A 57,671-nucleotide genomic window follows, 5' to 3' on the forward strand; every position below is an offset into this window, starting at 1 on the left:
ACTTAACTTTGCATAGAGCGTCAATAAACAAACAGATAAGACGGATCCTGGCCAAGTTGAGATGTCCTTTGAAATGAGCTTTGAATAGTGCTAATAATTGAGTATCTTTAATACCTGTACTGGAGTTCTTTTTTAAAGTCATTACTTGAAGAATAATGCTTTAATATACTGAATTCCAGTATTTTATGCAATATAAAGAAGATTAAAATTCACTTTACTTTGTTAAAAATCAAATAGTTAAACAATTTTTGTCGTGTACTAAAACAATTTTGAATAAATTTTTATTGTCCTCGTTTCCCCAACTTCACTAAATTTAAATTTTCAAGTTTACCTCGATTAATTTCAAATTGTAACATGGTGCGTTCTTGATGAAAACCGTGAATACCAGCAGCGCCTGGATTCATATGCATCAAGCCTAACTTTTTATCTCTCATCACTTTTAAAATATGTGAGTGTCCAGAGATAAATAAATCAGGTGGATTTTGTTTAATCACATCTCTAATTGGTTTTGAATAACGATTGGGATAACCGCCAATATGCGTCATCCAAATATCCATTCCTTGAATATTAAAACGCTGATGTAAAGGGAATTCCTTTCTCACTTCGTCATTATCTATGTTTCCATAAACGGCCCTTAAAGCAGCGCAATCTTTTAATTCGTCTGTCACTTTCAAAACACCTATATCACCAGCATGCCATATTTCATCAACCTGCTTAGCATATTTAAGAATCGTGCCGTCTATATAAGAGTGTGTGTCACTCAAAAGTAAAATTTTCATGTAAAATTCAATTTTAAATAATATGGCAAAGTCTTAAGAGACTCAACCACTGAGAAATTTTATATTTGCAAAAAATCTTTTTCTTGCGCTACAAAATTACATTATCTTATTGGGGTAAGCATTATCATGGCTGGCAATTTCAGCCAAACCAAGTCAATCTTCAGCAAACTTTTGAAGAAGCTTTATCACTTGCTTTTCAGGAAAAAATAAATATTGTTGGTGCGGGCAGAACAGATACTGGTGTGAGTGCGAAAAAATATATCGCTCATTTTGATACAGATCAAACGATTAATGATAAAGACAAGTTTATTTTTAAAATCAATACGCTTTTACCTGCCGATATTGCTTTGCAAAATATTGAAAAAACATGTGATAATTTTCATGCCAGATTTGATGCTAATGAAAGAACTTATCAATATCAAGTGACTCAATTAAAAAATCCATTTCTGATTGATTCTGCTTATTTTATAAAAAATAAAATAGACTTTGATATCATGAATGAGGCTTGCGATATTTTGAAAAAGCACACAAATTTTAAAGCTTTTTCAAAAGTAAAAACCAACGTTTATACCTTTAATTGCGAAATCTATGAAGCAAAATGGTTTGCGAAAGATGATTATTATATCTTTGAAATAAAAGCAAACAGATTTTTAAGAAATATGGTCAGGGCAATTGTCGGAACATTAATTGAAGTTGGCTTACACAAAATTAATTTAGATGATTTTGAAAAGATCATTATTTCTCAAGATCGCAGAAATGCAGGAAAATCAGTGCCTGCACACGCATTATTTTTAACTGATATTGGCTACAACTAAAAAAGAATAATTGAAAAAGAAAAAATCAACAACAGGAAACGCCTTTGACTTAAATCTTTTTAGAAGACTGATCAACTATACTTCAGCTTATAAAAAGACATTTTATTTTGTCGGTTTTGCAGCGATCATGCTTTCAGCGCTTGGTGTTTTGCGTCCTTATCTTTTAAAAATTGCAATTGATAACGGGATTGTTGCGCAAGATTTAGACACAACTCAGTTTTACATCATCATGATGTTAGTTGTTTTAATTGGTGAAGTTATTTTTCAGTTTAGTTTTATTTATTTTGCAAATTGGCTTGGTCAACAAGTGATACGTGACTTAAGAGTTCAATTATTTGAACACATGATGGGTTTCAAAAAACAATACTTTGACAATTCAGCCGTCGGTCGCCTTGTCACAAGAGCCGTCAGTGATATTGAAACCATCGCGAGTATTTTCAGTCAAGGTTTATTTATGATTATCAGTGACTTGCTTAAAATGATCGCAGTACTTATCGTCATGTTTTATCAGAGTTGGCAACTGACTTTATTAATTTTAACGGTTTTACCTTTTATTATTTACGCAACTCGTGTTTTTCAAAAAAAGATGAAAATCGCTTTTGAAGAAGTCAGAACTCAGGTTTCAAACCTAAATACTTTCGTTCAAGAAAGAATTACTGGGATGAAAATTGTTCAGATTTTTAATCGTGAAAAAACTGAATATGAAAATTTTAAAAATATTAATGAAAAGCATAAAAAGGCTTGGATTAAAACGGTGTGGTACAATGCCATATTTTTTCCGATTGCTGAGATGTCAACTTCAATTACAATAGGGCTTATTGTTTGGTTTGGAGGTTTACGGGTTGTGGAATCTGATGCGCTGTCTTTAGGTATCATTATCATGTTTATCGAATTAACTCAAATGCTATTTAGACCTTTAAGGCAAATCGCTGATAAATTTAACTCTCTACAAATGGGAATGGTTGCAGCAAACCGTGTTTTTAAAATTATAGATACTGATTCTAGAATACCCAATAATGGAAAATTAATTGCAAAAGACATTAAAGGAAAGATTGAATTTAAAGATGTTAGATTTAGTTATATCGAAAATGAAGAAATCCTAAAAGGAATCAGTTTTGATATCAATCCTGGCGAAACAATTGCCATTGTTGGTGCAACAGGTGCTGGTAAAAGTACGGTCGTTAATTTACTAAGCCGTTATTACGACATTGATTCTGGTCAAATTATAATTGACACACACAATGTCAGAGATTATAAATTAGGAAGCTTAAGAAATGAAATCGCCGTTGTTTTACAAGATGTTTTCTTGTTTGCTGATAGCATCCTAAAAAATATCACTCTTAGTAATCCTGATATTGATGAAAATGATGTTGTACAAGCAGCAAAAGATATTGGTGTTCATGATTTTATAATGAGTTTGCCTAATGGATATGATTATAACGTTAAGGAACGCGGAGCGATGTTATCTTCTGGACAACGGCAATTGATATCTTTTTTACGAGCTTATGTAACAAATCCAGCTGTTTTGGTTCTTGATGAAGCCACATCATCAATTGACAGTTACAGTGAACAACTCATTCAAAATGCGACTGAAAAACTAACAAAAGGGAGAACTTCTATTATTATTGCGCATAGATTAGCGACAATAAAAAATGCTGATAAAATTATTGTAATGGAGCAAGGTGAAATTGTCGAAATGGGAAGTCATGATGATTTATTAGGCTCTGGAGGTTATTACAAGAAGCTTTATGAAGCTCAATTTGAAAATCAAGACCATGATATCCAAGAAGCTTAATTTTAAGTTTCTTTATTGTAAATCAGCTTTTACTTTATTCTGAAGATCATCGTAATTATCATAAATTGAAAATTCTCCATTTTTAAGATAAGACACTTGACCATTTTCTTCACTAACAACAATTGCTATTGCGTCAGTTTTTTCAGTAATACCAATCGCTGCCCTATGTCTTAGACCAAATCTCAATGGGATTTCTCGACTATTACTGACTGGCAAAATAACTCGTGTTGCTGTGATTTTATCTTCTTCAATAATGATCGCGCCATCATGAAGTGTACTGTTTTTATAAAAAATAGATTTCAAAATTGGTTTATTCACCAAAATATCCATTTCATCACCAGAATCCTTGACAAAATCAAGTTTATTGTTTCGACGAATGACTATCAGAGCGCCAGTTCTTTTTTGTGAAAAATCCTTAATCGCTTCAATAATTCCATCCACATAACCTAAGTTTTCAGTAGGAGTTGAAAATTTAAAAGATTTTAAAAATAAGTGTTTACTTGTGATGTTTGTTGAGCCTAGCATCAATAAAAATTTTCTAATTTCTTGTTGAAAAACGACAACAAGAGCAATCATACCAACACCTATAAACTCTCCTAACACACTGCTCAACATTTCCATATTAAGAAGTTGCGTCAGTTTCCCTAAGAGATAAATGATAACAATACCAATAAAGATATTAATCGCAGCTGTGCCTTTAACGAGCTTGTATAAATAATACAACATTGTTGCGACAAGTATAATGTCGAGAATATCAAAAAAACTTATTTTTAGAAAATCTAAACCCATATCAATTATTTGGATAACTCTTTATAAAGTTCAACGGTTTCAACAGCTTCTTTAACATCATGAACTCTCAAAATCTTTGCACCTTGCTGTAATGAAAACATATTCAATGCTGTTGTCCCATTTAAAGCTTCGCTGGCTTCACAATCTAATGTTTTGTAAATCATTGATTTTCGAGAAATACCAACTAAAAAAGGTAATTCAAAAACATCAAATAACTTCAATTCACGCATAAGCTCAAAATTTTGCGTTCTTGTTTTTGCAAAACCAAAACCAGGGTCAAGAATAATGTCTTTAATTCCAGCCTTCTTTGCCAAACTTATTCGTTCTGAAAAATAATGTCTAATATCAACAATTAAATTATCATATTCCGTTTGCTTTTGCATGGTTTTCGGAGTTCCGCGCATGTGCATCATGATGTATGGCGAACCGAATTTAGCAACAACAGAAAATATTTTTTCATCGAGTTGACCACCTGAAATATCATTGATGATATCAGCACCTTCTTTAAGAGAAGCTTGGGCAACATCACTTCTAAAAGTGTCAATTGAGAGAAATGTTTTCGGAAATTCTTTCCTAATTTTTTTTAATAAAGGAAGTAATCTTTTTTGTTCTTCTGCAGCATCAACATCTTTTGCATCAGGTCGTGAACTGTATGCGCCAATATCTATAAAAGATGCGCCTTCAATCAACATTTTATCAACCTGATTAAGAATTTGTTTTTCATTCTGATGAAAACCACCATCATAAAATGAATCAGGTGTCAAATTCAGAATTCCCATCACTTGTGGTTCTTCTAAACTAACTAATTCTCCTTTGATGTTTATCTGCATAAACTTATTCTGTTTTAGAGACCGCCTCTTTCATCAGTTTCTTAGTCGCTACAACGCCAAAATGAATTTTCTCTGGTTTGACTTCTGCATTAATTTCTTCAAAACCAATCGTTTCTTCTTCAGAATTTCTAAAGTAACTTAAATCTGATTGACTAAAAACACCTCTAGGAATAATAATATCGTAAAAACCAGGATTCTTTGTTGCTCTTAAAAAAGTTAGTAATTTTCTTTTATCAGCTGGATCTATCGTCACTTCTATGCCTTCGCCAACACGTGTAATTTGTGCATTTGAAGGTAAACCTTTCTGCATTTCTGAAGCGTAATTATCCATTGCACTACCAATAAAAGCGCCTGATGAACCACCAATTGTACGGTAAGATAAATGTGCTAAAACTTTCTTTTCTTTGGAAGATTCAGCAACTTCTTTGGGCTCTTCTACTTTTGGACCTTTATCATCTTTTTTATCTGAGGCAGTTTTTTTTGTTCCACAAGAGAACAAGACAAACGCACTAAAAACAAGAATTCCTAATTGATTAAATTTCATAATTGTGTTATATCGACATTTCAAAGATAATCAAGAATTTTTTAATAATTCGCTAAATCAATCAAAGCCTTTTCTAATCTTGATTTTCCTAGAAATTGATCTTCCAATTGACCAGCAAAAGGAACAGGTGTTGGTAGACTTGTCACAGTCTCAACTGGTCCGTCTAAAGACTCAAAGCAATGTTTGCTAATCAGAGCAGAAATATCAGAGGCAACACCTCCAAAACTTGTATCTTCTTGTAAAATTAAAGCTTTTCCTGTTTTTCTAACTGATGATAAAATCGCCTCAGTATCAAGCGGACTTAACGAACGTAAATCAATTAAATCTACTGAAAGATCAGAATTATTTTCTAAAACTTCTAAAGCCCAATGTACGCCAGCTCCAAAAGTAATCAGACTGATTTTATCACCTTCTTTCAGCAAGTTGGCTTTACCTAGTTCTGTTGTGTAATAATTAGTTGGAACATCACTGCGCTGACTTCTGTAAAGTGCTTTATGCTCGAAAAACATCACTGGGTTTGGATCTTCTATAGCAGAAATTAATAAACCTTTAGCATCATCAGCAAAAGCTGGATAAACAACCTTTAAACCTGGTGTTTTTGTGAACCAAGCCTCATTGGTTTGACTATGGAAAGGTCCTGCTCCAACGCCAGCGCCACAAGGCATACGGACCACAACATCGGCATTTTGATTCCAACGATAATGAATTTTAGCTAAATAATTCACAATCGGATTAAAGCCAGAAGACACGAAATCTCCAAATTGCATCTCGACAACCGCTTTCATTTTATTGATTGAAAGTCCCATTGCTGCTGATACAATCGCTGATTCGCAAATTGGCGTATTCCTGACACGTTCTTTCCCAAACTCATCAACAAAGCCTTCAGTTATTTTAAAAACACCTCCATAATCTGCGACATCTTGACCCATAATCACAAGATTATCATTTTTTTGCATTGCCATTTTTAAAGCTTCTGAAATTGCATCGACAAAACGAATGTGATTTGTTTCAGTTGAAGCAGGTAAGTTTTTAGGCTCAAAACCTTGATAAACATCAGCCAGCTCCTCCTCTATTGAAGATTCAATAGGCGGTGCATTATTTGCTTTTTTAAGATGTGTTTTAATTTCTTCATTAAATTCATCAGTAAACTTCTTCTGATCTTCTTTTGTCAACAAATCAGCATCCATCAATGCTTTCTCATAATTTTCAATAGGATCGCGTTTTTCCCAATAAGCCATTAAATCTTCTGGAACATATTTCGTCCCACTTGCTTCTTCATGTCCGCGACGCCTAAAAGTTTTAAACTCTATCAATATCGGTCTTGGATTTTCCCTCACACTTTCTGTGATTTCCTTCATTTTAGTAAAAACCTCAACGACATTATTACCATCGATAATATGAGATTCCATACCATAACCAACACCACGATCAGCAATGTTTTCGCAATTATATTGTTCATTAGTTGGTGTAGAAAGTCCGTATCCATTGTTTTCGACACAGAATAAAACAGGAAGTTGCCAAACAGAAGCGACATTCAGTGCCTCATGAAAATCTCCTTCACTTGTTCCGCCTTCTCCTGTAAAAACTGCAGTTAGCTTTTTCTCATTTCTAAGTTTGTGAGCAAGTGCAATCCCATCAGCAACACCGAGTTGTGGTCCCAAGTGAGAAATCATACCGACGATATGGTATTCTTGCGTTCCAAAATGAAAGCTACGATCTCTACCTTTTGTAAAACCATTGGCTTTACCTTGCCACTGCTCAAACAAACGGTAAAGCGGAATTTCACGAGAGGTAAAAACTCCAAGATTTCTGTGCATTGGCAGCACATATTCATCATTATTTAGGTTTTGCATCACGCCAGCAGCAATTGCTTCTTGGCCTATGCCGCTAAACCATTTTGAGATTTTGCCTTGACGCAAAAGAGTTAACATTTTATTTTCAATAACACGCGGTTTTAACATTCCACGGTATAAATCAATCGCTTTCGTTGGATTAATTTTATCAAGTTGAAATTCCATTTGTGATTTTATTCAAAAATTAAAGATTACAAGTTTATTAAAAAACTTCTTGAAAATCTACCCTTTTGACATCTTTAAGAAAGAGAATCAAAAAGTAATTTTATTTCATTAAATTTGTGAGTTACTTTAAAAACATCTTATGTCTTTCACAAATATACCAAGTGTTGATCTTGCAGATTTTTTATCTGATGATCCAAAAAGAAAACAAAAATTTGTCGATGAAATTGGTCAAGCTTATGAAGAGATTGGCTTTGTATCTTTGAAAAATCATTTTTTAAGTGAAAAATTGGTTGATCAATTATATACTGAAATCAAAGCTTTCTTCGCTTTATCAGACGATATTAAAAAGAAATATGAACGTGAAGACATCGGTGGTCAACGCGGCTATATTTCTTTTGGAAAAGAAACAGCTAAAGGTCGTGAAATCGCAGATTTAAAAGAATTTTGGCATTTTGGTCAAGAACCAGATGCTGATGCGAATTTAACTGAGAAGTATCATGAAAATGTGGAAGTTAAAGAACTTCAAAATTTCAATAAAGTAGGTATGGAAGCTTACAAGCTCCTAGAAAAAACTGGAATTCATGTTCTAAGAGCTCTTGCTTTGCATATTGGCTTGGAAGAAGGTTATTTTGATCATTGGGCAAAAAATGGCAACTCAATTTTGCGGCCAATTCATTATCCACCAATTCAAGAAGAACCTAAAGGTGCTGTACGAGCTGGTGCACATGGTGATATCAATTTAATCACTCTTCTGATGGGCGCTTCTACTGGAGGTTTACAAGTACAAAGAAAAGATGGCGAATGGATTGATGCCATCCCAAATGAAGATGAACTTGTGATTAATGTTGGTGATATGCTTGAAAGACATACAAATAACAAATTAAGATCAACAATACATAGAGTTGCCAATCCGCCAAAAGAAGATTGGGATAAACCACGATATTCAATCCCATTTTTCATGCATCCGCGTTCAGAAATGCCTTTAGATTGTTTAGAAGAATGCATCTCCGAAGACAATCCAAAACATTATGAAGACATTACTGCTGGTGAATTTTTACATCAACGTCTTGTTGAAATTGGTTTAATTAAAGAATAAAACTTCATATGGATCTCAAAGACCAACTTAAAGATTTATTTCCAGATCACGAACCTGATTCTTCTGAAAAAGAAGAAACGAACAAAGATGATGAGCTTGACATTTGGCTTCAAGAAGACCCTTTACTTTGTAAATTTGAAAAAAGAAAAGGCAAAGCGAATACAATCGTTGATGGCTATCAAGGTGCTAAAAAAGATTTTAAAAATCTGACTAAATTCCTTCAAAAAGAATGTGGCACTGGAGGTAGTTTTAAAAAAGAACAAATTATAATTCAAGGGGATTCTCGAGATAAAGTGATGGAACTCTTGAATGAAATAGGCTTTAAAACAAAACGTGTTGGAGGTTAACCTTCAATTCAAATATAAAACTTGACAAGATCGAGCCATGTGCTCGATCTTTAATTTAAAAATTAAAATTATGATTAAAGATTCTGAACTAATTATCAATCCAAATGGAACGGTTTACCATTTAGATTTAAAACCTGAAGATATTGCAGATACAATTATTACTGTTGGCGATCAATATCGTGTTGAACGCATCACCTCTTTTTTTGACGAAGTGATTTTTGAAACTCAAAAAAGAGAATTTAAAACGCAAACAGGTTACTACAAAGGCAAAAAATTAACTGTTATCTCTACAGGAATTGGAATTGACAACATCGATATTGTCATCAATGAACTTGATGCTTTAGTCAATATTGACTTAGAAACAAGAACAGAAAAGAAAGAACATCATAAATTAAACATCGTTAGAATAGGAACTTCTGGTGGCATACAACCTGGCGTTGGTGTAGATAAGTTTGTCATGGGAAAAGCAGGCGTTGGTTTTGATGGCTTACTTCACTATTATGAGCATTCGGGAATTGTTAACGAAAAAGCAACTGAAGCACTTAATAAACATCTTGATATTTCTTCAAAAAAACCTGAACCTTATATTGTTGATTGTGATCCTGAATTGGCTGCACTTTTCGAAAATGACGAGCAAGTTATCTCGGGTTACACAGGGACAAACTTAGGATTCTACGGACCACAAGGCCGTCGATTAAGAATACCACTTAAAGATGCTAATTTTATTGATCAATTAGTAAGTTTTAGACATCAAGATCAACGCATCACGAATTTAGAAATGGAAACAAGTGCTATTTATAGCTTGTCAAAAATTCTTGGTCATGGTGCATTGTCAATGAATGCCATTGTTGCCAACAGAGCTGATGGAGAATTTAGCGAAGACCCAAAAGCAGCAGTCAAATCATTGATTGAATTTACACTTGATAAGTTAGTTCAGTTGTAAAATAACCTTGATAAATTAAATAATTTAAGCCTGATCTTTTATCAGGCTTTTTTATGCTCTCTTTTTAAAGTGGTAAAATTTAGAGTTCATTCAAAAAATATATCGGAGACCATGAAATTATCTTAAAAATTTAACATATAAGATTTATAATTAAAACAAATTTCATTATTATAGTTTTTAAAATTTATATAATTAATTGAAAATCAAATAATTACACACTAATTCCCCAAGCAATGAATTTAATTAAAATAAAAAATCTCATTTAAAATTTATATTTTCTTTTAGTATCACGCAACCTTTTGTTTAGTTTTGCATCTACTAAGTAAATCTATTATTAATGCTTCTGACTATTGCTATCATTTTAGGCGTTTTGGTTTTGGTGAATATCTTTCTTTTGATATTCAGCTGCAACTCACCAGAGGATGATTTAAAAAATAAAAATTCTAAGAAAAAACCTATTCTGCCAAAAGGTTTAAGCAAGAGCAAAAGCAAGCACATTGTTTTTGCTGATAAGTAACTTACCAGTTTATTTTTGACTTATTTTTTTCTTCCAAATAAGCATTTGCTTTTGAAAAATGCTGATTTCCAAACCAATAACCACGATTAGCTGATAATGGCGATGGATGACCAGATTCTAAAATCAGATGTTTTTTATGATCTATAATCTTTGCTTTTTTCTTGGCAAAACCTCCCCAAAGCATAAACACTAAACTTTCTCTTTCACTTGATAAAGTCTCGATAACTTGGTTTGTAAATTTCTCCCATCCTTTATCTCTATGACTTCCTGGGTTGTGTGCCCTCACAGACAAAATTGCATTTAGTAAAAGTACGCCTTGTTTTGCCCAATGGGTCAAATTACCATGTGTCTGAGGTGCGATATTCAAATCTGTTTCTATTTCCTTAAAAATGTTTTTTAATGAAGGTGGCATGGCTGTCGTTTTAGGCACTGAAAAAGATAAACCATCAGCTTGGTTATAATTATGATATGGATCTTGACCTAATATAACGACTTTGACATCTTCAAAAGCTGTCAAATCAAAAGCTCTAAATAAATCTGAACTTTTAGGGAAACACTGATGGTTTTGATATTCATCTTTCACAAAAGCGACTAAATCTTCGAAATATTCTTTGTCAAATTCATCTTTTAAGTTTTTTTTCCAACTTGTCTCTATCTTAACATCCATGATTTTCAGTATTTTTGTGCGTTGCGAATGTATTCAAACTTATGATAAAAATTAAACAGAAAAGTTTACAAGATTTAGAATTTGATCAAGTTAAAGAACAGTTGAGTGAGTTTTGTGTCACAGATATTGGCTTGCAGAAAGCGCTTTCATTGAAGCCCTATGAAAAAAAGAGTAGACTGCTTAACGAAATCGAATTAACAAAAGAATATAAATCCTCTGAGTTTGAAGAAAAACCTATTCCAAATCATGGGTTTGAAGCTATTACCGAAGAAGTTAAACTCCTTCAAATTGAAGGTTCAAAACTTGAACTCGTTTCATTTAGGAAGTTTCTGAACATATCTGAAACAACAAATAATCATCTTTTATTTTTCAAAAAATATCAGCCACTTTATCCGAGATTATATCAAAAATCAAGTGAAGTAGAATACACTGACGCTGTTGTGATTAAAATCAAATCGGTTGTTAACCGTTTTGGTGAAATCCGTGATGATGCTTCTCCACAACTTCAAAGCATCAGAAGGCAAATCAATCAAATTAAAGGTCGGTTAAATTCAAGCTTCGCCAAAGCTCTAGCCAAATACAATTCTTATGGTTATTTAAGCGACATCAAAGAATCTGTCGTTGATAATTATCGTGTTTTGGCAGTACCAGCAATGCATAAACGCAAAGTTAAGGGTAGTACGCTGGGGAGTTCGAAATCTGGTAATATTGTTTACATTCAACCTGAAGAGACACATGAAGCTGAGCGAGACTTAAGCCATTTGATTCATGAAGAGAAAGAAGAAATCAACAAAATATTAAAAGAACTCACTGAATTTGTCAGACCTTTTTCTGAGTTATTTCTTGATTATCAAAACTATTTAAGCGCGATCGATGTGATTGCTGCCAAAATTAAATATGCTGAACTTTATGAAGGTTTGCTTCCAAAACTTTCGGAAACCAAAGAGATTTACTTAAAGGATGCTTATCACCCACTTCTTTTAATCAACCATAATAAGAATAGTAAAAAAACCTATCCTCAAGATATCAGTCTCAATGAAAAACAGCAGATAATCGTGATTTCAGGACCTAATGCTGGTGGTAAAAGTATCACGCTTAAAACCGTTGGTTTGTTACAAGTCATGTATCAATCAGCCATGCCAATTCCTGTTCATGAGTTTTCTCGTATGAGTGTTTTCGATAAAGTTTTAACAGATATTGGAGATAACCAAAGTATTGAAAATCATTTAAGTACCTACAGTTATCGTTTAAAAAACATGCGTAAATTCATCAAAGCATGCAATGCGAAAACTTTATTTTTAATAGATGAATTTGGTACCGGAACAGATCCTGAGCTTGGTGGCGCTTTAGCTGAAACCTTTTTAGAAGTTTTTCATGAAAAAGGTGCTTACGGCATTATCACAACACATTATGCCAATCTGAAAACGATGGCAAATGAAAATCCGGCTATTGTCAATGCAAACATGATGTTTGATAATAACAGTTTAGAGCCAATTTTTAAGCTAAAATTGGGTGAAGCAGGTAGTTCATTTACCTTTGAAGTTGCACAAAAAAACGGTATTCCATACAGCTTAATCAATCGTTCAAAAAAGAAAGTAGAACGCGGAAAACTGCGTTTTGATAAAAGTATTGCAAAGCTTCAACAGGAGCGATCACAACTTTCAAAAACAAAAAACAAGCTACAGGAAGCGGCATCTCAAGCGGATGAAGAACAGAGAAAATTAGATGAAAAGAATACGCGTATTCAAGAAAAATTAGAGAGTTACCAAGAACTTTATGATGCCAATCAAAGATTGATTAACATTGGAGAGAAAGTCAATAGCCTTTCAATACAATATTTCAATAATAAAAATAGGAAACAACTGATTGGAAATCTTTTAAAACTAGTTGAAAAAGAAAACTCAAAAAGAATTAAACTTTCTCAACAAGAAGAAAAACGTAAAAAACAAGCTGAAAGAAAAATCCAAAAAGAGGTTGAAAAAAAGGTCGAAAATATTCGTACTAAAAAGAAGAAAGAGAAAGAAAAAGCAAAAAAAGAAAACAATCAAGAAAAGCCAAAAGCTGAAATTTACGTCGGTGACAGCGTCAGACTCATCAACGGAAGAGCTGTTGGTACACTTGACAAATTTGAAAAAAATAAGGCCATAGTTAATTATGGTGCTTTTACAACCTCAGTTTCTCCTGAAGAATTAGAGCTCGTTAAACGTAACAATCATGGAAATACCAAAAAATAAACAAATCGTTTTATTTGATGGCGTTTGTAATTTATGCCACAACGCTGTTCAATTTATCATTAAAAGAGATCCTAAAGACAAGTTTGTTTTTGCTTCTCTAGACAGTGAAATTGGTGAAAAGTTACTTTCTGATCGACATATTGATCGAAGTAAAATTGATTCAATCGTCTTGATTATTCCAGATGACGCTTACTTCATCAAATCTGATGCGGCCTTAGAAATATCAAAATCTTTATCCAGTATTTACCCTATATTTAGTTATTTTTCAATCTTACCTCAAGCTTTCAGAGATTTTGTTTACGATTTAATTGCAAAAAATAGATATCGTATTTTTGGAAAAAAGGAAGAATGTCCGTTGCCTTCTCCAGCTCAAAGAGAAAAGTTTTTATCTTAGTTTATCTCTAAAATAATATAAAAACAGAAGTCCGCCATAAATGACGGACTTCCTCCCTAACCAAAATATCTCAATGAGATAAAAACTAAATTGTAATTAAAGATAATTACAATTACAAATTTACTTTGAATTGTCCTTTCCAAAACTTAATTATTACCCAAATATGTTGAGTACATTGTTAAAAAACAAAGTAATAATATTAATAATCTCTTATCAATTGATTATTCAAAATCAGGCTTAATTTGAGTAAATTTGCCAGCTATGAAAAAAAATCCTGAAGAATATATTGAAGTTTATGGTGCGAGAGCTCATAACTTAAAAAATATCGATGTCAAAATACCTCGTGATAAGTTAGTTGTCATCACTGGCTTATCTGGCTCAGGAAAGTCTTCACTTGCGTTTGATACAATATATGCAGAAGGTCAGCGCCGATATATTGAAACTTTTTCAGCTTATGCAAGACAATTTCTTGGTGGTCTTGAACGCCCAGATGTTGATAAAATTGATGGCCTTTCTCCTGTTATTTCTATCGAACAAAAAACAACTTCAAAAAGTCCGAGAAGTACAGTTGGAACGATTACCGAAATCTATGATTTCATCCGTTTGTTATATGCAAGAATTGGTGTTGCCTACAGTTACAAAACCAATGAAAAAATGATCAGTTTTACCGAGGAAGAAATCCTTGATAAAATAAGTCAAGATTTTGATGGAAAACGCATCAACATTTTAGCGCCAATTGTCAAATCTAGAAAAGGACACTACAGAGAACTTTTTGAACAAATTGCTAAACAAGGTTTTTTAAAAGTACGTGTTGATGGCGAAATCAGAGACATTGAAAAAGGTATGAAAATCGAGCGTTACAAAACGCATGATATTGAAATTGTTGTTGATAGATTGAAAGTTTCTAAAGATGAAAAAGATCAAAAACGCTTATCTGAAAGTATTTCGACAGCGATGCAACGTGGTGATGACGTTTTGATGATTTTAGAACACAAAAGCAAAACGCCAAAATTCTTCAGTAAAAACTTAATGTGTCCAACAACTGGAATTTCATATCCGCTACCTGAGCCAAATAATTTTTCTTTTAACACACCAAAAGGCGCTTGTCCAAAGTGTAATGGTTTAGGTCAAGTTTATATTGCTAATCCAGATAAAATAATTCCTAACAAAGAATTATCAATTCGACAAGGTGCTTTAGAACCACAAGGCAAATACAAAAAAACAAATTGGATATTCAAGCAAATCGCTCTTATCGCTGAACATTATGAATTCAGTATAGATACGCCTGTTAAAGATATTCCTAAAGAAGCGATTGACACAATTTTATACGGTGGGAAAGCCAGTTTCAAAAAATATGGTGAGGCTGCAAAAGTCACAGCTGAAAAATCTTATGATTTTGAAGGAATTGCACATTTTATAGAAAAAACTTATGCGCTGAAAGAATCTTCTGCCAGCTTAAAACGTTGGGCCAAAAAATACATGAACGATAAGCTTTGCGATAAGTGCAATGGATCTCGACTTCAAAAAGAAGCTTTATATTATCGTTTTAACGACAAAACAATTCAGGATCTCATCAATATGGATATTGATGAATTAAGTGAGTTTTTTAAAAAATCTAAAAAAGAGCTAAATCAAAAGCAACTAAAAATTGGAGGAGAGATTATTAAAGAGATTTCAACTCGACTTCAATTTTTATTAGATGTTGGGCTTAATTATTTGAATATTAACAGAGCTTCTAAAAGTTTATCTGGTGGTGAAGCACAACGTATTAGGCTGGCAACTCAAGTTGGTTCTCAACTTGTTGGCGTGCTTTATATTCTTGATGAGCCAAGCATTGGTTTGCATCAGCGCGATAATGAAAAATTGATTAATTCACTGATCACTTTACGTGATGTTGGAAACTCAATAATTGTCGTTGAGCATGATAAAGATATGATTGAAAGAGCTGATCACGTGATTGATATTGGTCCAAAAGCAGGAAAAAATGGTGGGCAAATCATCAGTGAAGGCACGCCAAAAGAAACATTAAAACAAAGAACGCTGACCGCCGATTATCTTTCTGGTGAGCGGCAAATTGAAATTCCGGAACGCCGTAGAAAAGGAAATGGTAATTTCTTGAAGCTTAAAGGTGCAAAAGGAAATAATCTTAAAAATGTTTCTATTAAAATTCCTTTGGGAACAATGATCGCTGTGACTGGCGTTTCAGGAAGTGGAAAGTCGACTTTAATCAATGAGACGCTTTACCCGATTCTTAATAATCATATTTACAACGGCGTTAAAGAACCTTTAGCTTATGATAGCATTAAAGGTTTAGAACATATTGATAAAGTGATTGACATCAACCAATCGCCAATTGGGAGAACGCCAAGATCAAACCCGGCAACTTACACAGGCGTTTTTGACGAAATCAGATCTTTATTTGCAAAAACACCTGAGTCGTTAATTCGCGGTTATAAACCAGGACGTTTCAGTTTTAATGTCAAAGGTGGTCGTTGCGAAGTTTGTGGTGGTGCTGGCGTTAAAGTTATTGAAATGAATTTCTTGCCAGATGTTCACGTCGAATGTGAATCTTGTATGGGAAAAAGATTCAATAGAGAAACTTTAGAGATTAGATACAAAGGCAAATCTATCGGTAATGTTCTTGAAATGACTATCGATGAAGCCACTGATTTTTTTGAACCTATTCCTAAAATTTATCGAAAACTAAAAACAATTAAAGATGTTGGTTTAGGTTATATCACGCTGGGACAACAAAGCACCACATTATCTGGCGGTGAGGCACAAAGAATTAAGTTAGCAACTGAACTATCCAAAAAAAGTAGTGGACAAACATTTTATATTCTTGATGAACCCACAACAGGTTTGCATTTTGAAGATATTAAAATCTTGATGAATGTCCTTGAAAAACTTGTAACTAAAGGTAATACTGTTCTAATTATTGAGCACAACATGGATGTCATTAAACTCGCTGATTACATCTTTGATATTGGTTACGAAGGCGGTAAAAATGGCGGTCAACTTGTTGCAGAGGGAACGCCTGAAAAATTGATTAAAGACAAAAAAAGTTATACGGCAAAGTTTCTAAAAAAAGAGCTACTTTTGCCATCCTGAAATTTTAAAAGACATGGTGACTAAACATTATAAAAACTGGAACGAAATAAAAACAAACGACAGCTGGGCTTTGTTTAAAATAATGAGTGAATTTGTTCATGGCTATGAACGAATGAGCGAAATTGGGCCATGCGTCTCTGTTTTTGGTTCTGCCAGAATGAAACCTGGTGACAAATATTACGAACTAACTGTCAAGGTTTCCGAGAAAATTGTCGAAAAAGGTTTCGGCGTGATCACTGGCGGAGGTCCTGGCATCATGGAAGCTGGAAATAAAGGCGCTCATCAAGGTGGTGGTACTTCTGTTGGTCTAAATATTGATTTACCTTTTGAGCAGCACGACAACCCATATATCGATAAAGATAAAAGCTTAGATTTTGATTATTTCTTTGTTAGAAAAGTCATGTTTGTCAAGTATTCTCAAGGATTTGTTGTGATGCCTGGTGGTTTTGGAACTTTAGACGAATTGTTTGAAGCAATCACACTTATACAAACGCGTAAAATCGATAAATTTCCGATTATTCTTGTAGGCAAAGATTACTGGAGTGGTTTATTAGATTGGATCAAGAAAACCTTGAGTGATGATTACGCAACAATCAATCCTGAAGATTTAGATTTGATACAGCTTGTTGACTCTGAGGAGGAAGTTGCTGAAATACTCGATCAATTCTATGATAAATTTGATCTAAGTCCTAATTTTTAATGAAAGTTAAGCTTCAATTTATATTAAGTTTATTCATAGTTTTTTCGTTTCAAAGCTATTCGCAAGAGACGATCAAAACGATGTTTTATAATTTGCTTGATTTTTCAGAAGCGCCACCTACTGACAGATCCGACATTCTCAATTCGATCTTAGCAAGTTATGATCCTGATATCTTTATGGTGTCAGAATTACAAACTGAAGCCGATATGAATTTAATCTTAAATCAATCATTTGATTATACTGAACAATCAGTTTCTTCTGCGCCTTTTGTTTACAATACATCTGGTTTTGGAGGAAATTTACATCAACTTGTATTTTTTAAAACTGAAAAAATGCAGCTTATGGAAACTAATCAGATTCAAACAAATATTAGAGATATCAATCATTACAAATTTCAGATGAACACAGCTGATGAAGAAATGCTTCATGTTTTTGTTGCTCACTTTAAAGCAGGACAATATGAAAGCAATCAGCAGGAACGGTATTTTGAAGCTACGAAATTTGTCAATTATATTTCTGATTTAGATGCTGATGCTAATATTATTTTCGGTGGCGATTTTAATTTTTATTCTCCTACTGAAGCAGGTTTCGTGACAATACAATACGGAACTTTAAACACAGATATGCTTGATCCGTTAAATCGTGTTGGCGAGTGGCACAACAACGCCACATACAGCGATGTGCATACACAGAGTACAAGGAGAAGTAACGGCAATTTCGGAGATCATGGTGCTGGCGGTGGTTTAGATGATAGATTTGATTTTATTTTTATTTCAGATAACTTAGCTGAGCAAACGAACAACATCAGATATGTTGAAGATACTTATCAAGCCTACGGAAATAATGCAAATTGCTTTAATAACAATATTAACTATATCAATTGTACTGGAGATTTTGATCAGGATTTAAGAAATCTACTTTATGATATGAGTGATCACTTACCTGTTGTGATGAGTTTAGAAACTGATTCAAACTTTTTGAAAGTCAAAAATTATCAAATCAAAAATAACGTCTCTCTTTTAAGTGGAAACTTAGTTGATGATATGGTAGATTTTAAGTTCAATTCTTCACTTATTGGCAAAAAAGCATATATTTATAACAGTTTAGGTCAAAACTTAGGTGGTTTTACAATAAATAACACTTTTAGAAGTTATGACATCTCAGCCTATCCAAACGGAATTTATATGCTTAAAATAACTGATTTAGAAGGTCACATCAAGATAATCAAACGCTAAAAAAACCAAATGAAGCATTTTATATTTTGCTTTATTCTGGGAATAAGCCTGACTTATGGTCAACACCATAAAATAACGGCTGACATTGTTGTGTCTAAAAATTTAAAACGTTTAGATGTCAATTCTCAAATCGATTTTGTCAATACGACTAAAAAAAAGCTTGATACACTTTATTTTTATGATTGGAATAATGCCTTTTCTGATAAAGATAGTCCGCTTGCAAAACGATTTGCTGAAGAATATGCCAGAAAATTTCATTTCACTTCTAAAGAATTAAGAGGCTACACTCAACTGAAGGATTTTTACGTAAGCTCACAAAATACAAACTGGTTTTATAAAGAAAATCAACCCGATATACTTTTCATTGTTTTAGAAAAACCACTAGAACCTGAAGATTCCGTAAACCTTCAACTCAATTATCATCTCAATATTCCAATACAAGGCCTGGTTAAATCAGGATGGTCTGCTGATAAATTAAGGCTAAAAGACTGGCTTATTACACCTGCAAAACATCAAAATGATTGGGTTTTATATAGCAACAAAGCACTTGATGATTATCCAACTCAATTCTTAGATTATAATTTGAACTTTGAAATTCCTAAAGGTATCTTTTTGAAATCTAGCTTTGACATGACTGAACTTCAAATAAGTTATCAAAAAAATAAATTTAAACTTTCAGGTCAACAAATTTTAGACAATGATGTTTATTTAACGAGAAGAGATGAGTTTTCTTCTGTTAAAACAGATTTAGTTGAAGTCATATCAAATTTAGAGTCAGAATCTGTTCGTCCAGAAATCAAGGCATTAATAACAGATAGAGTTGCCTTTTTCTTGAATGAAAACATTGGCAAATTCCCACATCCAAAATTATTGGTTTCTGAACTCGATTATAGCCTATCTCCTGTTTATGGCTTAAATCAATTACCAAGTTTTATCAGACCTTTCCCTGATGGTTTTCAGTATGATGTCAAACTTCTCAAAACGATGACGCTTAAATATCTGAAAACAAAAATCGCGATAAATACAAGAAAAGACAAGTGGTTCATCGATGCTTTAACAGTCAAATTGATGATAGATTACATCGATAAATATTATCCAGACATGAAGCTTTTAGGCAGCTTTAGTAAGTTTTTTGGTGTTCGTTGGTTTCATGCCTCAGACTTAATGTTTAATGACAGATATAGATTCATTCATGAAACAATGATTCGACAAAACCTGAAGCAACCTATTGACATGCCTCAAGACGAAATGCTTAAATTTAACAGGCAGCTTTCGAGTCCATATCAAGCAGGTTTAGGTCTTAAATATTTAGGCGATTATATTGGTCAAGAAAACTTAAATCAAAGTATTCGTGAGTTTTTTAAAGAAAAGAATTTAAGCCATGCTTCGTCAGAATTATTTCTAAAAACATTAGAAAAAAACACAGATAAAAATATAGCTTGGTTTAAAGATAACTATCTTAACTCATACAAAGACATCGACTTTAAGGTTGGAAGAGTTTCAAGAAATGATCAAGGTTTTGAAGTTGAAGTTATCAATAAAACAGAAAGTCCTATGCCAGTTAAATTAGGACTTTATAAAGATGATGATTTCATTAAAAGCATCTGGATTGAAGATTTTAAGTGGCATTCAAAAACTTTACAGGTCAATACGCCTGAAGCAAACAAATTTATGGTTAATTATGATTATAGTTTGCCAGAATATAATGCTAGAAATAATATTAAACGCAAAAATAAAATCTTTAACAAACCGATTCAAGTCCGTTTATTAGAAGATATTGAAGATCCAGAATACAATCAAGTATTTGTAATGCCCGAGTTTACTTACAACCTTTATGACGGTATTGCTATTGGTTCAAAAATTTACAACACCTCTCTCCTACCAAAAAATTTTAGCTACGATATTGGTCCGAAATATGGTTTTGGGAGTCAAGCCGTTGTTGGCTCAATTAGTTTTGATTACACACAATATTTTAAACAACAAGATTTGTTTAGAATAAGATATGGCGCAAGCGGTTCAAGATATTCATATAACACAGACTTGTTTTACAAACGTTATTCTGCATTTATGCAAATGGCTTACAGACCAACAGATTTAAGAAGTAATAAACGTCATTATTTAACTTTGAGAACTGTTAATGTCGATCAAGATGAAAGTGAAACCGTTGAAACAGAAGAACCAAATTATAACGTTTTCAATATTACTTATGCTTTTCAGGATAAAAACCTGGATCATTTCTTTACGACTCAAATTGATTACGAAATTTCAAAAAAATTCAGTAAAGTCTCAGCATCCGTAAGGTATAGAAAGCTTTTTGAAAATAACAGACAAATCAATATCAGATTATTTGCAGGATTATTTTTATATAATGACACCAACGATTCTGATTATTTTAGTTTCGGAATCGACAGACCTTCAGACTACATGTTTGACTACAATTACTACGGAAGAAGTGAAGATGACGGATTATTTAGTCAACAATACATTCAAGCGGAAGGAGGTTTTAAATCTATATTTGAAAACCGATATGCTGATCGCTGGATAGCAACATCGAATGTGAGCACAACCATCTGGAACTGGATTTTTGCTTACGCAGATTTAGGCTTCCATAAAGACATGGGAGAATCTGCTAACTTCATTTATGATTCAGGCATTCGTTTAAATTTAGTCGAAGATTATTTTGAACTCTATCTCCCTATTTATTCAAATAATGGTTGGGAGGTTTCTGACAATCATTATGATGAAAACATCCGTTTTATTGTCACATTAGATTTTAAAACACTTTTAGGACTTTTTAAAAGAAAATGGTATTAAAGTCAATGAAAAATACCGTTAATCATTTAACATAAAGATTTATTTTTTGATAGTGAATATCACAAAACATGAACTTAAAAACTTCAATTAGAATAAATTCCGAGACTTATCTTCGTTAAAAGATAATCATGAAATCGTTAAATTTGATGTAAAATTACTAACAAAAAGTCTTCTGACTAACATTTATTCAAAAATCATCAGTCAAACCAGCTTTTAGTACTTGATTATTTACTACATTTTTCTTACATTCGCAAGAACTAAAATTCATACGAATGCAAGACGTCGCACAAAATAAAGATATTTCATTTGAAGACTTCAAAAAAGAAGTTTTAGAAGATTACAAAATTGCTGTCACAAGTCGTGAATGCAGTTTATTAGGAAGACGCGAAGTGCTTACAGGTAAAGCAAAATTCGGGATCTTCGGTGATGGGAAAGAAGTACCTCAACTCGCTTGGGCAAAATCTTTTAAAAACGGTGATTTCAGATCTGGATATTACCGTGACCAAACATTTATGATGGCTATCGGCCAACTGACAATAGAACAATTCTTTTCTGGCTTATACGCCAACACTAATATTGAAGATGAGCCAATGTCTGGTGGCCGCCAAATGGGTGGACACTTTATGACACACAGCTTAAATGAAGACGGCTCATGGAAAAATCTCACTGAACAAAAAAATTCAAGTGCAGATATTTCTCCTACTGCTGGGCAGATGCCAAGACTTTTAGGTCTTGCACAAGCTTCTAAAATATACAGAAATGTAGAAGGTATTGACACTGAAAATTTCTCTAAAAACGGAGACGAAATTGCTTGGGGAACAATCGGGAATGCCAGCACGAGTGAAGGCCTTTTCTGGGAGACATTCAACGCAGCTGGAGTCTTACAAGTTCCTATGGTAATTAATGTTTGGGATGATGAATACGGAATATCTGTTCACGCAAAACATCAAACTACAAAAGAAAACATCTCTGAAATACTAAGTGGATTTCAAAGAAATAATAAAGATAAAGGTTACGAAATCATCAAAGTAAAAGGTTGGGATTACGCAGCATTAATCGATGCTTACCAAAGAGCTGAAAAAATAGCACGAGAAGAGCATGTTCCTGTTTTAATACATGTTATTGAATTAACTCAGCCGCAAGGTCACTCTACTTCTGGCTCACACGAACGTTACAAAAGTAAAGAACGTTTAGAGTGGGAAACTGAGCATGACTGTAATTTAAAGATGCGCGAATGGATGATTAGCAAAGGAATTGCGACTGATGAAGAATTAAGCGATCTTGAAAAATCAATCAAAAAAGAAGTGCGAGATGGAAAGAAAGCTGCAGTTAAAGCTTTTGGAACGCAAGCCAAAACTTTCAAGAAAGAAGCTCTAGAACTTCTTGAAGATTTAGAAAATACTTCAGATGAGAGTGAGAAAATTCAATCTTTAATCAACGGATTAAAAGAAGATACAAATACAATTAAAAGTAGAATTTTTGCTGATTGCCGAAAAGCTTTACGTTATGTTCGTCACGAACAAAACGAAGTAAAATCAAATCTAATCAATTGGCTAGAAGATTTTAGTCAGAAAGTTCAACCTGATTATAGCCAACATTTATGGAGCGACTATGAAGGAAGTGCAAAAAACATTGCTGAAGTTCTTCCTGCATATGATGACAACTCAGAAGAAGTTGATGCAAGAATCATTATGCGTGATAACTTTGATGCAATTTTCAAAAATAAACCTGAGACTTTAATTTTTGGTGAAGATGCTGGTGAAATTGGTGATGTTAACCAAGGTTTAGAAGGACTTCAGGAAAAGTATGGAGAACTCAGAGTCTCTGATGCTGGAATCCGTGAAGCAACAATATTAGGTCAAGGCATCGGGATGTCATTAAGAGGTTTAAGACCGATTGCTGAAATCCAATACCTCGATTATTTATTGTACGCATTACAAATCATGAGTGATGATTTAGCAACAACACTTTATAGAACTAAAGGCAAACAAAAATCGCCATTAATTGTAAGAACGCGTGGTCACAGACTAGAAGGTATTTGGCACTCAGGTTCACCAATGGGCGGAATTTTACATCTTGTTCGTGGTATCAATGTACTTGTTCCTCGTAATATGACTAAAGCTGCAGGTTTTTATAACACAATGCTAGAAAGTGATGAGCCTTCTTTAATTGTTGAATGCCTAAATGGTTATAGACTAAAAGAGAAGTTACCATCCAATTTAGGTGAGTTTAGAACACCTGTCGGTCAAGTTGAAACAATACGTGATGGTCAAGATATAACAGTTGTTTCTTATGGTTCTACGCTAAGAATTATAGAGCAAGCCGCTGAAGAATTAGCTGAAATTGGTATTGATATCGAATTGATAGATGTACAATCTTTATCACCTTTTGATTTAAATCACGACATCGTTAAAAGCGTTGAGAAAACAAATCGTTTACTAGTTATTGATGAAGATGTACCAGGAGGTGCTTCTGCTTTTATTTTACAAAAAATTATCGATGAGCAAAATGCTTATCAATATTTAGATAGTAAACCTCAAACGTTGACAGCTAAAGAGCACAGACCTGCTTATGGAACTGATGGAGATTACTTCTCTAAACCATCAGCAGAAGATGTTTTTGAGAAAGTTTATGCGATTATGCATGAATTCAATCCTCAAGAATTTCCAGCGATTAGATAAGTTATAAAACCTATTTATATACTGCTTAAAGAGCTTTGGTTTTTAAGAATCAAAGCTCTTTTTGTGTTTTAAATCCATTCTTGTTTTGAAGATTCAATTTTAAACATCAAGTAATTCGTTAGTTTCTGAATATTTTTAGCATCTAAATACTTAACCTTCAAACTTCCTGATGCGGTATAAATTGTTAAGCTTGATAGACCTCTTCTTTTCTGAAAAACACTTTGGCTCACTCTTATTGATTGAATTTTATAAATTTCTAAATATGTTGTTCTGGTTCCAATGATGCCACTTCCAATTTTTAGTATATCATCAGAGAATGAAACATAAGATTTTTTGACTCTCAGATAAGAAAATACAGCTAATAATACTGATAAAAAAAGCAAGATGATAAATGAATAAATAGAAGATTGATACCAAATAAACAGTAAGATAAGAGCGATCATCGTAAAAAACAGACGAGACAAATCAACACGAAGTCTAAAAAGCTGACATTTCAATTTTATAAAAGATTGTTCATTTAAAACTCTCCCATTGAATAGAATTTTAAAAAAAAGTTTCACATAATCAGCAGGTAATCCCACCAAACCAATTTTATTCTTCTCTGAAGTTTCTTCTGCACTCGCTTGACTCACAAAAGCATTTTCAAAACCAAAAAGTTTTCTGACAGGGTTTGTTCTAAATTCTAAGGTTTGCACTTTTGAAGATTTCAAAACTTTTTTAAATCGATTAAAAAGACCATACTCAACTTCATAATCTTGATCAAGCTCTATAACTCTGAGATTAAAATACTTGAGGATGGTAAATATGGCCGTGACTATAAATCCGATTGCAATAAAAGCAAAAACAGCTAAAAAGACCAACAATAATTGACCGGTGAAATAATGATTGTTTGTCGTAATTTGTTCAGTTAAAAACTCATCATAATTTTGCTTATGAAAATCTGAAAAAGTATTAAAGGCGTAAGCTATGAAGGCTAAAACAAGACTCAACCCTTTCAAAATATTCGAACTCAAACCGACTTTTAATAATTCAAAAAAACCGAGTTGAAATACAACAGTTTCATTATATTTTAAATTGTTATTAAGCTTATCCTTTCTTTCGTCTTGAGAAACAAATTGATCATCCAAATCATCTTCCGACAGCTTTTCATGCTTTCTGACCAACAATAATCTTTTAAGTTCTTCAGCATCTTCTTTTCGCAAAGCTCTTATTTGAACTTCAGCTTTTGATTCACCAGCTGTTTCAATATCTAAACCAACAACGGATAATATTTGTTGTAAGAAATTCTGTTGTAAATTAATATTTTGAATACGATCAAAAGGAATTTCTATTTCACGCCTTTTAAATAAGCCTTTGTGAAGATGAAAAGCATCATCAGAGATATAAAATGTATATTTTCTGAAAAGCACATAGGTATAAATAAACTGAAGAACGACTAAGGCAATGAGACCCAAATAAAAATAAAGAATGTAATCTCTAACACTTTCACTGACAAAAGGCAACGCAATTAGATATATATTTTGTTTGATGCGTTTGATTAAATCAGCAAAAAACATTAAAAAAACACCATTAAATGACTGATGTCTAGATTCTCTAAAGTTGTTGGTTTCCTTCCTCAACTGATTCGTTTTTGTGCATCACAATAGCCTTAAGCCTTCGTGATGTTTGCTCATCTAAGCCTTTAATTTTTAAATCTCCAGATGAAGCTCCTGCAGTATAAAATATCACTTCATATAACTTAAACCATTTCAAAATCAGGTTTTGGCTGACTTCAACATGCTGAATATTTTTAAAAGGGACTAGCGTTTCTTTATGGTATAAAAAACCTCTTGCGTAATATAAATCATGCTCTCTCACCCCAACTTGACGTTTGTGAAAGCCCATTTCAATTTCAATAAAGGAAATTAAAAAAATAACAAACGGGACACCTAAAACCAAAATGAGGTTTATCATTTGAATATTAGACAAAAAATAAATAAGTCCAGCGGCTGTAAGATAAAGCACAAAAAATAAAAGTAAACGAGAGCGTAAAAAAATAAGGTATCGTTTGTTTAGACCTTGAGTGTCCACTGCCTTGAAATCAGGCAAATTGGAAATATCTAATGAGACATTTTCAAATTCCTGATCTGTTATATTATTCAATGATGTCAATGCGTTTAGCGTTTTTATATTTAGCTGTAAAAACATCATCAAAACCCATTTTTTCGAGTGCTGATCTTAGTTTTTGAGCTTCTTCTAAAGTTTGAAATACCCCGATAGAATATGAGTTTAAATAATAATTTTCATCACCTCTCAAAACCAAGAAATCTTTGGAAAGTGTCGGAACTTCATAGCGTTCAAACGCGCCAACTTGAACTGAGAAATAAGTCTCAGGTTCTTTAAAATCAACAGAGCTTTGCTTCTTCTCCAATTGACTTTCTAAGATTGAGATTTCTTGCTTAAGATTTTCATTTTCTGATTTTAAGGAGACAAGTTCCTCTTGTTGAGAGGTTTCTGTTGTTGCTTTTTCACTAGAAATTCCTAATGTGGATGGGCTTGTATAAGCCAAGGCTATCACCACCAAAAGAAGAATTAATAATATAACAGCGATTGTTGTTGCTGTGCGTTTTTTGTTTTCAATAGCTTCATTTTCTTTCTGCTGTCGCTCAATAGCCGCATCTCGCTCAGCAATTTTTTTTTCATAATCAGCTGATTGATTTTTATATTTTGCTAACTCTTCTTCTGTTAAAATTGGTGACATATTTCATGTATTTGATTAACAAATATACTTAAGTTTTAAGGAATCCACTTCTTTTCAAAGTTTGGTTTTCTTTTTTCTAAAAATGCATTGCGTCCTTCTTTAGCTTCTTCAGTCATATAAGCTAAACGAGTTGCTTCTCCTGCAAAAACTTGTTGACCAACCATTCCGTCATCAGTTAAGTTCATCGCAAATTTGAGCATTTTAATTGATGTTGGTGATTTTGCCAAAATCTCTTGTGCCCATTCATAAGCTTTGTCTTCAAGATCTTCATGAGGAATAACGGCATTGACCATTCCCATTTCATAAGCTTCTTGAGCTGAATAATCTCTTCCTAGGAAAAAGATTTCTCTCGCTTTTTTCTGTCCAACCATTTTAGCTAAATATGCAGATCCATAACCACCATCAAAGCTTGTTACATCAGCGTCTGTTTGCTTAAAAATAGCATGTTCTTGACTTGCTAAAGTTAAATCACAAACAACGTGAAGTGAATGTCCACCACCAACAGCCCAACCAGGTACAACTGCGATGACAGCTTTAGGCATAAAACGGATTAATCGCTGTACTTCTAGAATATTTAGCCTATGGTAACCATCATTACCAACATAACCTTGATGTCCTCTGGCCTTCTGGTCACCACCGCTGCAGAAAGAGTAAACACCATCTTTGGAAGAAGGGCCTTCAGCACTTAATAAAACAACGCCTATTGACGTATCTTCATTGGCATCATAAAAAGCTTCGTAAAGCTCTTTTGTTGTTTGCGGACGAAAAGCATTTCTCACATCAGGGCGATTAAAAGCAATTCTTGCAACACCATTGGATTTCTTGTAAGTGATATCCTCAAACTCTTTAACTGTAGTCCAGTTCATATTAAATGATATTAATTATCTAAAATTTTTCCTTCGTAAGAATAATACTTCAGGTCTTTATCCTTAAACTTTTTTTCCTCTTCATCATAAACCTTGCACTCATCAATTGGCGAAACGTATAAATGTAAACTCATGGATTTATCATCTGCAATATTTTCTAAAGAATGGTATCCCATGTGATCATTCATATAAGATAAACGAGATTCTGACATTTTAGAATCATCCGTTTTTTCAATTGAATCTCCATTTTCTTTAAAGCGTTTTTCACGCAATTTCCCTTCAGCTAAATAAACCCAACATTCTTCTCCATCATGACTATGAATAGATGTTTTTTGACCTTTATTCCAACATAACAAAAGCAACTCAAAATCTTGAGTTCTCATGATGCAGTTTCTCGTGTATGTTTGATCAGAAAAATGAGCGTACGCACTCAAATCTTCTGGTGAAATATCCATATTTTTTGCAATTTGTACATAATCATTTCCTTCACATTTTGGGAGTTCCTCTAAAAGTTGGTTTAATGATGTTATTTGTTTCAAAGCAATTTGTTTTTAAAAAATTTTAAATCTATTTAACGAAAAATAGATATCTATTTATTTATTTTCGTAAATATAAATTTCAGAACATGCAAATGCAAGAAGACTTATCATTATTTCAGAAAATAGCGACTAAACTTCTCCAAAAAGAAAAAGAAAATGGCGTTGTAAAACCTATACCGCCACAAGAATTGTTTGATCAACTCGATTTAAAACTTCAAGATGAAGCATTATCAGAAGAAGATTTAGAAAAAGCATTGACTGACGTTGTGCTCAATACACCGCGAACGTCAACTAACTTGTTTTTTAATCAACTTTTTGGCGGACGTCAATCTAAAGGAACTTTAGGTGAACTTATCGCTGCTATGCTTAACAATAGCATGTACACTTATAAAGTTGGTGGACCTCAAGTTGGTATCGAAAAAAACATCATCAAAAAAGTTTGTGAACTAATTAGTTACGATGAAAATGCCGATGGAACCTTCCCTCCTGGCGGGTCAATGAGTAACTTTATGGCTTTAATTATGGCCAGAGATGCCCACAATCGCGAAATTAAAAACGAAGGTATAACATCAAAAATGACAGTTTATACTTCTGAAGATTCACATTATTCTATTCAAAAAAATACAACATTTGCTGGAATTGGTATAAATCAAATTAGGAATATTAAAACCAATGCGAATGGACAGATGGATGTTGATGCATTAGCTCAACAAATTGCTGAAGACGAAGAGGCAGGCTATAAACCCTGTTTTGTCAATGCGACCGCTGGAACAACAGTTTTAGGTGTTTTTGATGATATTAAAGCAATACATAATGTCATCAAATCTAAAGATATTTGGCTTCATGTTGACGGCGCATATTGCGGAGCAGCGATTTTTAGTGATAAATATAAACACCTTTTAAAAGGATTAGAACTAACAGATTCATTTAGTTTTAATGCTCATAAAATGCTTGGTGTTCCACTTTCTTGCTCAATCATTGTCACTCAAGACAAAGCAAATCTAAAACATTCATTTGCATGTGATGCTAACTATTTATACCAAACTGATGGTGATGATTATAACTTAGGCAAAACATCGATTCAATGTGGAAGGCGTAACGATGCTCTCAAATTTTGGACACTCTGGAAATCTATAGGAACTAAAGGATTAGAGCAATTGGTTGATAAACAATTTCACTTGGCTAATGTTGCTCTTGACTATGTAAAAAACAATCCTGATTATACAGTTTACAGTGACGTAGATTCGGTTTCTGTTTGTTTTAATTACAAAGGGATCAACCCAAAACTACTTTGCAATTCACTCTATGAGGATGCTGAATTGATGGTTGGTTATGGTAGTTTTAATGAACATACATTTGTAAGGTTAGTGACAGTCAATACTTGCAATGAAGAAGAGGACATCTTAAATTTCTTCAAGGTTTTAGAAGCTTATGTAGAAAAGAAACAATTAGTAGAAGTTAATGTTTAAGACGTGTCATCATTTTTTCAACAATTTGATATGCAGCAGGACAAACTTCTGTATTTTTAAGTGTTAAGTTGTTAATCTGATGAAACTTTTTGCGATCAGTGTGCGGAAATTCAGCACAAGCTTTTGGTCGAACATCATAAATTAAACAGTAATTATCATCAGCTAAAAAAGGACATGGTAATTGTTGCAACACATAATCATTGTCTTCATCAATGCGTAGATAAGTTTGGATAAATTGCGAAGGTTTCATTTTGAAATGCTTCGCAATCCTTTCTATATCCTTATTCGTAAAAAGTGGCCCTGTGGTTTTGCAGCAATTTGCACAGTTTAAACAGTCGATTTCTTCAAAAGTTTCATCATGCAATTCTTGCATTTGTTGATCCAGAGATTTTGGTGGTTTTTGTTTTAGTTTTTTCAAAAACTTTTTATGCACCTTATGCTTCTCTTTTGCTAACTTTGGCAAGTCGTTTAAAAATTCCTCCATTGCGCAAAATTAATTTAAATAATCAAACTTTTGATTTACATACAGATGTTTTTGGATTATCTGTTGAAGCTTTTTATAAAAACCAAGACACAAGTCCGATTCAAGTCCATGCAAAAGATTTTGACACTGATCTCATTCCTGTTGATTACCTTTTTAGAAACTATGATGAAATGCCAATGATAGAAAAAACAGCAATCGATTTATCTGATAAAAAAGTATTAGACATCGGTTGTTGTACAGGCTCACATCTTTTAGATTTAAATAAAAAAAATCATGATGTTTACGGTATTGATATCTCAGAAAAATCTGTTCAAGTCTGCCAACAAAGAGGTCTAAAAAACGTTATCAAAGAGGACTTTTTCACGCTTGACAATTCAAGTTATAAAGAATTTGACACTGTTTTACTTTTGATGAATGGCATCGGCATTGTCGGAAAAGTAGATCGACTTGATAAATTTTTTAATAAACTGAAAGAAATTATTAAACCTGAAGCTCGTATTTATCTTGACTCTACAAATCTTAAATATCTATTTGATGAAGATGAGTTTGATCATTATTATGGAGAAATGAGCTATCAAATTTCTTATAAAAATTACTGCTCAGAAAAATTTGATTGGCTATATCTCGACTTTGAAAAATTAAAAATAAGCGCAGAAAAAAACGGCTTTAATTGCCGTTTTTTAGTTCAGGAACATGAAAGTTATTTAGCAGAATTAAAACTATTCTGATTTTGATTATTTAGGAAAAACACGTTCACCACCAATATAAGTTCTCAAAACTTTAGTTTCAGGAATTTCAGATAATGGAACATTCATAATATCACGATCAAGTATCGTTAAATCAGCAAATTTTCCAGGCTCAAGACTTCCTTTCTCGTCTTCCTCAAAGTTTGCGTATGCAGCCCAAATTGTCATTCCTTTAAGCGCTTCTTCACGCGATAAAGCATTCTGTTTTTGAAAGCCTCCTTCAGGATAATTTTCAACATCTTGACGACTCACTGCAGCATAAAATGTTAGAATTGGATTGACCTTTTCAATTGGAAAATCAGTTCCAAGTGCTATTTTTCCTGATTGATCAAGTAATTTTTTATAAGCATATGCGTTTTTAATTCTTTCTTCACCTAATCGATCTTCAGCCCAATACATATCGCTTGTTGCATGTGTCGGCTGAACAGAAGCAATAATATTGTGTCCATCAAAAAAATCAAAATCTGGCGCGTCTAAGATTTGTGTATGTTCAACTCTCCAACGTTTATCCGATTGATCTTTCAAAACTTTATCATATTGATTTAGAACTACATAATTAGCAGAATCTCCTATGGCATGCGTATTCATTTGAAGATCTGAATCAGCCAACTTTTCTGATAATTGATTAAACTCATCAATCCCAATAATCATACTTCCGAAATGACCTTTCCTATCGCTATATGGCTCTTTTAAAGCAGCTCCTCGAGATCCCAAAGCGCCATCTGCATAAACTTTGACACTACGAACATTTAAGCTTTTGCTTTTGTAATTTCCATTCTTAATATAGTAATCAATATTTTCTGGTGTGTTAGAAAGCATTGCATACAAACGCGTTTTTAACTCATTTTTTTGTTGTAAACTATCAATAATGTCTATCACAGATTTGTCTAATCCTGCATCAACAATCGAAGTCAAACCATAACGAGCTGTGACTTTTTCCGCATTTATTAATGCATCAGAAATCTGTTTTGCATCAGGTTCAGGGATAATATCATAGACAAGATCCATCGCATTATCGATTAATACGCCAGTAATTTTCCCTTGCTTGTTTTTAATAATTTCACCTCCAGAAACTTTTGTGTTTTCATCGATTTCTGCCATTTTCAAAGCCGTTTCATTTGCGAGTAAAGCATGACCATCAATACGAGTTAAAATAACAGGTTTAAAAGGAAAAGCTTTATCTAAAAGTAAGCGATTAGGAAACTCTTTGTTTTCCCATAAGTTTTGATCCCAACCTCTTCCGATTATAAATTCAACTTCGGGATGACTCAATCTAAAATTGTTGAGTCTAATTAAAACTTCTTTAAAAGATTCTGCTCCAACTAAATCAACACGGTTTTGCTGTAAGCCTAAGCCATAAAAGTGTGCATGCGCATCAATCAATCCAGGTAAAACAGTGTTGTTTTGTGCATCGATTCTTTCTTTGGCATTATATTTCTTAAATAATTCTTTAGAACCAACTTCTACAATTGTGTCAGAATTGATAACGATAGCTGATGCTTTCGAAAAATCTTTATCAACTGTATAAATAACAGCATTATAAATAATTGTGTCAACACTAATTCGTTTATCGGTATCTGATTGACAACTTGCTACAAAAATTAATATTCCTAAAAGTGGAAAATAAAATCTTTTTTTCATTTAATAACTATTTAAAATAAATTTACAATCGAATTAAATATTTCTTCTCTAATCGCTTTATTTCCACTTGCTGCGAGAATAATCGATATCGCTAAACCTGTCATTGCAGAAGCAAAATCACGACCAATCATTCGGATTGCTTTCTTTTTATGTTTATTACCTTTTTTACGTCTTGATAAACTAATCGCTATTTCTCGACCACCAATAATCCCTAGGAAAACCCAAGTTGTACTCATTGGAACTGTAGAAATAAAAAGCTTGTATATTAATAAAACCACATAAGATAAATCGATTAAAGTCGCGGCTCTTATATCTGAAATACGTGTTTTTTCACTAACAACACCTTGAATTTTATCACCACGAAGGTAAAAAAGTAAACCTAAGCCAAGAAATATTGAAATTGAAAAAATCGAGAACTGTGCAAATGTTTGTTCTCTAGGTAAAAATACTGCAATATTTGCACCATCTTGCATCACCCATGTTGCCCATAGTGAGCCACTGACAACCCATTGAATTGCTGTCCAATAATTGCTATGTTTCCTACTTTTAAAATACTTTCTAATTGCTTTATAAGAGAGATACCAAATTGTAAATGAAAGAACAAATGCCATAATATAGCCCGTCCAACTCTTAAAAACAACTGATGTAATTCCTGATGTATCAGCACTAAAAACACTTAAAAGTAAAAAAGTTGTTGACACTGGCATCCTAAGTCTTGTCAAAATCAGCAAGACCAATGGTGCTATAATTTGGAAGAAAGTAAATTGATCTGGATGTGGATAATCTGAAGTTCCGTCAGGATTTGTCAGTCTTTGATAAGTAACATCTCCATCAAAATAAACCCAACTAAAAGCGACTGTTGCAAGAAAGATCCCTCCAATAAAAAGCCATAAAACCCACCATTTCTTGGCTTTATTACTTTCAATAAAGGTTCCGAGTGATTGGATACTGTCATTAGCAACTGCAGCGTAAGCCGCGAAAAAGAATCCAACCCACATTGCAACAGATGTGTGTGATGTAGATATTGCAGCAACGATAATCCCAACAATAACAATTGCTAAAAAGTTTTTCTCAACAGTTAAAAAGTCTAGGATATTTAGATATGGCCGACTCCTGTCATACCTTTTAAACTTTTTTGCCTTTTTAGCTTTCTTTGATTTTTTACTCATTATATTAATTAAGCATGGTTCTTAATTGCAAAACTAAATAAGACACCATAATCAAATGTTTCTTGTATGTTAAGTTATGAAGAACTCATTATTACCAATTAAACTTGTATGTTAAACCTCCAAGCACCTGTATTCCTTGAACCTCGTAATTTTTCCATCGCTCTTTATCACTTCCTAAAAGGTTGTTGCCTCTAAGAAACACAGCAAACTGAGGATTGATTTGATACTCAATTTCAGCATTTAAATCAACAAACGCATCTTGGGATTTTGACCTGTATTCAAAAGCATTAATATTAGAATTTAAAGCTAAATCATAAGATTCGCGTTCGCCAACAAAATATGCTGTTGCACCGAACCTCCATTGATCAGTGAATTCATAATAACCAAAAATTTGAGCTTCTATTTCTGGTAAATTCCAAGCTTCTTTTTGAGAATCTGTATCATAAACATTGTAATTCGCATCAAAACCTAAATCTAAATCCTCGTGAGGCGTATAATTTAAAGAAAAATTAAAGTTGAGTTGAGACATATCATCGTATACAACACCAAAACTATTGTTCTGTTCAAAAGGATAAACACCTATATTTAGTGGAGGTTTTGTGTTGTGACGGAACAAAGCATAGTTATCATGCTGAGCATAAGACACTTTTGCTAAGTAGTTTAATTTATCAAATTTCCCTTGTATTCCTCCATAAATATCATAAGAAGTACTCGTCGGTGTTATTGGTAAATTAGGAGACACAAAAGGGTTTTCATCAACAAACTCTCTGTAAGTATTCTGATTTAAATCTCCTTTAGCACCAGCAAAAACATTGAAGTCTTCCGTTAAATTATAATTCAAACTAATTTTCGGATAAATATAAAATTCGCTTTCAGAATACTCGATGTCAGAACTATAAGCAACTTTTGCTCCCACATTTAAATCCAATCCTGATATGTCAAATCTCATTTTCGGGTATAAACTTATATTGAAAAATGAATAGTCCTGAAACCCGATAGGTGTGTAAGATTCTCCGTAACCAGTCGAAAGGTAATCCACTTCAAGTGTTGTTGATAAGATATCATCATAACCAAGGTCTAAATCTGAATCAACTTTAAAATTGAAATCATGTTCCATAGCTTTAAAATCGTCAGAAAAAATATCATATCTCAATTGAGCTGAACGGATAAAAGTTCTTCCCAAAGGTTCAACTTTTCCATTAAAACCCAAGTTCATATAGGTTTGTTGTGTATCATCAATCAGACTCGTTTCATCAAAATCCTTTGGTAAACCATACCAATTATAAACATCATGATTCACGTGAACTGCACCTGACCATGCGTAATCTCGCGTTTCAGAACTCAACCCAACATCAAGATGTGTGTTATAGTATTTGTCATCAATCAACAATTCATCTATTCCGCCTTGAGATGATAAGTGAGAAAAGTTAAGGTCCAAAGTTTTACCGTTATTTAAATCAAAAGTTGAATAAAGTTCGCCTAATAATGTGGTATAATTACCGAAACCTAATCGCGCATAATTATCATACATGTCAGCTTTTGTAGGCAAAATAACTCTTGATGCTCGACCTTTTGCAGGTGTAAATGTTGAAGCAACTGGCACATTTAAGAAAGTATAATCAATACGTTTGACTTCAGTTGAAACACTATCACTTTCTGTAGGACGTTGTTTAATTTTAAAAGCATCATTAACTGTTGGTGAATACTGCTTTACAATAATTAATTTCTCTGTTTTAATGGTGTCATTTTGTGCAAAAACAACACTTGAAAGTATTAAAAACCCTAAGAATAAATTAAACTTTAGATGCATTTCGTGAAAAATTTTTAGATTCAACAAATAAACTAAACTTTGTTATAACTATAACTTAATTTAAGACTAATTTATTTCATCAGGATCAGAATTTATGGACAAAAGAGAAATCACAAAAGCTTATCAATCGCAGAAACAATACTTTAATCATCAGACGGTTGCTTCTGTTCCTGAACGCTTAAAACTTTTAAAGATTTTAAAACATAACATAAAGCAAAAAGAAGAAGACATCATTGCTGCTCTTGATGAGGATTTTAAAAAACCTGAATTCGAGACTTTGACGACAGAATTACTCGTCGTTTACAAGGAAATTAATCTCTTTATCAAGAACTTAAAAAAATGGCAAAAACCTGAAAGAGTCAGTTCCGATTTGATTAACTTCCCTTCTTCTGATAAAATCTTTCACGTTCCTTGGGGAAATATATTGGTCATTTCACCTTGGAATTATCCTTTTCAATTAGCAATAACACCTCTAATTGGAGCCATTGCAACAGGGAATACTGTGATTTTAAAACCCTCTGAATACGCTCCAAAAACTGCACAAATTTTAGAAATTCTCATTTCTGAAGTATTTAAACCAGAAGTTTGTCAAGTCATACAAGGCGATGCCGAAACTGCTGATTATCTTTTAGATCTCAAGTGGGATTTTGTTTTCTTTACAGGAAGCGTTAATGTCGGCAAAATTGTTTCTCAAAAAATAGCGAAAAACATGACGCCACATTGTTTAGAACTCGGTGGTAAAAATCCTTGTATTGTTGATGAAACCGCTAAAATAAGTACTAGTGCAAAACGCATACTTTGGGGAAAATATCTTAATGCTGGCCAAACTTGTATCGCTCCTGATTATCTTCTCGTTCATGAAAATATTTTAAATGAATTTATAGAGAGTCTTCAAAAAAATCTTCATGAATTCTATGGTAAAGATGCAAAAGAATCAGAAAACTACGCACGAATCATTAGCCAAAAGCATTTCGAGCGTTTAGTGGGTTTACTAGAAAATCAAAATATTATTTCAGGTGGCAAGCATGCAGACAACGAACTTTTCATAGAGCCGACGCTTGTTTTAAACCCTGATTTAGAAAGTAAGTTAATGAAAGAAGAAATTTTCGGACCAATTCTACCAATCATCAGTTATAAAAATGAGGAAGATTTAGAAAAGATTATTTTAAAAAACGACAAACCATTAGCTCTTTATGTTTTTTCAGAAAATAGAACCTTTCAAGACAAAATGATTCAAAAATATGATTTTGGTGGCGGTGTCATCAACGACACAGTTGTGCATTTTGTAAATGATAAGCTACCTTTTGGTGGTGTTGGTAAAAGTGGTGTCGGTAATTATCACGGAAAACATTCATTCAAAACCTTTACACGTCAAAAGTCTGTAGTTAACAGAAAAACATATTTAGATGTTTCTATTAAATATCCGCCCTACAATAAAACAGTTTTATTTAAAAAACTATTAAAATTCTTCAGATAACTTAAATTTAATTTTATCATCAGGACGCATTTGAGATAGCCGCGAGAGTGAATTTTCTTCAACCTGCAAAACCCTTGGATATCCGCCTGTCACTTGACTATCACGCATTAAAATCATTAAATGACCGCCTGATGTAAACTGAACTGTACCTGGCAAAACAGCGCCAGTTGTTATCTCAGAGAGTGTATTATCAAGACGTTCATTAAGTTGATAGGCTTGTCGATTAGAATTACGTGATAATGTAAACTCAGCATTAAACAATTGATATTTAACTGTTTCTGACAGAAACTTAAACTCTGGTAAAGCAATACAATCGAGTTCGATATTAGCGTCATCAATTTCATTAAGCTGAGCTTCAGATGACTTTATTTGTCCCTCAAAAGCATCATAGTTTAACAAATCATTTTTGTTCTTAAATGCCTGCATGTTTAATTTTTTATAATAACTACAACTTCCCAAAACAGATTGAGAATTGAAACCACCTTTAACTGAAAGATAAGACCAAACCCCTTTGTTAATTTTTTGAATTTTTAATATGTCGCCAGGTTTAACAGAATAAGCTTTTAAAAGATCAATTTTATTCTTGTTTAGAAAAACTTTTGCATCATAAGCACCAAAGCTAAAACATGTATTTTTTGTAAACTTAATTTGAAAATTTTGCATAAAGATTTCCAAAGAAGGTGAATTAATTTTATTTTTTAAAATACGGTTTGTTTCAAAAAATAAATTTTTATCCATCACTCCTGAGACTGGAATTCCATCTTGCAATCCCAAAAATCGACCCGAATCTTGAACTGAAATAAGTGGCCCAGATTTTAAAAGTTGAATTGCCATAATTAAGAAATTTGTATCTGATAGGATTCTTTAAAAACTTGATCTTGTATTTCTAAAAACCCACTTTTAGAAACAGGCTTAAACCGAACATAATCTCCCGCAGATAACAGTGATTTTTTATTGATTTTATCGAAAAGATCTAGAGGCGTTTTACCAATTATTTGCCATCCTGCTGGAGAAGATTCTGGATAAATTCCTGTCTGTAGTCCTGCAATTCCAACACTGCCTTTTGGGATGCTTGATCGAGGTCTTTTTTTACGCTTAATTTCAAGTCGCTGATCGACGTGGGAGAGATAAGGGAAACCAGGTAAAAAGCCAATAAAAAAAACACGATATTGACGTGCAGAATGAAGCTCTGATATTTGACTGATTGCTATATTATTTTGCTCAGATATATGTTCTAAATCGAGGCCATATTCTTCATCATAACACACTGGAATTTCAAAAACTTTACCATTGATTTCATGGTTGGCTTCAGTAGATAAAATAAGCTCTTTTAGGCTCTCTTTTTTATTATAGATTTTATTTATAGTAAAAATGTAAATAACTAATAATGAGTTATATGTATTGATTAATTGAAGTATAGATTTATTATTATTTTCAATAATTAAATTTCTATAAAACAAAAGTAAATCTATATTTTTTTCGTTGATTTCAAAGTCAAATTGTATTAAAATTGAATGCTCATTAAAGACTGAAATTTCAAAATTATTTTCTAACATAAATACATAATTTTTTATTTTAATTAATCTTTAAATTTGAACTTATATATTTGATTATTTCAAGTGCATTTGGTGTATCACTATGCAAACAAATTGTATCAAAATTTTGAGCAATTTTAAGGTCATTTTGAGTGATAATACAAGCCCTTTTCTGAGCTAAAATTTGGTTCAAAACATCTTCAGGTTTTGTCAACAAAGCATCGTTTTCTGATCTCAGCGTTAAGCTTAAATCATCTTGGTAAGTTCGGTCTCCAAATCCTTCAATCCAATATTTAATTAAGGGAGATTTATAAGCTCTCAATTTGGATTTTGGTGAGACAAAAACAACTATTTTTTTATTGATTTCTTGAAGAACTTCAAAGAAAATTTGACATAATTTTTCATCATTTTCCATTGCATTATAAAGCGCACCATGTGCTTTTATATGATGAAAATTTACATTATTTTTCTGGCAAGAATTTATCACAAATTGAATTTGTTCTTTCAAAGAATCTTTTAATTTTTGGGAAGAAATATTTATTTTTCGTCTTCCAAAATTTTTAAAATCTGGATAAGATGGATGTGCTCCAATTTTAACTTTATTTTTTTTAGCAAACTGAACTGCTTTTTCTACAGTTGACATATTTCCAAAATGTCCACCGCAAGCAATATTACAACTTGAAATATGTGGCATAATTTCTGCATCTTGATTTCCGCCTTCGGCTAAATCACAATTAATATCAATCACAATTTTTTTGAAAAGATACAAACTTCTATCGTAGATGTCATAAATTCACTAATTTTCACAAAACCTTTAACAATGAAATATTTCCTCATTTTATTCACTTTTATTTGGGCTAATGCTCAAGAAGTCACTCCAGATTTAAAACTTCGATCTGCTACTGTTTATAACCAAGGTGCACAACTCAAAGCAATAGCAAACATAAAGCTTTCCAAAGGTCAACATAGCATCGTTTTTGACGACCTCTCCCCTTCTATTTCTTCTGAAAGCATCATAATTAAAGGCTTAAAAGATATTGATCTCAACTCCATCAATTACGAACGTGACTACCTCATTACAGATCAGACAAGTCGGGAAATCGATGATTTAATTAATCAGTTGGAAGAAGCTCAAAAGAATCAGTCACAAACGCAAAGTAAAATAACAGCTTACCAAAATGAATTTGAATTACTTAAAAACAACCAAAAGCTAACTGGTGAGCAATCAGATATCAGCATTGCAAAAGTGAATACTTATGCCAATTTTTATAGAAATAAAATTGAAGACATTAATAACCTTATTTTTGATTTAAACATTAAGCTTAAGAAACAGCAAGAGGAAGTTCAAAAAATCCAAAGTGAACTTCATAAATTAAGAGGAAATCAAAAGCAATATAGAGGTAAAATCACATTAGACCTTAATGTAACAAAGGCATCTCTTAAAAATTTAGAACTTTCATATTTTGTGAATGATGCTGGTTGGTACCCAAGTTACGACTTAAAAAGTCAAGATATTTCAAGTGACATTGAGTTGACTTATAAAGCCAATGTTTTTCAACAAACTGGTGCTGATTGGTCTGATATTGATTTGAGTTTATCATCTGCACAACCAAATCGCACAGAAACAAAGCCTGAGTTAAATCCGTATTATTTAAACTTTAATCGAACTTATAGAAATTCAAGAAACCGTTTTTCTCATGTAACATACAACCCAAGTATCAAAAAAGTGTCAGGTACAGTTTACGATGAAGCAGGCAGACCGCTTCCTGGTGTCAATGTTATTTTAAAGGGAACATCAAAAGGAACGCAAACTGATTTTGATGGAAATTACTCTATTCAAGTCAATAACTCAAAAAGTCTTGAATTTAGTTATCTCGGTTTTAAAACTGAGAATATTCCTATTTACGCATCAAACATAAGTTTTCAAATGATTGAAGATAGCGCAATGCTTAGTGAAGTGGTTGTCACTGGCTATGCTTCGGCAAAAAGAAATGACATGGCGGTTGAAGATGCTGAAGTAGAAGAAATTGTTGTTGAGAAAAATTATACTGCAACTGCTGTAAACTTTAAAATTCCTCAAAAAGTAAATCTAAAAAGTAGTCGAGATGCTGAACAATTTGAGCTTGACAAACAATCTTTAGAGACGAAATACCAATATTTTGCTGCACCTGAACTTTCTTCATCTGTTTTCTTGATTGCAGAAGTCAGCGATTGGGAAGAAATTGATTTACTGACTGGCGAAGCGCAAATTTACTTTGATGATACTTATGTCGGTACAACTTCTATCCTTCCACAAAACATTGATGATAAGCTGACAATATCTTTAGGCAGCGATCAACAAATCACTTTGGAGCGTGAACAACCAGAAAAAATGAGCTCCAAATCATTTTTTGGAGGAACACGCATCGTTGAAAAAGCTTATGATATTAAAATGAAAAATAATAAAAACAGAAGTATTTCATTACTTGTTCAGGAAAGATTACCAATCTCACAGAATGATGAAATCAAAGTTGAGGATATCAAACACGATGCAACATTTTACGATAAAGAAAAAGGGTTTTTAAATTGGGAATTAACTTTAGATGCTCAATCACAAAAAACTTTGAAATATTCTTACAAAGTCAAATACCCAAAGGGCAAATCAATCAACATTAGAGATTAAACCTCACATGTATTTAACCAAGCCAACCATCACGATCCAAGCTTCTGTATTGAATAGCTTCGCTGATGTGTTGGCCTGTTATATTCTCAGACTCTTCAATATCTGCTATTGTACGTGATACTTTCAGAATGCGATCATAAGCTCTTGCGGATAAATTTAAGCGCTCCATAGCAGTTTTTAATAAATCATTTGAAGCTTGATCTAACTCGCAAAATTCTTTGATTTGCTTCACATCCATTTGTGCATTGTAGTGGATGTTTTCGTAATCTTTAAATCTCTCGGTTTGCTTCTCTCTCGCTTTTGTCACACGTTTTCTAATATCAATACTGCTTTCAGCTCGACGTTTTTCACTCAACTTTTCAAAAGGAACTGGCGTCACTTCTATATGAATATCAATTCTATCTAAAAGTGGTCCGCTAATCTTGCTTAAGTAACGTTGCATTTCTGCTGGCGAAGAAGTTACAGGCGCATCAGGATCGTTAAAATAACCACTCGGACTTGGATTCATACTTGCTACCAACATAAAACTCGACGGATAAGTCACCGTAAATTTAGCTCTTGAAATTGTGACTATTCTATCTTCCAAAGGTTGACGCATCACTTCTAAAACTGTCCGCTGAAACTCTGGTAATTCATCCAAGAAAAGAACGCCATTGTGTGACAAAGAAATTTCTCCAGGTTGCGGATAAGAACCACCTCCACAAAGAGCTACAGGAGAAATCGTGTGATGTGGGCTTCTAAAAGGTCGTTCAGCCATTAAACCCATTTGACCGTTTGTTCTTCCTACAACCGAATGAATTTTAGTCGTTTCCAAAGCTTCATGAAGCGACATTGGTGGCAAAATACTTGGCAATCGCTTAGCTAACATTGTTTTCCCTGAACCAGGAGGACCAATCATAATGATGTTATGACCACCAGCAGCTGCAATTTCCATGCACCTTTTAATAGATTCTTGACCTTTAACATCAGCGAAATCAAATTCAGGATGCGTCAAATTTTCGTAAAACATCTTACGGGTATCAATTTTTGTTGGTTCAAGTTTTTTATCTTGATCGAAGAATTCAATGATTTCAGTAATATTTTCAATACCATAAACATCTAATCCAGAGACAATCGCAGCTTCGTTGGCATTTTGTTTAGGTAAAATAAAACCTTTAAAGCCATCTTCCTTCGCCTTAATTGCAATTGGCAAAGCACCTTTAATGGGCTGCAAACTTCCGTCAAGTGAGAGTTCACCCATGATGATGTAATCTCCAATATCATCGGCTTTAATTTGATCAGAAGCTGATAAAATGCCGAGTGCCAAAGTTAAATCGTAAGCCGAACCTTCTTTACGAAGATCGGCAGGCGCCATATTAATGATGATTTTTTTACCAGGAAATTTATAGCCATTATTTTTTAAAGCAGCTTGAATTCTGTAACTGCTCTCACGAATAGCATTATCAGGCAAACCGACTAAATGATAGCCGATTCCTCTTTCCATATTAATTTCGACTGTAATTGTAGTGGCGTCAACACCAAAAACGGCACTTCCATAAACTTTAACAAGCATAATCAAGATATTGGTTAGCCTCTTAAAATTATAAAAAAATCCGAATAAATCAACTCAAAAGTTAATTCAATAAAATATAAATTATTTAATAATCTTAAATCATGAATTAACTTACATAAAAGGGTAATTTCTATAAGCTCTCAACAATGCCTCTGTCGATTGATCGTGTTTGTTTTTAATATCTTCAGAGGTAATGTCTTCCAGAACTTTGTTTGCCAACTCTTTACCAAGTTGAACGCCCCATTGATCAAAACTAAAAATATTCCAAATCACACCTTGTACAAAGATTTTGTGCTCGTACATCGCGATGAGTTTCCCTAAACTTTTAGGTGTTAGCTGATCTATCAATAAACTTGTGGTCGGTTTATTCCCTTCAAAGACCTTGAATGGCAACAGTTTTTCAATTTCATTTTCTGATAAACCTTGATTTTTCAACTCCTCCTCGACTTCAGTTTTACTTTTACCTTTTAACAAAGCTTCTGTTTGTGCAAAATAATTGGCCATCAAAATATCATGATGCGTCTGGTCTTGATGTAATGACTTTTTAAAACCTATAAAATCAGCAGGAATCAATTTTGTACCTTGATGAATTAACTGAAAAAACGCATGCTGTGCATTTGTTCCAGGTTCTCCCCAAACAATATTCCCTGTTTGATAATTAATTTTGTCTCCATTTCTATCAACAGATTTGCCGTTGCTTTCCATTGAAGCTTGCTGTAAATAAGGCGCAAGTTTTTGTAAATAATTTGTATAAGGAATAATTGCTTCACTTTCTGCATCCAAAAAGTTATTATACCAAATGCTAATTAAAGCTGAAAGAACCGGAATGTTTTTATCAAAATCAGTTTCTTTAAAATGAAGATCCATCGCTTCAGCGCCTCGTAATAATTCTTTAAAATGCGTCATTCCGACAGTTAAGGCAATACTTAAACCAGCTGTTGACCAGAGTGAAAAACGCCCGCCAACCCAATCAAACATTGGGAAAATATTATCTGAAGCAATTCCGAATTTTTCAACCGCATCGAGATTTGTAGAAACAGCGACAAAATTATGCTTAATATTTTCTTCAGAAGTATGTGTTAGAAACCACTCTCTAATTGTATTTGCATTCGTTAAAGTTTCTTGGGTTGTAAATGATTTTGAAACAATGACAAATAAGGTCGTTTCAGGATTTAAAGTTTTTAACAATGAATGAATAGGGTCGCCATCTACGTTTGAAATAAAATGACATTTAATGTCTTTTTTATAATAATCTAAAGCATCGACAACCATTTGTGGTCCTAAATCAGAACCGCCAATACCAATATTGACAACATCAGTAATTTTTTGATCAGCATAGGTTTTCCACTCACCACTATGAACTTTAGTGACAAAATTTTGCATTTTACCTAAAGCATCCTTTGATTGATGAACATTATTTGAATTTGATTCAGAAAAATCTCGCAAAGCGGTATGTAAAACAGCTCTGTTTTCAGTTTCGTTGATCAAATCACCATCAAATTGAGCTTTAATTGCATCTTTTAATTCAGCTTGATTGGCTAATTCTAATAATGAAAATTTGATTTTATCAGAAATAAGATGTTTAGAATAATCGAAAAGAAAGTCATCAAAATTTAAACTATATTTTTCAAAACGATTTGAATCATTTTTAAATAAATCTTGAATGTTAAGATTTTCAGTTTTAGCTAAGTTTTGAAGTTCTGACCAAGCTTTTAATTGCTGAAGGTTTTTCTTTGGTAAAGTCATTTTAGGATGCTTTTATAATATTGTTTTTGTAATGATCGATTAAGCCATCGATGGGTCTTCTGATGATGTTTCCAATTTCAAGATGATAAGGTTTTGCAACATCTCTGATGATATCTTCTGAAAAATATGCAATAGAACCTATGAAGTGAATCGGAACATTTTGAGCTTGTTTGTAGCATAAAACACGACTTTCAATAAATTTCTTGATGCCTTCAGAAATCAATTTATAAAAGTAACCGTTTCGCTCTTCAGCAGTAAAAATAAATTCAGCAAATGATGCTAAATAAGTGTTTGGATTATCTTCACGATAAATGTTTCTTTTAATAGTATCAGCACTTAAATCATATCTTTTTTCAAATTCCAAGGCCAATTCTTTAGGCATGGTTTTGTAATAATAGTTCCGAATAAGCCTTTTACCAAAATAGTTACCACTTGCTTCATCCATGAGAACATAACCCAAAGATTGAACTTCCATGTGTATTTTTTCACCATCAAAATAACATGAGTTAGAACCAGTTCCTAAAATGCAAACAATACCAGGTTCATTAGTTGCTGAAAGCGCAGCGGCTGTCATATCTTCATCGACATTAACTTCAGCTTCGCTAAAAAACTCCTGTAATATTTGAAGCAATTGCAATCGAGGTGATTCTGTTCCACAGCCTGCTCCGAAAAAATCAACACGATGTACTTTTGGAATAAGCTTGACTAAATCTTCGTTTTCTCTGAGTCTGGCTTTAAGAACATCAACTTTAAAAACTGCTGGATTAATACCTTTCGTTCGTGTTTTTAAAACCATCTCACCTTTTTCATCGAGTAAAAGCCAATCACATTTGGTTGATCCTCCGTCTGCAACTAAAATCATAAGCTATGTATTAGAAAAGCCTATTCACGACAACATGAATAGGCTTTTATTAATTTTGTAAATCAATTAAAGTTTAGCAATATGCATCGCTAGATCTACGAGTTTGCTTGAGTAACCATATTCATTATCATACCAAGCAACTAATTTGAAGAAATTATCGTTTAGTGCAAGACCTGCATCTGCGTCAAAATTACAAGTTGCTTCCTCTGAAACAAAATCTTGAGAAACAACAGCATCGTCGCAATAATTCATAATACCTTTAAGTGGTCCATCAGCTGCTTTCTTCATAGCGGCTTTGACTTCGTCGTAAGAAACAGATTTTTCAGTTCTTACAGTTAAATCGACGACAGAAACATCAGCCGTAGGAACTCTAAATGCCATTCCTGTTAATTTTCCTTCAACTTCTTTCATCACTTTACCAACTGCCACTGCAGCACCAGTACTTGAAGGAATTATGTTGTTAATTGCACTTCTTCCTAAACGGTAATTCTTTTTTGAAGGAGAATCGACAGTATATTGTGTTGATGTTGCAGCGTGGATTGTTGTCATTAAACCTTCAACAATACCAAACTCATCATTCACAACTTTTGCTAAAGGCGCCAAGCAGTTTGTTGTACATGAAGCATTTGAAACAACTGTATCTTCAGCTTTTGCATCATTATGGTTAACACCCATCACAAACATTGGTGCATCTTTAGAAGGTGCTGAAATCACGACTTTTTTCGCGCCAGCATCTAAATGTGCTGAGGCAGATTTTTTATCTTTAAAAATCCCGGTACAATCTAAAATGATATCAGCATCAACTTCATTCCACTTTAAGTCTGCAGGATTCTTTTCGCCAGTAATTCTGATAGTTTTTCCATCAACAACTAAATGACCGTCTTTAACATCGACATCTTTTTTAAATCTTCCATGAACAGAATCGTACTTTAACATGTAAGCTAAATGCTCAACATCTAAAAGATCATTAATTCCAACGATTTCAATATTTTCATTTTCAGAAGCAATTCTAAACGCTAGACGTCCGATTCTTCCAAAACCATTAATTCCAATTTTTGTTTTCATAGTTTATTCTTTTTTAAATTAAGTTGAGACAATGTCTGCAACTCTAATCAGTTCTTTATCTAATTTTTTCTTACCACCTATTGTTTTATCAAAATTGACATAAACAATTTTCTTTTGTCGTGTACCTACCATCACATTAGACTCGCCTTCCATCAAGGCATCAACGGCGGAAACACCTAAACGGCTCGCCAAAACACGATCATAACAACTCGGTGAACCACCACGCTGAATATGTCCTAAAACAGTGACTTTCACTTCGTATTCAGGTAAATTTTCCTGAATGTCCTCAGAAAGTTGATTGATGTTCTGACCTATTTGATCACCTTCAGCAACCACAACGATGCTTGAGGTTTTGCCTGATTTACGTGACTTATGTAAAGACTCAAGTAAATGCTCTATTCCTCTATCTTCTTCAGGAATCAAAATCTCTTCAGCACCTGCACCAATACCGCTATTTAAAGCAATATCACCAGCATCACGACCCATCACTTCAATCATGAATAGTCTGTCATGAGAACTTGCCGTGTCTCTAATTTTATCAATTGCTTCAATGACAGTATTTAAAGCCGTGTCATATCCGATTGTAAAATCAGTTCCTTTAATGTCATTATCAATTGTTGCAGGAATACCGATTACAGGAATATCAAATGCTTTGCTAAAAACTGAAGCTCCTGTAAAAGTACCATCACCACCGATAACAACAAGTGCATCGATTCCTTGGTCTTTAAGATTTTGGAAAGCTTTTTCTTGACCTTCTTTAGTTCTAAAGTCTTTTGATCGTGCAGATTTTAGGAATGTACCTCCACGATTAATAATGTTTTTAACCGAACGCGGATCAAGTTCAATAAAATCTTTTTCAACTAAACCTTGATAACCTCTATAAACGCCAACACAATCAATATTTTGATAGGCTGCATTTCTGACGACAGCACGAATTGCTGCATTCATTCCTGGTGCATCACCACCAGATGTTAAAACCGCAATTTTGTGTATTTTCTTATTTTTCATTACATCAAATTTAATTTAAAAAAGGCTCAAATCCTAATCAATATCGCAGCTATAACGTTTAAGGTTGATAACTTCTTTAATATTTATGAGAAAAAATATAATTGCTTATTTTTTTGTTAAAATATTATATTCCCAAGCCTTAAAATTCAATTTTTGACCCTCTTTTAAAGACACTTTCTCACCTGATATTTCATCTTTAAAGCTTCCTGATTTTTCGACTGTAAAGCTCTGATCTTGATCAGTCATATTTGCGATAAATAGAATTTCTTCTCCTTCTTTTTGACGAGAAAAAGCAAGAATCTTCTCATCCATTGAAGTTTTTAGCCTTGTATAATCAGCAGCATTTTTAGCACCATTTAAAGCAGTATTTGTGTTTTTTAGCTGTCCTAACTTCTCTAATAATGGCCAAACTTTTCCTTTTGTTTTAGGAATTGTATCTTTTTCAAAAAACTTTAATTGATGATCCATATCATATTCCTGTCCGCTGTAAATTAAAGGCATGCCAGGTAAAGTATAAGTCATTGCTAAAAAAGTTTCGCTTGCCTCACCCATGCGTTCTTTGACAGTTCCATTCCATGAATTCTCGTCATGATTTGTCACAAAACTCATCAAATAATCATCTTTTTGGTAAGTTGTGTCAATCTTTTGCATGTAAGCATCCCAATCAGCAACTGATTTTTTGCCTTGTGCAATTTCATTCATGATGTGGTGACCTTCCCAATTATAACCCATATCAAAAGCTTCATAAAATAAGTCTTTGTCTTCACTTTCAGCTAACATAAAAACTGGTTTTTCTTCTTTTAATTTCGGCACAACAAAGTTCCAGAAATCAGTTGTTACATTTCCTGCTACATCACATCTAAAACCATCGATGTTATGATTTTTAACCCAATAAAGCATTTCGTTACTCATCGCATCCCACAAATCTTTATTCTCATAACTCAAGTGCGCAACATCTGTCCATCCCCAAGATTCGCCTGTATCTGGATTAATAGGGTCTGTCACATTTCCGTCTTTATCTTTTTGGTAATATTCAGGATGAGTTTCAATCCATTTATGATCCCAACCTGTGTGGTTTGCAACCCAATCCAAAATCACATACATTCCGTTATCATGTGCTGTCTCCACTAATTTATCAAAATCAGCTTTGGTTCCGAAGTTAGGATTCACAGCTGTATAATCAGTGATAGCGTAATAACTACCAAGATATTTTTCTTTCACTTTTGGGTCTTCAATATCTTCAATAGAAAGTTCGGGGGTTGCCTTTCTGTTTTTCATTGAAATTGGATAAATCGGCATTAACCAGATGACTTTGACGCCTAATTCCTTTAGCTGAGGAATGTCTTTCGTGAAAGCATTTAAAGTTCCTTCTGGTGAATATTGACGAATATTGGCTTCGTAAATCACTGAAGATTCAAGAATTTCATTTGAAATTGACTCAAATTGATCTTTTTCTTGTGCTGTGACTTCTTCTTTTTTCGTTTGTGTTTCTGCGCATGACAATACTAAAAATGTCATAGCGAATAAGATTGTTAATTGTTTCATTGTTCAGAATTATTTGATTTGAATTTTTGTGCTTGTTTTATTGATTGAAATTGAGTTTAACTTGATTACTTGAGTTTCTTCATCATAGTTAAATTTTTGCTGCTTACCATTTACTATAATTTCTTTAGGTTTTTTACTGTAATTTTTGATGATTAAATTCATCTTCTTTAAATCAGACTTAAAAGCTTCACCGACTTCATGATTGATTTGAATTTGAAAAGAATAATCATCTAACTTTTTATAATCTAAATTCAGTTTTTCATAAGCTTTTTTAGCATACGCATCTTGCAGTTTTCCATTGTCGTTATAAAAACTTCTATTCGATTTTTCAACATCAGAATCGTAATAAAATTCTAGATCCAAATCATTAAAAACATACTCCTTTGTTGATTGAATGAGTGGTGTTTTCAAAATGAAACTTCCGCCTCTCACAAATGTAGGAATATGAGATTCTTTCAGCTGAATTTCTTTTGTTTCGCCTGCTTGATAAACTTCACCTGTATAGTAATCAATCCAATTAGAAGTTTTAGGAAAATAAACTTCTTTTGAAATTAAGTGAGGCTTCAAAACAGGAGAAATCAAGAAATCATTTCCCCATAAATAAGTTTCAGAAAAATTGTAAAGTGACGCATTTTCAGGTTCTTCAAAAAACAATGGTCGCATTAATGGTAATCCTTTTTGTTGATTTTCAAAAGCCAATTGATAATTATATGGTAAAAGCTGATATCTCAACTCAATCGCTTTTCGTGATAAATTTTTTGCTTTTTCACTTCTAAAAATTGGCTCAGAAGGTACTTCTTCCTGTGCATGTGGTCTGTAAATTGGTTGAAAAACACCGTATTGCAACCAACGTACATAAAGATCGTCATCATTTAAATTGCCTGCAAAACCGCCTAAATCAGAATGCATATAAGCCAAACCTTGTAAACTCATCTGCAATGCAATTTCTGGCTGTGGCTCAAGTCCGCCCCAAGTTCTGTTGACATCGCCAGACCACGGAATCATTCCGTATTTTTGTGAGCCTGAATAACCAGCACGCATCAAAATAAATGGTCGCTCATCTGGATAGTTTTTACGATAGCCTTCAGATATAATTTTTGCCCATTGATGTCCATAAATATTATGAACTTCATGCGCTTTTGCCTTATGATGCTGTAAATAATCAGGATGCACTTCTGGCTCACCTAAATCGCCCCACCAACCATTGACACCTTTGTTTTTTAAACCATCGTAAATTTCCCAAAACCATTGTTTTGCTTCAGGTTTAAAAACATCAATCAGTCCAGTATTTCCAAAATAAAAATCATAAGTAGCAGGATTTCCTAAAGTATCTTTAGCCAAAATATCCTCACAAACAGCTTCATCCCAGCGATTTGATGTAGTTAGAATAAAAGGTTCAGTAATCAAAACAGTTTCAACATTATTCTTTTTCAACTTTTTGATCATTTTATTGGGTTTGGGAAATGAATCTTTATCAAAAGCTAAATTCCCCATTGTGCCTTGCACTGTTTTTCCAAACCAATACAAGTCTAATATAACAGCATCAACAGGCATATTTTCTTCTCGAAATTGATCAATAGTTGCTAAAGTTTCTTCTTGAGAATGATAACCAAAACGACTTGCAAAGTTTCCTAAAACCCAGCGTGGCGGTAATTTTTGACGTCCCGTTAAAGCTGTGTAGTTTTCAATGATTTTCTCCCAAGAATCACCTGCGATAACTTGATATTTCTTGGCACCCGATATGGCTTCATAAGCAAGACGATTATTAAACTGGCTATCAAAATCTAAATAACCTGTACTCGGATTATCAAAATGAATCATGTATTTTTTTGATGAAATGGCAATCGGCATGCTGTAATTCATCAACTCAGATTTGGTTTCATAACCATAATGCGCTCGGTTATAAAGCTTTAAACGATGTCCTCTTCTATTCATTCCTAAAGCTCTAGCGCCGCCGCCCATTAATACTTCCGATTCGTTAAGATTAAAATCAAGCTGAAAACCTTCATCTGATTCTTGATATCCGTTTTTCTCTGAAATCAACTTTTCATCATTATAAAAATATGTAATTTGAAATGGTGATTTTTGAATACGAACTTCAATTCCTTCAGAATGAATTTTAATAGAATTATCATTTTTGGAAATTGTGAAATCTGGTAATTTATCTATCAATTGAACAGCATGTGACTGCTTGATAGATAAGTTTCCTTGTGGAATAAATTCAGTTTCAACAATATCAGATGCTAAGTACGACATCTGATAATTTCCGTCTGATGTTTGAATGATAATTACATTGTCTTGCGTTTGAATATCCTGAAATTCACGATCAGGATTTTGTGCAGTCAGATTTAAACCGCAGCATACAAACACCAAGAAAAAACTGAAATATATAGGTTTCATAGCTTATGAAATAATTATTTTTTAGTTGTAAAAATTGATAATCCTGGTTTTAAATCTAAAGTTTGATTCCATTTAAAACGCTGTGAATCAATAATTGATTTGAAAGTTTTCCCATTAAAATCAAGTTCTTCAAAACGCGATAAATCAATCATTTGGGTTTCTTTATTCTTATTTAAAAACAAAATCACCTTTTCATCTTTTGTCGTTCTCACCAATGTATAAATTGCATTAAATACTGCAAAATGCTTCGTATCACCTTCAGTTAAGGCTTTTGAATTTTTTCTGTAATTCAGTAAGTTTTTTAAAAATAACTGAAAATCTTTTTGCTTATTTGATAAACCTTCTCCTTTAAAAGCATTGACTTCATCGGACTTCCAACCGCCAGGAAAATCGGTTCTGATCAAACCGTGATCTCCGGGATTTTCTGAGTCATCCAATAAAATTTCTGTTCCGTAATAAATCTGAGGAATTCTCGGTAAACTTAAAACCAAACCTAAAGCCATTTTAGTTTTAGACACATCTTCATTGAGTTGTGTGTAAATACGACTCATATCATGATTATCTGCAAAAAGCATAATTGATTCTGGATTGTTATAATAAAAATCATTTGCTAATGCTTCATAAATTTTAACCAAACCAGTTCCCCAAGTTTCATCTTCGTTTAAAGCATTAACAATAGCTGTTTGCATCGGGAAATCCATCGTCGATTTTAGATGAGATTCATATTTATCCTTATTGTTAGCGCCATCTTGCCAATAACCAACGAGTAATGGATTTGTGCTCCACTCTTCGCCTACGATATTAAAATTCGGATATTCCGTCATAATCGCTTTTGCCCAATCAGACATAAACCCTTTGTTTGCGTAGGGATAAGTATCTTGGCGAATTCCGTTTAAACCTAGAGTTTCGATCCACCAAATGCTATTCTGGATAATGTATTTAGCCATAAAAGGATTCTTTTGATTTAAATCTGGCATGGTTTCTACAAACCAACCTTTTTGATTCAAATCTGTATCAATATCAGAAGCATAAGGATCTTGATTGGTTGTTCTTCGATGGTTTGAAAGTGGAATATCATTCTTATTAACATATTTTTCTTGATAATTGATCCAGTCCTCAAAAGGTAAATCTTTCATCCACCAATGTTCAGAACCGCAATGATTAGCAACCATATCCATGATGAGTTTCATATCCTTTTGATGAAGTTTATCTGCTAATTTTTGATAAGATTTCAAATCTCCAAAACGTGGATCAACTTTATAAAAATCTGTCATGGCGTAACCATGATATGAACCATAATGCATATTATTTTCCAATAAAGGACTCGGCCAAATTGCTGTAAAACCCATATCAGAAATATAGTTGAGATGCTGAATAATTCCTTCAATATCGCCGCCGTGTCGTGCATAAGTATCGGCGCGATCAATTTTAGTTTCGTTCATGCCTTTAATGACATCATTGGAAGGGTTTCCGTTTGCAAAACGATCTGGTGTGATTAGATAAATCGCGTCACTGCTATCAAAACCTTCATAATTATCAGCTGCTTTTAAGCGTTTTTTAATTCGGTATTTATAGCTAAGATTTTTTTGATTTTTAAATTCAAAATTAATTTTAAAGCTATAGGCTTTTGAAGTTTGAGCTAACTCTAAATCTAAAAATAAATAATTCGGACTGTCAGCTTTGTGAACTTGAAGAAGTTTCACTCGATCAGAATTCAATTTAATCTCAGCATCTTTAATATTTTCAGCATGAACTAGAAGTTGCAGCTGCTGAGACTTCATTCCAGCAAACCAATGCGGTGGTTCAACTCTTAAGTTTTGAGCTGTGACCATTTGAAAGCATAAGCTTACGCACAAGAAATAAAATAGTTTATTCAATTTTATAAGTTTAAGAGACCCAAAACAGAAAAATCTATTTTGGATCTGATTCAGTATTAATAAAGTTTAATTTAAAACTTGACGTTTTTCTCCATTAACGTAAACTTCCATTTCAGAAGCACCTTCAAGTTTAAAGTCAACTTTATTTTGTTCAACATTGACGGTTAAAATCTTTCCTCTAAAGTTCACTTTAAAAGAGTAAAAAGTCCATTGCTGAGGAATTTTAGGTGCAAAATGCAAGTCTCCATTTTTGACGCGCATCCCGCCAAAACCTTCAACTATACTCATCCAAGTTCCTGCCATTGATGTGATATGGCAACCTTCTTCAACTTCTTTATTATAGTCATCAAGATCTAATCGTGAGGTTCTCAAATAAAACTCGTAGGCTTGCTCCATTCGATCTAAAGAAGCAGCTTGAATACTGTGAACACAAGGAGAAAGTGAAGATTCATGAACTGTAAATGGTTCATAAAAATCAAAATGTCTTTCTAATTCTTCACGACTAAAGTGGTCTTCAAAAAAGTAAAAACCTTGTAAAGTGTCTGCTTGTTTGATGTAAGGTGAACGCAAAATACGATCCCAAGACCAGTATTGATTAATCGGTCTTTGGTTAGAGTCTAAATCATCAACCTTAATCATTTCTTTATCTAAAAATCCGTCTTGCTGTAAGTAAACTTGATGCTCTTCAGAATAAGGGAAAAACATTTCTGCAGCGACTTTTCTCATCTCAGAAATTTCATCTGAAGTTAAATTCGTTTTTTCTATAATGCGCTGATAATCTTGCTGATGTTCTGTTTTTAGAATTTCAAGATTTTCCAACATATAATTGATACACCATTGTGCGACATAATTTGTGTAAAAATTATTATTGACATTATTTTCATATTCATTTGGGCCAGTGACGCCAAGGATCACATATTTATTTTTCTGAGTAGAAAAAGTTGCGCGTTGTTGCCAGAATTTAGCAATTGCAATTAAAACCTCCATACCCATTTCTGGAATGTAAGAATAATCTCCCGTGTAGCGGTGATAATTAAAAATTGCATAAGCAATTGCGCCATTTCTATGGATTTCTTCAAAAGTAATTTCCCATTCATTGTGGCTTTCTTCACCATTCATGGTGACCATTGGGTAAAGTGCAGCTCCATTTTTAAAGCCTAACTTTTCAGCGTTTTCGATAGCTTTTTCTAAATGTCTGTAACGATAAATCAATAAGTTTTTGGCGACTTGCTGATTTTTTGTTGCCATATAAAAAGGTAAGCAATAAGCCTCGGTATCCCAATATGTACTTCCACCGTATTTCTCACCAGTAAAGCCTTTGGGACCAATATTTAAGCGTGCATCTTTGCCAGAATAAGTTTGATTTAATTGAAAAATATTAAAACGAATCCCTTGTTGTGCTTCAACATCACCTTCAATTGTGATGTCACTCATTCGCCAAATTTCTGCCCAAGCTTGTTTTTGTTTCGATAATAATTCCTCAAAACCTAAATCTACAGCTTTTGACAAAACACTTTTCGCAGCAGGAATTAATTCATTCTCCTGATGATTTAATGATGTTGTATAACCTGCAAATTTATGAATTGTAAAAGTTTGATCTTTTTTAATTTCTTTTGAATAAGCAAGGCTTGCCTTTAAATCTTCTTTTTTTGATTGAGCTGAAAGCTGTACAATTTCATTATCAATTAAAAATTGAGATTGCATAAAGGTACAAACCTTATATTCAGTCTTTAATGTATGTGATTTAATAAAAGCTTGTTCATCATCAATTTCAACATCAGTTGTTTCCCAAAACTTATCATCCCAATTGGTGTCTTGATTTTTGATTCCAGAGTCGATGTAAGGCGTGTATTCAATTTTGGCATGAGAATTTAACGGAGTGATTTGATATTGAATCGCTCCTAACTCTTCATGATCTAAACTTAAAAAACGAAGCGCTTCAACTTTAATCTCAATGTCATTTTGAATTTTTGCAATAAAAGTTCTTTTATGCCAACCTTCTTTCATGTTGAGTTCGCGTCTGAAGTTTTTTACTTCTTTACACTGATGTAAATCAAATACCTCATCGTTAATCTTGATATGAATACCTATAAAGTTAGGCGCATTTAAAACCTTTGCAAAGTATTCAGGATAACCATTTTTCCACCAGCCAACGCGGGTTTTATCAGGATAATAAACACCACCGATATAGCTTCCTTGAAAGCTTGGACCCGAGTAATCTTCTTCAAAATTAGCGCGTTGCCCCATCGCTCCATTTCCTATACTAAAAAGGCTCTCAGATGATTTGACATGATCTGCTTCAAATTTATCTTCTATAATCGACCAAGCATCTGGTGTAATATAATTGCGATTCATATTTATATTAGTTTGTAATTCTATTATTCGTTTAAGATTTCTTTGAACTTAGCGAGCCCCATGTCTTCAAAATCTTTAAAAACATAGTTTGCTTCCTTTAAAATATTTTCATCACCAATACCAATGCTGAGCATTTGAGCAGTATTGGCAGCTTCTATTCCTGAAAGGGAATCTTCAAAAACAATTGCATGCTTAGGTTGAGCTTTCAGCAATTCAGCAGCTTTTAAAAAAACTTCAGGATTAGGTTTTGCTTTTGTCACTTCATTTCCATCAACTATGGCATCGAAATAAGTAAGTAAATCGACATGTTTTAAAATACGCTTTGCGTTCTTACTTGCTGAACCTAAGGCAATTGGATAATTATTTACCTTTAAATAATCAAGAGTATCTTTAACTTTTGGGAGAATATCAGAGGTTGTCATTTGATCGACATAAGTCAGATATTCTTCATTTTTATCGTGCATCAATTGTTTAAATTCTTGTTCAGAAATTTCTTTATTTCCCCATTCAAGTATTTTTTGAAGAGACTTGACGCGACTTACACCTTTTAATTGTTCGTTATCTTCAGCTGTAAAGTTAATTCCCAGTTTTTTAGCTAAGTTTTGCCAAGCTAAAAAATGAAATTTTGCTGTATCTACAATGACACCATCAAGGTCAAAAATGATTGCTTTTTTATTCTTATCCATATTATTTTTTTTCGTCAACATCTTTTACATTCGTCACTAAATATCCTGCTAAAAGCATACTTACACCAGCCATCACAAGTGCAAAAACGGCTTGATTTCCATATAAATATTTTACTAATGGTCCACCAATTAAAGCGTTGATAATTTGAGGAATCACAATAAAGAAATTAAAAATCCCCATATAAACGCCCATTTTTTTGGGATTTATAGAACCTGCTAAAATGGCATAAGGCATCGCTAAAATACTTGCCCAAGCCACACCGATTCCTATCATTGAAAGAATCAGCCAATTTTCATTTGGTAAGAAATAAATAGAAAGCAAACTGAATCCTCCAATAAAAAGCGCATAAGCATGTGTCTTTTTACGTCCGAAATATTTTGCGATTTTCGGTAATGACAAAGCGACAAAAACCGAAACTAAATTATAAACACTAAACAGAACACCCACCCAGTCACCTGCTTCATTAAAAGCTTCACTTGAAGCATCGTCTGGCGCTAAGCCATAATAATGTTGTGCAATGGCTGGCACGCTAAAAACCCATAACCCAAATAATGCAAACCAAGAGAAAAACTGAACCCAGCTCAACTGTCGCATGGTTTCAGGCATTTTCACAAAGTCAGTGAATATATCTGATAATTTAGACTCCTTTATTTCTTCATCTTCAATATAATCAACTTCATCAGCTTCTGCTTTGGCTTTTTCAATGGCTTTCATTTCTTCTGGAGAGTATTCTTTTGTCGTAAAAACTGTGATCAGAATACTGATGATTAAAACAATCGCGCCAATGATGAAGGATAAAATTAAATGTGTTGGCACACTACCAGCTGGTGCTTCATTAGAAACACCGAAATAGTTACTTAAAGCGTAAGGCAAAAATGAACCGATAACGGCTCCGATACCTATTAATACAGTTTGGATACTGAAGCCTAAAGTTCTTTGTTCTGATCTTAAATTATCTGCAACTAAAGCACGAAAAGGCTCCATCGCAATGTTAAAGGAGGCATCCATAATCATTAACATTCCTGCACCAACCCAAAGTGCTGGCATAAATGCAATGAAGATATCTGCTTGTGGCATTAAAACCAATCCAACGGAAGCTAAAACAGCGCCTACTAAAAAGTAAGGTC

The 57,671-nt window shown here is 33.2% G+C and carries 45 protein-coding genes (1 of these 45 running past the window's edge); 16 read left to right on the plus strand and 29 right to left on the minus strand.

Features of this window, described 5'->3' with window-relative positions:
- Positions 1-281: 281 nt before the first annotated feature.
- Positions 282-779, minus strand: a complete 498-nt coding sequence (locus CAP47_RS10310; RefSeq protein WP_100776554.1) for a metallophosphoesterase family protein — start codon at positions 777-779, stop codon at positions 282-284.
- A gap of 83 nt (positions 780-862) precedes the next feature.
- Here CAP47_RS10310 and truA point away from each other — a divergent pair, with 83 nt between their 5' ends.
- Together truA and CAP47_RS10320 are read left to right on the plus strand one after the other, a co-directional pair.
- Positions 863-1,594, plus strand: coding sequence for a tRNA pseudouridine(38-40) synthase TruA (gene truA / locus CAP47_RS10315; protein WP_100776555.1), 732 nt, complete (start codon positions 863-865; stop codon positions 1,592-1,594).
- 10 nt (positions 1,595-1,604) lie between these two features.
- Entirely contained in the window at positions 1,605-3,389 is a 1,785-nt protein-coding gene (locus tag CAP47_RS10320) for an ABC transporter ATP-binding protein (protein WP_100776556.1), read from the plus strand.
- 12 nt (positions 3,390-3,401) lie between these two features.
- On the opposite strand, the gene cdaA is transcribed toward CAP47_RS10320, so the two are convergent.
- Genes cdaA through CAP47_RS10340 form a run of 4 tightly spaced genes read right to left on the minus strand, consistent with a single transcriptional unit; the run spans position 3,402 to position 7,570 of the window.
- Positions 3,402-4,178: a diadenylate cyclase CdaA gene (gene cdaA, locus CAP47_RS10325; RefSeq protein WP_100776557.1), complete on the minus strand. Its 777-nt coding sequence runs from the start codon at positions 4,176-4,178 to the stop codon at positions 3,402-3,404.
- A gap of 5 nt (positions 4,179-4,183) precedes the next feature.
- The gene (gene folP / locus CAP47_RS10330; RefSeq protein ID WP_100776558.1) at positions 4,184-5,008 is read right to left on the minus strand and encodes a dihydropteroate synthase; all 825 of its coding nucleotides are present in this window, start codon (positions 5,006-5,008) and stop codon (positions 4,184-4,186) included.
- Between the two features lie 4 nt (positions 5,009-5,012).
- Positions 5,013-5,552: a hypothetical protein gene (locus CAP47_RS10335; RefSeq protein WP_100776559.1), complete on the minus strand. Its 540-nt coding sequence runs from the start codon at positions 5,550-5,552 to the stop codon at positions 5,013-5,015.
- Positions 5,553-5,593: 41 nt separating this feature from the next.
- Positions 5,594-7,570, minus strand: a complete 1,977-nt coding sequence (locus tag CAP47_RS10340; RefSeq protein ID WP_100776560.1) for a thiamine pyrophosphate-dependent enzyme — start codon at positions 7,568-7,570, stop codon at positions 5,594-5,596.
- A gap of 139 nt (positions 7,571-7,709) precedes the next feature.
- Between CAP47_RS10340 and CAP47_RS10345 the strand changes: the two genes are divergently transcribed.
- The 3 genes from CAP47_RS10345 (at position 7,710) to CAP47_RS10355 (ending at position 9,956) form a co-directional block, all read left to right on the plus strand.
- A complete protein-coding gene (locus tag CAP47_RS10345) occupies positions 7,710-8,666 on the plus strand; it encodes an isopenicillin N synthase family dioxygenase (protein WP_100776561.1) in 957 nt (318 codons plus the stop codon).
- A gap of 8 nt (positions 8,667-8,674) precedes the next feature.
- Complete coding sequence (locus CAP47_RS10350) at positions 8,675-9,013, plus strand: translation initiation factor (RefSeq protein WP_093239166.1); 339 nt, start codon at positions 8,675-8,677, stop codon at positions 9,011-9,013.
- Positions 9,014-9,083: 70 nt separating this feature from the next.
- A complete protein-coding gene (locus CAP47_RS10355) occupies positions 9,084-9,956 on the plus strand; it encodes a nucleoside phosphorylase (RefSeq protein WP_100776562.1) in 873 nt (290 codons plus the stop codon).
- Positions 9,957-10,474: 518 nt separating this feature from the next.
- Here CAP47_RS10355 and CAP47_RS10365 read toward each other — a convergent pair.
- Positions 10,475-11,140, minus strand: coding sequence for a uracil-DNA glycosylase (locus tag CAP47_RS10365; protein WP_100776564.1), 666 nt, complete (start codon positions 11,138-11,140; stop codon positions 10,475-10,477).
- 41 nt (positions 11,141-11,181) lie between these two features.
- On the opposite strand from CAP47_RS10365, the gene CAP47_RS10370 reads away from it, so the two are divergent.
- The 7 genes from CAP47_RS10370 (at position 11,182) to CAP47_RS10400 (ending at position 24,309) form a co-directional block, all read left to right on the plus strand.
- Positions 11,182-13,374 (plus strand): endonuclease MutS2, encoded by a 2,193-nt coding sequence (locus CAP47_RS10370; RefSeq protein ID WP_100776565.1) that lies wholly within the window; start codon positions 11,182-11,184, stop codon positions 13,372-13,374.
- The gene (locus CAP47_RS10375; RefSeq protein ID WP_100776566.1) at positions 13,355-13,768 is read left to right on the plus strand and encodes a thiol-disulfide oxidoreductase DCC family protein; all 414 of its coding nucleotides are present in this window, start codon (positions 13,355-13,357) and stop codon (positions 13,766-13,768) included. Before CAP47_RS10370 ends, CAP47_RS10375 begins: the two co-directional genes overlap by 20 nt.
- A gap of 261 nt (positions 13,769-14,029) precedes the next feature.
- Entirely contained in the window at positions 14,030-16,879 is a 2,850-nt protein-coding gene (gene uvrA / locus CAP47_RS10380; protein WP_100776567.1) for an excinuclease ABC subunit UvrA, read from the plus strand.
- A 13-nt stretch (positions 16,880-16,892) separates the two neighbouring features.
- The gene (locus CAP47_RS10385) at positions 16,893-17,579 is read left to right on the plus strand and encodes a TIGR00730 family Rossman fold protein (RefSeq protein WP_100776568.1); all 687 of its coding nucleotides are present in this window, start codon (positions 16,893-16,895) and stop codon (positions 17,577-17,579) included.
- A gap of 80 nt (positions 17,580-17,659) precedes the next feature.
- A complete protein-coding gene (locus CAP47_RS10390) occupies positions 17,660-18,814 on the plus strand; it encodes a T9SS type A sorting domain-containing protein (protein ID WP_192869987.1) in 1,155 nt (384 codons plus the stop codon).
- 9 nt (positions 18,815-18,823) lie between these two features.
- Positions 18,824-21,628: a metalloprotease gene (locus CAP47_RS10395; protein ID WP_100776570.1), complete on the plus strand. Its 2,805-nt coding sequence runs from the start codon at positions 18,824-18,826 to the stop codon at positions 21,626-21,628.
- 272 nt (positions 21,629-21,900) lie between these two features.
- A complete protein-coding gene (locus CAP47_RS10400) occupies positions 21,901-24,309 on the plus strand; it encodes a thiamine pyrophosphate-dependent enzyme (protein ID WP_100776571.1) in 2,409 nt (802 codons plus the stop codon).
- 68 nt (positions 24,310-24,377) lie between these two features.
- Here CAP47_RS10400 and CAP47_RS10405 read toward each other — a convergent pair whose 3' ends face one another.
- The 5 genes from CAP47_RS10405 to CAP47_RS10425 are packed head-to-tail and all read right to left on the minus strand — an operon-like array spanning position 24,378 to position 28,454.
- Positions 24,378-25,928 (minus strand): PH domain-containing protein, encoded by a 1,551-nt coding sequence (locus tag CAP47_RS10405; RefSeq protein ID WP_153043516.1) that lies wholly within the window; start codon positions 25,926-25,928, stop codon positions 24,378-24,380.
- Positions 25,903-26,451, minus strand: a complete 549-nt coding sequence (locus CAP47_RS10410; protein ID WP_192869988.1) for a PH domain-containing protein — start codon at positions 26,449-26,451, stop codon at positions 25,903-25,905. The genes CAP47_RS10405 and CAP47_RS10410 overlap by 26 nt, the downstream gene beginning before the upstream one ends.
- Positions 26,444-27,049 (minus strand): hypothetical protein, encoded by a 606-nt coding sequence (locus CAP47_RS10415; protein WP_100776574.1) that lies wholly within the window; start codon positions 27,047-27,049, stop codon positions 26,444-26,446. The genes CAP47_RS10410 and CAP47_RS10415 overlap by 8 nt, the downstream gene beginning before the upstream one ends.
- A 35-nt stretch (positions 27,050-27,084) precedes the next feature.
- Positions 27,085-27,915 (minus strand): 1,4-dihydroxy-2-naphthoyl-CoA synthase, encoded by an 831-nt coding sequence (locus tag CAP47_RS10420; RefSeq protein WP_100776575.1) that lies wholly within the window; start codon positions 27,913-27,915, stop codon positions 27,085-27,087.
- Positions 27,916-27,926: 11 nt separating this feature from the next.
- The gene (locus CAP47_RS10425) at positions 27,927-28,454 is read right to left on the minus strand and encodes a cysteine dioxygenase (RefSeq protein ID WP_100776576.1); all 528 of its coding nucleotides are present in this window, start codon (positions 28,452-28,454) and stop codon (positions 27,927-27,929) included.
- Between the two features lie 86 nt (positions 28,455-28,540).
- Here CAP47_RS10425 and CAP47_RS10430 point away from each other — a divergent pair, with 86 nt between their 5' ends.
- Positions 28,541-29,923, plus strand: a complete 1,383-nt coding sequence (locus CAP47_RS10430; RefSeq protein WP_317042711.1) for a pyridoxal phosphate-dependent decarboxylase family protein — start codon at positions 28,541-28,543, stop codon at positions 29,921-29,923.
- Here the strand turns inward: CAP47_RS10430 and CAP47_RS10435 are convergent.
- The gene (locus tag CAP47_RS10435; protein ID WP_100776577.1) at positions 29,913-30,407 is read right to left on the minus strand and encodes a YkgJ family cysteine cluster protein; all 495 of its coding nucleotides are present in this window, start codon (positions 30,405-30,407) and stop codon (positions 29,913-29,915) included. The genes CAP47_RS10430 and CAP47_RS10435 overlap by 11 nt on opposite strands.
- On the opposite strand from CAP47_RS10435, the gene CAP47_RS10440 reads away from it, so the two are divergent.
- Complete coding sequence (locus CAP47_RS10440; RefSeq protein WP_238141039.1) at positions 30,407-31,135, plus strand: class I SAM-dependent methyltransferase; 729 nt, start codon at positions 30,407-30,409, stop codon at positions 31,133-31,135. The genes CAP47_RS10435 and CAP47_RS10440 overlap by 1 nt on opposite strands.
- Before the next feature lie 6 nt (positions 31,136-31,141).
- Here CAP47_RS10440 and CAP47_RS10445 read toward each other — a convergent pair whose 3' ends face one another.
- The 3 genes from CAP47_RS10445 to CAP47_RS10455 form a co-directional block, all read right to left on the minus strand.
- Positions 31,142-32,794, minus strand: coding sequence for an amidohydrolase (locus CAP47_RS10445; RefSeq protein ID WP_100776578.1), 1,653 nt, complete (start codon positions 32,792-32,794; stop codon positions 31,142-31,144).
- A gap of 11 nt (positions 32,795-32,805) precedes the next feature.
- Positions 32,806-33,963 (minus strand): hypothetical protein, encoded by a 1,158-nt coding sequence (locus CAP47_RS10450; RefSeq protein WP_093239223.1) that lies wholly within the window; start codon positions 33,961-33,963, stop codon positions 32,806-32,808.
- A 91-nt stretch (positions 33,964-34,054) separates the two neighbouring features.
- Entirely contained in the window at positions 34,055-35,773 is a 1,719-nt protein-coding gene (locus CAP47_RS10455) for a TonB-dependent receptor (protein ID WP_100776579.1), read from the minus strand.
- Positions 35,774-35,867: 94 nt separating this feature from the next.
- Here CAP47_RS10455 and CAP47_RS10460 point away from each other — a divergent pair, with 94 nt between their 5' ends.
- Positions 35,868-37,250 (plus strand): aldehyde dehydrogenase, encoded by a 1,383-nt coding sequence (locus tag CAP47_RS10460; RefSeq protein WP_100776580.1) that lies wholly within the window; start codon positions 35,868-35,870, stop codon positions 37,248-37,250.
- Here CAP47_RS10460 and CAP47_RS10465 read toward each other — a convergent pair.
- The 3 genes from CAP47_RS10465 to CAP47_RS10475 are packed head-to-tail and all read right to left on the minus strand — an operon-like array spanning position 37,233 to position 39,533.
- Positions 37,233-38,084, minus strand: coding sequence for a biotin-dependent carboxyltransferase family protein (locus CAP47_RS10465; protein ID WP_100776581.1), 852 nt, complete (start codon positions 38,082-38,084; stop codon positions 37,233-37,235). The two genes, CAP47_RS10460 and CAP47_RS10465, sit on opposite strands and share 18 nt — an antisense overlap.
- Positions 38,085-38,086: 2 nt before the next feature.
- Positions 38,087-38,806 carry a 5-oxoprolinase subunit PxpB gene (pxpB, locus tag CAP47_RS10470; protein ID WP_100776582.1) on the minus strand — a complete coding sequence of 240 codons (720 nt, stop codon included), beginning with the start codon at positions 38,804-38,806 and terminating at the stop codon, positions 38,087-38,089.
- Between the two features lie 19 nt (positions 38,807-38,825).
- Complete coding sequence (locus tag CAP47_RS10475; RefSeq protein WP_238141040.1) at positions 38,826-39,533, minus strand: LamB/YcsF family protein; 708 nt, start codon at positions 39,531-39,533, stop codon at positions 38,826-38,828.
- A 72-nt stretch (positions 39,534-39,605) separates the two neighbouring features.
- Here CAP47_RS10475 and CAP47_RS10480 point away from each other — a divergent pair, with 72 nt between their 5' ends.
- Positions 39,606-41,447 (plus strand): mucoidy inhibitor MuiA family protein, encoded by a 1,842-nt coding sequence (locus CAP47_RS10480; protein WP_100776583.1) that lies wholly within the window; start codon positions 39,606-39,608, stop codon positions 41,445-41,447.
- A 13-nt stretch (positions 41,448-41,460) separates the two neighbouring features.
- Here CAP47_RS10480 and CAP47_RS10485 read toward each other — a convergent pair whose 3' ends face one another.
- The 11 genes from CAP47_RS10485 to CAP47_RS10535 form a co-directional block, all read right to left on the minus strand.
- Positions 41,461-42,999 carry a YifB family Mg chelatase-like AAA ATPase gene (locus tag CAP47_RS10485; RefSeq protein WP_100776584.1) on the minus strand — a complete coding sequence of 513 codons (1,539 nt, stop codon included), beginning with the start codon at positions 42,997-42,999 and terminating at the stop codon, positions 41,461-41,463.
- A gap of 111 nt (positions 43,000-43,110) precedes the next feature.
- Positions 43,111-44,745 (minus strand): glucose-6-phosphate isomerase, encoded by a 1,635-nt coding sequence (pgi, locus tag CAP47_RS10490; RefSeq protein WP_100776585.1) that lies wholly within the window; start codon positions 44,743-44,745, stop codon positions 43,111-43,113.
- Between the two features lies 1 nt (position 44,746).
- Entirely contained in the window at positions 44,747-45,607 is an 861-nt protein-coding gene (locus CAP47_RS10495) for an N-acetylglucosamine kinase (RefSeq protein WP_100776586.1), read from the minus strand.
- Between the two features lie 66 nt (positions 45,608-45,673).
- The gene (gene gap / locus CAP47_RS10500; protein ID WP_100776587.1) at positions 45,674-46,672 is read right to left on the minus strand and encodes a type I glyceraldehyde-3-phosphate dehydrogenase; all 999 of its coding nucleotides are present in this window, start codon (positions 46,670-46,672) and stop codon (positions 45,674-45,676) included.
- A gap of 18 nt (positions 46,673-46,690) precedes the next feature.
- A complete protein-coding gene (gene pfkA, locus CAP47_RS10505) occupies positions 46,691-47,680 on the minus strand; it encodes a 6-phosphofructokinase (RefSeq protein ID WP_100776588.1) in 990 nt (329 codons plus the stop codon).
- Between the two features lie 105 nt (positions 47,681-47,785).
- Complete coding sequence (locus tag CAP47_RS10510; RefSeq protein WP_100776589.1) at positions 47,786-49,225, minus strand: alpha-amylase family glycosyl hydrolase; 1,440 nt, start codon at positions 49,223-49,225, stop codon at positions 47,786-47,788.
- 9 nt (positions 49,226-49,234) lie between these two features.
- Complete coding sequence (locus tag CAP47_RS10515) at positions 49,235-51,625, minus strand: TIM-barrel domain-containing protein (RefSeq protein WP_100776590.1); 2,391 nt, start codon at positions 51,623-51,625, stop codon at positions 49,235-49,237.
- Between the two features lie 14 nt (positions 51,626-51,639).
- Positions 51,640-53,457 (minus strand): glycoside hydrolase family 13 protein, encoded by a 1,818-nt coding sequence (locus CAP47_RS10520; RefSeq protein ID WP_100776591.1) that lies wholly within the window; start codon positions 53,455-53,457, stop codon positions 51,640-51,642.
- A gap of 111 nt (positions 53,458-53,568) precedes the next feature.
- Complete coding sequence (locus CAP47_RS10525; RefSeq protein ID WP_100776592.1) at positions 53,569-55,857, minus strand: glycoside hydrolase family 65 protein; 2,289 nt, start codon at positions 55,855-55,857, stop codon at positions 53,569-53,571.
- Positions 55,858-55,880: 23 nt separating this feature from the next.
- Entirely contained in the window at positions 55,881-56,543 is a 663-nt protein-coding gene (gene pgmB / locus CAP47_RS10530) for a beta-phosphoglucomutase (RefSeq protein WP_100776713.1), read from the minus strand.
- Between the two features lies 1 nt (position 56,544).
- Positions 56,545-57,671 carry the 3' portion of an MFS transporter gene (locus CAP47_RS10535; RefSeq protein WP_100776593.1) on the minus strand. The gene runs 235 nt beyond the window's last position, so only the last 1,127 of its 1,362 coding nucleotides appear in the window; its start codon lies off the right edge, out of view; the stop codon is at positions 56,545-56,547.

This window comes from Psychroflexus sp. S27 (genome assembly GCF_002810405.1).
In the GTDB taxonomy this organism is placed as follows: domain Bacteria; phylum Bacteroidota; class Bacteroidia; order Flavobacteriales; family Flavobacteriaceae; genus Psychroflexus; species Psychroflexus halocasei_A.

Coding starts and splice junctions, on each gene's coding strand:
- CAP47_RS10310 (WP_100776554.1), bottom strand. CDS start 779: ATGAAAATTTTACTTTTGAGTGACACACACTCTTATATAGACGGCACG.
- cdaA (WP_100776557.1), bottom strand. CDS start 4,178: ATGGGTTTAGATTTTCTAAAAATAAGTTTTTTTGATATTCTCGACATT.
- folP (WP_100776558.1), bottom strand. CDS start 5,008: ATGCAGATAAACATCAAAGGAGAATTAGTTAGTTTAGAAGAACCACAA.
- CAP47_RS10335 (WP_100776559.1), bottom strand. CDS start 5,552: ATGAAATTTAATCAATTAGGAATTCTTGTTTTTAGTGCGTTTGTCTTG.
- CAP47_RS10340 (WP_100776560.1), bottom strand. CDS start 7,570: ATGGAATTTCAACTTGATAAAATTAATCCAACGAAAGCGATTGATTTA.
- CAP47_RS10345 (WP_100776561.1), top strand. CDS start 7,710: ATGTCTTTCACAAATATACCAAGTGTTGATCTTGCAGATTTTTTATCT.
- CAP47_RS10350 (WP_093239166.1), top strand. CDS start 8,675: ATGGATCTCAAAGACCAACTTAAAGATTTATTTCCAGATCACGAACCT.
- CAP47_RS10355 (WP_100776562.1), top strand. CDS start 9,084: ATGATTAAAGATTCTGAACTAATTATCAATCCAAATGGAACGGTTTAC.
- CAP47_RS10365 (WP_100776564.1), bottom strand. CDS start 11,140: ATGGATGTTAAGATAGAGACAAGTTGGAAAAAAAACTTAAAAGATGAA.
- CAP47_RS10370 (WP_100776565.1), top strand. CDS start 11,182: ATGATAAAAATTAAACAGAAAAGTTTACAAGATTTAGAATTTGATCAA.
- CAP47_RS10375 (WP_100776566.1), top strand. CDS start 13,355: ATGGAAATACCAAAAAATAAACAAATCGTTTTATTTGATGGCGTTTGT.
- uvrA (WP_100776567.1), top strand. CDS start 14,030: ATGAAAAAAAATCCTGAAGAATATATTGAAGTTTATGGTGCGAGAGCT.
- CAP47_RS10385 (WP_100776568.1), top strand. CDS start 16,893: ATGGTGACTAAACATTATAAAAACTGGAACGAAATAAAAACAAACGAC.
- CAP47_RS10390 (WP_192869987.1), top strand. CDS start 17,660: ATGTTTTATAATTTGCTTGATTTTTCAGAAGCGCCACCTACTGACAGA.
- CAP47_RS10395 (WP_100776570.1), top strand. CDS start 18,824: ATGAAGCATTTTATATTTTGCTTTATTCTGGGAATAAGCCTGACTTAT.
- CAP47_RS10400 (WP_100776571.1), top strand. CDS start 21,901: ATGCAAGACGTCGCACAAAATAAAGATATTTCATTTGAAGACTTCAAA.
- CAP47_RS10415 (WP_100776574.1), bottom strand. CDS start 27,049: ATGTCACCAATTTTAACAGAAGAAGAGTTAGCAAAATATAAAAATCAA.
- CAP47_RS10420 (WP_100776575.1), bottom strand. CDS start 27,915: ATGAACTGGACTACAGTTAAAGAGTTTGAGGATATCACTTACAAGAAA.
- CAP47_RS10430 (WP_317042711.1), top strand. CDS start 28,541: ATGCAAATGCAAGAAGACTTATCATTATTTCAGAAAATAGCGACTAAA.
- CAP47_RS10435 (WP_100776577.1), bottom strand. CDS start 30,407: ATGGAGGAATTTTTAAACGACTTGCCAAAGTTAGCAAAAGAGAAGCAT.
- CAP47_RS10445 (WP_100776578.1), bottom strand. CDS start 32,794: ATGAAAAAAAGATTTTATTTTCCACTTTTAGGAATATTAATTTTTGTA.
- CAP47_RS10450 (WP_093239223.1), bottom strand. CDS start 33,963: ATGAGTAAAAAATCAAAGAAAGCTAAAAAGGCAAAAAAGTTTAAAAGG.
- CAP47_RS10455 (WP_100776579.1), bottom strand. CDS start 35,773: ATGCATCTAAAGTTTAATTTATTCTTAGGGTTTTTAATACTTTCAAGT.
- CAP47_RS10460 (WP_100776580.1), top strand. CDS start 35,868: ATGGACAAAAGAGAAATCACAAAAGCTTATCAATCGCAGAAACAATAC.
- CAP47_RS10465 (WP_100776581.1), bottom strand. CDS start 38,084: ATGGCAATTCAACTTTTAAAATCTGGGCCACTTATTTCAGTTCAAGAT.
- pxpB (WP_100776582.1), bottom strand. CDS start 38,806: ATGTTAGAAAATAATTTTGAAATTTCAGTCTTTAATGAGCATTCAATT.
- CAP47_RS10480 (WP_100776583.1), top strand. CDS start 39,606: ATGAAATATTTCCTCATTTTATTCACTTTTATTTGGGCTAATGCTCAA.
- CAP47_RS10485 (WP_100776584.1), bottom strand. CDS start 42,999: ATGCTTGTTAAAGTTTATGGAAGTGCCGTTTTTGGTGTTGACGCCACT.
- pgi (WP_100776585.1), bottom strand. CDS start 44,745: ATGACTTTACCAAAGAAAAACCTTCAGCAATTAAAAGCTTGGTCAGAA.
- CAP47_RS10495 (WP_100776586.1), bottom strand. CDS start 45,607: ATGATTTTAGTTGCAGACGGAGGATCAACCAAATGTGATTGGCTTTTA.
- gap (WP_100776587.1), bottom strand. CDS start 46,672: ATGAAAACAAAAATTGGAATTAATGGTTTTGGAAGAATCGGACGTCTA.
- pfkA (WP_100776588.1), bottom strand. CDS start 47,680: ATGAAAAATAAGAAAATACACAAAATTGCGGTTTTAACATCTGGTGGT.
- CAP47_RS10510 (WP_100776589.1), bottom strand. CDS start 49,225: ATGAAACAATTAACAATCTTATTCGCTATGACATTTTTAGTATTGTCA.
- CAP47_RS10515 (WP_100776590.1), bottom strand. CDS start 51,625: ATGAAACCTATATATTTCAGTTTTTTCTTGGTGTTTGTATGCTGCGGT.
- CAP47_RS10520 (WP_100776591.1), bottom strand. CDS start 53,457: ATGGTCACAGCTCAAAACTTAAGAGTTGAACCACCGCATTGGTTTGCT.
- CAP47_RS10525 (WP_100776592.1), bottom strand. CDS start 55,857: ATGAATCGCAATTATATTACACCAGATGCTTGGTCGATTATAGAAGAT.
- pgmB (WP_100776713.1), bottom strand. CDS start 56,543: ATGGATAAGAATAAAAAAGCAATCATTTTTGACCTTGATGGTGTCATT.